This is a genomic window from Paraburkholderia sp. 40 (assembly GCF_050434105.1).
In the GTDB taxonomy this organism is placed as follows: Bacteria; Pseudomonadota; Gammaproteobacteria; order Burkholderiales; family Burkholderiaceae; genus Paraburkholderia; species Paraburkholderia tuberum.
In genome coordinates this window covers 1,610,562-1,667,675 of the sequence record NZ_JBNPVY010000002.1, presented here as the reverse complement: position 1 = coordinate 1,667,675, position 57,114 = coordinate 1,610,562, and the positions used below count along the sequence as shown (strand labels likewise).

The window sequence follows — 57,114 nt, the reverse complement described above, 5'->3', positions numbered from 1 at the left end:
GCGGTTTCAGCTCGTGCAGATATTCGGCGATCGCCAGCGTGTCCCAGACCTTGACGCCGTCGTGCACGAGGCATGGCACCAGAATCGACGGCGACAGCAGCAGTAGTTCTGCGCGCGTCGCGGGGTCGTCGATCGGCACCACGATTTCTTCGAACGGCAAGCCGCTGAACTTCGTCAGCAGCCAGCCGCGCAGCGACCACGACGAATAATTCCTGCTGCTTATCGTGAGCGTAGTATTTCCCATACGTGTGTCCTCCAGATCGGGCATCGCGCCGCGCGTGCCTGCACCCATGCACGCCGCGGTGCGCGCGCGCACCAAAGCGCGGCAAGGCCGGCCCATTTCGCCTATGCACGCAAGTGATATGCCGACCCACGCAGATATGACGCGACACAGGGGGCAACGCGCGCCAGCGCCTGGCGCATCACTTGCTTTTATTCGAGTTCCTGGCTTTCTGGCGCATTCGAGTGAAAGTATGAATCTGTTCGCCTATCCCGCCTATCAGGCCTGCGCCGACCTGCTGCTACCGCTGCGGCACGGCGCGGCGCTGGCGAACCGTTCGCTCGATGCGTGGTCCGCATTCGCGGCTACGCCGCACGGACGCTCGCTGCGCGCGACGTGCGAACTTCTCATGCTCGGCGGACTCACGCCGAAGCGGCCGCCGTTCGGCATCGGCAGCGTCGTCACCGAAGGCGAGCCGGTCGCGGTGGTCGAGGAAGTCGTCGCGCGCACGCCGTTCTGCTCGCTGCTGCATTTTCGCAAGGACGCCGTGCTTTCAACGCCGCAGCCGCGCGTGCTGATGATTGCGCCAATGTCGGGCCACTTCGCGACGCTGCTGCGCGCAACCGTGCGCACGATGCTGACCGAGCACGACGTCTATATCACCGACTGGCACAACCCGCGCGACGTGCCGCTCGGCGAAGGCCGCTTCGGCTTCGATGAATTCGTGCGCCACGTGATCGACTTCACCGCAACGATCGGGTCCGGCACGCATCTGCTCGCGGTCTGTCAACCGACCGTCGCAGCGCTCGCCGCCGTCGCGCTGATGGCGGCCGACGACCATCCCGCGCAGCCGGCCAGCATGACGCTGATGGCCGGCCCGATCGACACGCGCATCAATCCGACGCGCGTCAACGAACTGGCCAGGAGCCGGCCGATCGAGTGGTTCGAGCGCAACCTGATCAGCGCGGTGCCGTTCGGGTTTGCCGGCGCGCATCGTCGCGTGTATCCGGGTTTCGTGCAGCTGGCCGCGTTCATGGCGATGAATCCGGGCCGCCACGCCGACTCGTTCGAAACGATGTACTACGAGCGCGGCAAGGGCGATCCGCGGAAAGCCGACACGATTCGCACGTTCTACGAAGAGTACTTCGCGACGATGGATCTGACCGCCGACTTCTATCTGGAGACCGTCAACACCGTGTTCCAGCAGCATGCGCTGCCGTTACGCGCGCTCGAAGTCGAGGGGCGTCTGGTGGAGCCGTCGAAGATTCGCCGCACCGCATTGCTGACCGTGGAAGGTGAAAAGGACGATATCTGCGCGGTCGGTCAGACGCTCGCCGCGCAGGACATGTGCGATCGTCTGCGGCCGTATCTGAAGACGCATCACGTGCAAACGGGCGTCGGCCACTACGGCGTGTTCAGCGGACGTCGCTGGGAGCGGGACATTTATCCGCGCGTGCGGGCCGTGATTTACGACAATGAACCGCGCGCGGTGCTCGTCAGCTCGCGTGCGCGCCCGATCCAGCCGGTGCCCGCGGCGATTGCGGCGGAAGTCACGGCGGCCGCGCCGGTCGCGGCTGCGGTCGTCGAGGTTGAAGTGGATGCGCCCGTGGGCGGGAGCGGGAGCGGCAACAGTGACTCCGCGGCAAAACCGTCCGCGCAGTCCCCACGCAAGCCGCCGCCGGTGACACCCTGAGCGATCCGCTAATCAGCGGAAGCTGCTGAGGGCGAGTTCAGGCCGTTGGCCGGATCATCTGGAACATCTCGCCGATCTGCGCATAGTCGGCGCGATAACCCGCGCGCATGATCGGCTGCGCGGCGTGCGTGTCGAACAGGCCGTCCTTCAGATACGCGTCGTCGATATGCACGCCGACCACCTGGCCGAGCGACAGATAGTTGTCCATCGGCTTGCCGTCGACATCGTGCAGACGCACGATCTGCAGCAGCTTGCATTCGAGCGCCGCCGGCGATTCGGCCACGTGTGGCACCGCCACGTTGCGGCCCGGCGCCGCCGTGAGCCCGGCCAATGCGAACTCGTCGACGTGCGGCGCGACCGGCGCCGACGAGCGGTTCATCTGCTCCGCGAGCGGCCGGGTGGCGAGATTCCAAACGAATTCGCCGGTCGCCTCGATGTTGGCGAGGCTGTCCTTGCGGCCCTCGCTGCTAAAACCGATGATCGGCGGAAAGGTCGCGAACGCGCCGAAAAAGCTGTATGGCGCAAGATTGAGCGTGCCTTCGGCATCGCGCGACGAAATCCAGCCGATCAGCCGCGGCGCGACGATCGCCTTGAAAGGATCGTGCGGCAGGCCGTGACCGGCGGCGGGGTCGTAGAAGTAGTGAGACATGAAGTGGCTTGGGGTTGGCTTGGAGTTGATTTAGGTTCGCTTGCGACGCGTGTGTCAGTTAGCGCGAAAAGCGGCGGAGTACCAGGCACGGAACGGCTATTTATACCGCACTAGCCGCGCCCGATCACGCGCTTGCGCCCTTCCTTTACCCGCGCGATGCGCGCTTCATCCCAGTCATGAAACCCAGCGCCGCTGCGCACGCCGACACGCCCCGCGTCGACCTGCGCGCGCAGCAGATCGATCACGTCCTCGTCTTTCGCGAGTCGCGGCATCAAATGCGACGCGATGTCGACGAAGGTGTCGAGTCCGCCCATGTCCGCGCCCTCGAATGGTCCGACGATGCCCCAGCGGCGTCCCAGCGAAGCTTTCATCACGCGATCGACGACCTCGGGCGTCGCTGCCCCCGAACGCACGATGTGCAACGCCTCGCGCAGCACCGCGAACTGCAGCCGATTACCGACGAAGCCCGGAATCGCCTTCGCGAGCACGACCGGCTCCATGCCGATCGCGCTCATCAGTCCGGCGGTTTGCTGGACGACTTCGGGCGCGGTCTCGGTGCCCGGCACGACCTCGACGAGCGGAATCATGTGCGGCGGGTTCCAGAAATGCGCGATCACGAAGCGTTCTTTCGCGCGCAGCGGGGTGGCAAGCTGGTCGGGCGGGAAGCCGCTGGTGTTGCTCGCGAGGATCGCATCATCGGCGAGCAGGCTGGTCAGCGTCGCGTAGAGGCGGTGTTTGAGTTCGAGCACTTCGGGAATCGCCTCGATCACGAAGCGCGCTTGCCCGATCGCATCGAGTCGCGCATTGGTTTCGATGCGCGCGAGCGCCGCCTGTTTGGCAGCATCGTCGATACGGCCCGCGTCGATCAGTTCGTCGAGCACGGCTTGCGCTTTCGGCGCGACGCTCGCGAGTCGCGCCGGATCAACGTCGTGAACGATCGTCCGGTATCCATGCAACGCGGCCTGCGTCGCAATGCCGACGCCCATCAGTCCCGTGCCCACCACCCCTATCGCTACATCCTGTGTCGTCTTGTCCACACGCGCTCCCGCTGCCGTCGATGAAAGCCCCGAAGCATAGCGCAGCACGCTGCGATACCACGGTCGGAGTCGCACGCCCAAATGCGACGAAGCCGGCCTTCCCCTCGAGGGAAGACCGGCTTCGTGGACTCACGCCGCCTGTTGCGGCGCCATCAGGCGCGCTTTAGTAGCGCGGGGGCGGCGGGCGGTGATCGTCGCGATCGCCGCCGCGGTGGTGCGGATCGTAGTCGCGCGGATGATGGCGCATCCACTCGTCGTGCTCCCAGTAGCGGTGGCCGTCCCAGTAACGATCGCCATGCCAGCCCATGTTGATCGACACGCCCACCGGCATCATATGCGGTTGGCCGTACACGACTGGTGCCGGACCGTGTTCGACGATCACGCGGTCTTGCGCGAATGCGCTACCAGCCGCGACGAGTGCGCCGCCCGCGAGCAGCGTTGCGATCAGCGAGCGCGATGCCTTGCCAAAGTTTTTCATAATGACCTCCCGTCAAAGTTTTATTCCAGGCCAGCGTCCGTGTTTGCTCGGATCGTGCGATTCGCTTCGTTCGCTTCGCTTGTGAGCCGAACCAGACGCCGTACGCTTGAGACTCACTTTAGCGGCCCGGATCGCGTGAAGACGTTAGCACTTGTAAGCGAGCATTTCATAGATGGGGCCTGATGATGGAAGCGCGGTGTCGCTTTCGCGCTTCATTCAACAAAGGCTTAGGGGCGATGCTTTCATTCGACTCGCTGAATCAGCGCGAAAGCTGGTTACATTCATTTCGGCCCCGAAATATTTCGCAAGGAGCCGGACAGACATGGGGGCCTGGCGCTGATACGTCTGTCTCGTTGCGCAATGGTGCATCGCGATAAGAGAGCCCCAAAAAACAAAAAGCCACGATCCGCGTTTCGCGAATAGTGGCCCAATGAGAAGCGCACTCGAGGTGCGCGCCCGGCGCGTTGTCGCGCGCTCGGGAGGTGCGGGTGGTTTTAGTCCGTCAGCTTGATGCCGAACAGCGTGGCCTGCGCGCGGCGCAGACGCTGTGCTTCACGGGCACGCGCTGCGTACGAATAGTCCGAATCCAGCGGCAGATGGGGCGACGCAAAGAGGTCGCTGACCTTTTGGAACAGTGCAAAGATGTAGCTCATGGCGACTCCCGGTTAGTGACTGCATTGCCAGGGTTTTCCCTTAGTCGCGATTATAGGGGTTTTCCCTAGGGAAAAGCTAGTGCAATGCAGCAAATTTTCGCTGCGGCGGGTTGCCTCGATGTCATTGGGCCGGGACGTGTTGCATGACGACAACGTCCCCGATTTAGTGACTCGGCGGGCGCCCGTGCGAAGCGCGAGCGTGCCGCGCGCGCGTCGGCGTCGCGCTGGGCTGTAGGGGCGCGGCGGGGGGTGCTGCGGTGGGGGTCGTGGCCGCGGGCGCCGACGCGGCGTTCACTGTCGCCGCATGCACGTCGAGCAGGCTCACCATCGCCGCTTGCTGGTTCTGCATCATCTGTTCGATGCGGTGTTGCTGCGCCGTCGTCTCGCGCGTGAGGCGCATCAGCAGCAGCGTCTGCGCGATGCCGATAGCCACCGTCACCAGCAGCGCACCGACCACGATCGACAGCATCCATTTCACGCGCCGCGAATGATCGGTCGCGGCGCGGCGTTGATCGGCGATCACGCCATAGAGCGCATCGACCGTATCGGCGAACGCGGTGGCACGCGCGCGGTCGAGTTCCGGCTCCGAGCGTAGTGCGGCGGCGGCCGCGTCGGTGCGGCGCGCGTCGCGCGAGGAAGTGGCGAATCCGGCGTGGTTGTCTGCGGACGAGGACCGGGGTGTCGTCAACTGCGCGGTGGCGGAGAGCTTGTCGTCCCGTTTCGTGGTCACGGCCTCTGGCGAGGCGGATTGTGTACGCGTCGCGGGCTCGTCGGCGGACTGGCTCATGCTACTGCCGTCGGTCGCAGCGGACGTTGCAAGCGAAGCCGGGGCGGTAGCAGCTGCAGCATCGCGCGATGCCGTCGCGGCTTTCGCGAACGTCGCGACGAAACGCTGCTGTGGCTTGCCCGCGCCCGCCGTCGCAGCCGACTCCGCTTCGGCCGCCTGGCGCAACGCGGTCACGCTGCGCGCGACGGTCGCGGCGGCCATCGCCGAGCTGAGCGGCGCGGATGGCTCACGCGACACTGCCGCGGGCTTGTCGTCGGTGTTTGCTGCGGCGTTCGGCGCTGAGCTGTCGGGGGCGCCGTTCGCGGGCTCGTTCGCGGGCTTGTTTGCAGACGCATCCGCAACCGCCATCACCGGCTCGACGTCAAACCCGCTCAACTGCCCGTTCACCGGCATCGACGCATCCAGCTTCGCCGCACGCGGTGCGCGGCGCGCAGTTTTGTCGAGCGACCCGTGCTCATCGAATGCGCCGACCGCCTGCAGCACCACGTCCGGCAGTTCGAAGCCGTGCAGCGTGCCTTGGCGGACGTCGATGTTCATCGCCTCGAGCGTCGCGCGGATCGGATCGTCGGGGAACAGGTCGAGCGTGCTGTCGTCGCGCGCGACGCCGCTCAGTTGCGCGAGGCGTTGCGCCGAGCGCGCCGCGCGCGCCAGCTTGTTTTCGGTTTCGGTGGAGACGGCGCCCTGGCGCTGCTTCTTCGAAGCGACGCGCGGGGGCATGGACTGCGGGGATGCTGCGGAATCTGCCATAGAGGAAAAAGCGGTCGTCGCCAGGAACGGGGCGCCGGATGCCGCTTGTCATTGCCATTGGAATATTTAGAGCCAGCATTGTCGCATGGCGCTCCGCCCGTGCCGAAGCCATTCCCCGACGATTTGCGCCCTTTCGCGTCGTCGCCCTGGAATTCCCGCACGCCCTGCCATTGCCGAAGCCGAGCGCAGGTCGACTCGTATTCCGCATTCGACACGCGATGCAGCGTGATGATCACTTCGTCGCACTCGTTCACATCGTCGCTTTGCTGCATCACGAATTACGCGGACACGATCATGATGAGCGCCGAGCCCACGCAGACCAACATGTGCGTGCGCAAGCCCGCCGCCCACGACAACCGCTCCCGCTCGTAGCCGATCACGCTGCCGAGCATCGCGGCCAGCACGAGACGGGAAATGAGTTCGAGATTACCGGGCATTGTTGTTCCTCCTTATCCGAAATGAGCGGCGGCGGCAGCTCAGTGCGCCTCGCGTTGCGCATTCCATGCGGCTCGTGCATCTGTCGCGCCTGATGCGTCTGTCGCCCGGTGTCGGCGCCGAGCATTTCGGATGCTTGACCCAAGGTGTCAGCGCGAGGCGTTTGCTTTATGCTAGGCCGCACACCACAGCAGTCTCGGCGAGCGGGATCCTGAAACGCCGCCCTGAACGCTGCCCCGACACACTGCGCGCGTTGCGCGCCCGAACCAACCGACGATGCCAAGCACGCCCCCTCCCCCTGCTTCGACGACCACCGCCGTGACCGCGCTGCGCGAGCACTTCGCGAACGTGGTGCTGCCGATGTGGCGCGGGCCCGGCTTCAATCACGCGTTGCAGCTGCCCTACGAAGCGCTCGACGCCACCGGAGGCGAGCCGCTGCCCGCGCAACGCTATCGGGCGATGGCATGCGCGCGGCAGCTGTTCACATTTGCACAAGCGGGCGACATGGAACACGCGGGCGTGCTGTTCGATTCGCTGACCCGCACCTTTCGGGACGCCGATCACGGCGGATGGTTCTACAGCGTCGACGCGCTCGGCGTGCCGCTCGACACCACCAAGGACCTCTACACGCACGCGTTCGTCGTGTTCGCTTGCGCGGAATACGCGCGGCGCTCCGACAACCTCGATGCGCTCAAGCTCGTGCACAGCACGACCGCGCTGATCCAGTCGAACTTCGCCGCCGACGGCGATCTGTTCAACGCCGCGCTCAACCTCGACTTTTCGAAGGTCACCGGCACGCCGTTGCAGAATCCGCTGATGCACCTGACCGAAGCGTGGCTCGCCGCCTGCGAGGCGACGCGGGACAACGTCTTCGGCGCCGCGTTGCGCCGCCTCGCTGGCGCGGTCGCGCGACACTTCGTGCATGCGCCGAGCGGCTGTATCGCCGAATTGCCGATCGGCGCGAGCGGCAACCGTCTGGAGCCGGGACATCAGTTCGAGTGGTACTGGCTGGTCAGGCAGGCGGGCGCGCTGTTCGATGGCACCGGGCTAACCGACGCGCTGGCGCGCGCCTTCACCTTCGCGCAGCAGCATGGCGTGAACCCGGACAACGGCGGCGTGTGCGCATCGCTCGACGAGGCTGGCAAGGTCAGCGACGCGAGCCAGCGGATCTGGGCGCAGACGGAATATCTGCGCGCGCTCGCCAGTCACGACGATCCTGCCGTGCGCGCGGCGCTGCCGCAACAGATCGCACGTTTTCAGCGATGCTTTTTGCATGAACACGGCTGGTTCGAATGCAAGACGTCGAGCGGCGAAATTGCACGTACGGACATGCCGTCAACGACGCCTTATCATCTGGCCACCGCCTACGCGGCGCTGCCTGTGGACGCCGAATTTCGAGCGGGAACTTAGCCGAATTTGGCCAGTGATAGATGAAGTTCAACGCTTGATCGTCTCAATAAAGTGCGGCACGCACGGACGAATGTCCGCCGCCGGGTCGCGAGAGAAATTTAGTGTCGCTGGTAAACCCTGGCGCAAAAAAAGCTCTCGTCAGACGTTCTCAAAGCGCGAAAAAACATCAAAACCGGGGAATACCCGGATGCAGGTTGATTGGCGTCTGTCATAAAGACGTGATACAACTCTCCCCTCGCGCTCGCTCTCGCCTTCGAGCAATTGCGGTCGCGATGCAATACACAACATTTATTTGGATCAAAAATGGCAACAGGTACTGTTAAGTGGTTTAACGATGCAAAGGGCTTTGGCTTCATCACCCCGGACGACGGCGGCGAAGACCTGTTTGCACACTTCTCGGAAATCCAGTCTTCGGGCTTCAAGTCCCTGCAGGAAAACCAGAAAGTGTCGTTCGAAGTCAAGCAAGGCCCGAAGGGCAAGCAGGCTGCGAACATCCAGCCGGTCTAAGTACCTTTGGGTACTTTGAGACAGACTTGGACGTCACGATAGGTGCCTCTACAGGCGCTTGCGTTTAATGCAAAATGGCTCGCTTTACGCGAGCCATTTTCTATTTCTGCGTCGTTTTCATGCGTCGCCGCTTTAAAGGGCGTGCATCCCGGTCAATGCGAAATCAGCATTTGCGACGGACATTGCTCCGCGCTGTTGCGTACGCAACACACTTTCAGAAATTTCGAACACGGAAACGGCCTGCTTCAGTTGCTCGGTTTGCTGATGCAGCGAAGCAGCCGCCGCCGCGGACTGCTCGACGAGCGCCGCGTTCTGCTGCGTCATCTCGTCCATCTGCACGACCGCCTGATTCACCTGCTCGATGCCGGTGCTCTGCTCGAGCGACGACGCGCTGATTTCGGCCATCATCTGCGTGACGCGCGAGATCGACGCCGACACATGACCCATCGCTTCGCCGGCGCGCTCGACGAGCGTCGAGCCGCCCTGAATCTCCGCGACCGATTCGCTGATCAGCGTCTTGATTTCCTTCGCCGACTGCGCGCTGCGTTGCGCGAGGCCGCGCACTTCGCCGGCCACGACCGCGAAGCCGCGGCCCTGCTCGCCCGCGCGCGCCGCCTCGACGGCGGCATTCAGCGCGAGGATGTTGGTCTGGAACGCGATGCCGTCGATCACCGAGATGATCTCGGCGATCTTGTCCGAGCTCTGCGCGATGCCGCGCATCTTGTCGACCACCTGATTGACGACTTCACTGCCGCGCGACGTCGCGTCAAGCGCGGTCTCGGCGAGCGCATTGGCTTCGCGCGCATGATCGGCGTTCTGGCGCACGGTCGCTGTGAGTTCCTCCATGCTCGATGCCGTTTCCTCGAGCGATGCCGCCTGGTTTTCGGTGCGCGCCGACAGATCGGCGTTGCCGGTCGCGATCTCGTTGGCGCCAAGATGGATCGAGTCGGCCGATTCGCGCACGCTCTTGACGGTGCGTGCGACGCTTGCCTGCATCGTCGCGAGGCCCGAGAACAGACGGCCGATTTCGTTGCTGCCGCGTGCGGCGATCGGTTGATCGAGACGGCCTTGGGCGATGCGCTCGAAGTGGCGGCCCGCTTCCTCGAGCGGTGCCACGACGCCGCGGCGCAGCGCCGTATAGACGGCGAGCGTGCCGGCGACGAGCACGAGCAAAATCACCACGCTGACGATGCGAAACGCCGCCACGCGCGCATCGATCGAATCGAGCGACGCGCGGCTCGCGGCGTCGCCGAATTGCCCGAAGTTGTGCACTTCCGCCAGATAGGCGTCCTGAAACGACTGCGTCGGCTGATCGAGGAAGGCCTGGATGTTGTTCGAGTCGAGATACTGCGCGAGCTCCGCGAGCGCGCCATGCAGCGTCTTGTAGCGTTCGGCGAGCGCGGCGGCGCGCGCGCTGTTTTCGTCGCTGGTCTTCTGCGCGCTCATGAAGGCCGCGAAAGACTGATCGGCGGCGGCGAGCTGTTCGCGAGCGTGCTGCACGATGTCCGTGGGCTCGGTGCCCCCGCGCACCATGCGCGTGCCGGCACGCGACAGGTTGATGCGCGCGTCCATCAGGCGCTGCGTCGTCTGGTTGACCGCGTCGACCTGCTTCAACGCGATGTTCGACAGATCGCCGACGTCGTCGTGCGTGCGCGTCAGTGACCAGAAGCCCAACCCTACCGTGACGAGCTGGAAGACGCAGAACGCGGCCAGAACACATAGGAGGCCGGATGCGACCTTGATCTTGCTGAACATCGTGGACACCTGGGAACAAAGGATGACGGGGGTACACCAGGGTTAACGGCAGGCCGATTGGCGGCTTGAGGCCAATTCCCGCAAAAAGCGCTCTACATGCGGGTTTCATCGTCGATCGTCGCGATTGCGGTTGTTTTGCGCAACAATGCGTCGCTGGTCGCGCGGAATCACCTTGCGCAGCGCAGCGGCACTTCCTAGAGTGGGTAGGGACCGCGTGACGCACGCCGCGCGGATGTTTTGTTGCACCGATGTACTACCCAGACCCTGCACGAAGGAACCACGATGACCGACCTACTCGACCGGGCGCGCGGCGCACTGCACGCCCAGCCGTTCAGCATGCTGCTAGGCGCGGAGTTGATGCACGCCGGCAGCGACGAGCTCACCTTGTGCCTGCCGATTCGAGATGAACTGCGGCAGCAGCATGGCTTCGTGCATGGCGGCGTCATCAGCTATCTCGCCGACAATGCATTGACGTTCGCTGGCGCGCTGTCGCTGGGTCCGAGAGTCGTGACCGGTGAGTACAAGATCAATTATCTGCGCCCGGCAGTGAAGGGCACGCTGATCGCGCGCGCCAGTGTGGTCTATGCGGGCAGGCATCAGGCGACCTGCCAGTGCAGCGTGTTCGTGATGGAGGGGAATCGCGAGAAGCTGGTGGCGGTTGCGCAGGGGACTGTGAATCGGATTGGAGAGAACGGGGAGCAGGAGGCGGGGGCTTAAAGCCGGGACGCCATGAAAAAAGCCGCTCCTGCGCGAAACAGGAACGGCCTTTCATTTCAGAGCGATATGACGGAAAGAGAAAGCGCGTTACTCCGCCGCGTAAGTCTTCTGCGTCTGCTCGCCCAGCCCTCCGATACCCAGACGCACCGTCTGCCCCGGCTTCAGAAACACCGGGTTCGGCTTCACGCCCATGCCGACGCCCGGCGGCGTGCCGGTCGAGATAACGTCGCCCGGCTGCAGGCTCATGCACTGCGACACATACGACACCAGCTTCGCGACACTGAAGATCATCGTCTTCGTGCTGCCGTTCTGGTAGCGATGGCCGTCCACTTCGAGCCACAGGCTCAGGTTCTGGGGATCGGCGACTTCGTCGCGCGTGACGACCCACGGGCCGATCGGGCCGAACGTGTCGAAGCCCTTGCCCTTGTCCCACGTGCCGCCGCGCTCAATCTGCCATTCGCGCTCCGACACGTCGTTGATGACGCAGTAGCCGGCCACGTGCTCGAGCGCGTTTGCTTCGTCGACATACTTCGCCGCCTTGCCGATCACGACGCCGAGTTCCACTTCCCAGTCGGTCTTCTTCGAACCGCGCGGGATTTCGATGTCGTCGTTCGGGCCGCTGATCGCGCTCGTCCACTTGTTGAAGATGACCGGTTCGGCCGGTACCGGCAGATTCGATTCCGCCGCGTGATCCGCATAGTTCAGGCCGATGCAGATGAACTTGCCGATCTTGCCGACGCACGGTCCAACGCGCGGATTACCTTCGACGACCGGGAGCGTTGCCGGATCGAGCGCGCGCAGTTTCGCGAGACTTTCATCGCCGAGCACAGCGCCGTCGATATCGCCCACTACCTTCGACAAATCGCGAATCTTGTCTTGCGCGTCGAGCAGGCCCGGCTTTTCCTGGCCTTTCGGCCCATAACGAAGCAGTTTCATCGTTGCACTTCCCTTTACGTTCAGTAGTGTTCGGTTCGTCAGTCAATCAGAATCAGTTCGACCATCCGCCGTCGATTACATGGAGTTGGCCCGTCGTGAACGACGACTCGTCGGACGCGAGATACAGCGCGAGCGCGGCGATCTCCTCCGGCTTGCCGATGCGGCCCATCGGCTGACGCGCGACGAAGGCGGCCTGCACCGCATCGAGCGACGCGCCCTGCGCCTGAGCCTGCGCGGCGATTCGCTGTTCGAGAGACGGCGAGGACACCGTGCCCGGGCAAATCGCGTTACAGCGTACACCACGCGTGACGAAATCCGCAGCGACGGACTTCGTCAACCCGACCACCGCGGCCTTCGACGCGCCGTACGCGAAGCGATTCGGCACGCCCTTCACGCTCGACGCCGCCGACGACATGTTGATGATCGAGCCGCCGCCCTTCTCCAGCATGGCCGGCAAGAACGCGCGAATCATACGGTACATGGCCTTCGCGTTGAGGTCGAACGCGAAATCCCAGTCCTCCTCGCTGCATTCGAGGATATTGCCCGAGTGTACGAAGCCCGCGCAGTTGAACAGCACGTCGATCGTGACGACTTCCGCGGCGAGCGCCTTGATCGCCGCGCCATCCAGAACGTCGAGCATGCGCGCCTCGACCGGCTTGCCGGCGAGTCCGTCCATGCGGATATCGGTGGCGATCACGCGCGCGCCTTCGCGCGCGAACAGTTCGGCGGTGGCGAGACCGATACCTTGTCCCGCCGCGGTGATCAGGGCCGTTTTGCCGGCCAGTCTTTGTGTCATCTACGACTCCAGTTGAATGGGCTGCTAACGAAATCAAAGCCGATAAAACGCGGCGGCGTTCTCGCCGAACACGGCGTCGCGCTCGGCGTCGCTCAACGACGCGACGAGCGTGGTCGCCACCGAATGCCAGAGCAAATAGTCGCCGTTCAGTTCGAGCACCGGCCAGTCGCTGCCCCACATCAGCCGCGCGGGACCGAACGTGTTCAGCAGATGCTCGACGTAGGGCCGCAGCGTGTCCTCGGTCCAGCCGGGCGAGGCCTCGGTCGCGAGACCCGACAGCTTGCAGTGCACCTGCGGCAGCGCGGCCAGCCGCGTGATCGCGTCGCGCCATACCGGGTAGCCCGCCTGGCCGTAGCGGATCGGCGGCTTCGCGCCATGATCGACAACCATGCGCAGCGCCGGAAAACGCTGCGCGAAGATCTCGACGTATTGCACGTGACGCGCGTAGATCAGCGCATCGAACGCGAGGTCGTGCGCGATCAGCGCCTCGATCGCCGGCGCGAGATCGGGGTTCGCGATCCAGCCGTCGTCGGGCAGATCCTGAAGCATCGGCCGCACGCCCTTGAACTTCGGCTCGCGCGCGAGCACCTCGATCAGATCGGGCGCGTTCGGCAACAACAGCGGCACCCAGCCGACCACGCCCGCGATCGACGGCTCGTGCCGCGCGATGTCGAGCAGGTAGCGGGTTTCGTCGAGCGTCGGCGCGGCCTGCACGACCACGGTCCGCTCGATGCCGGCCTGTTCGCGCAACGGCTTCAGATCATCAGGCCCGAACGGCCGGTAGAGGATTTTCAGCTCCGGCGTCAGCCACTCGTAGTCACCCCGCGCGGGGTCCCAGTAGTGCTGGTGAGCGTCGATCGGCATGGTCGGATCAGTCCTCGGGCGCGGGCGCACGGGGGTCGAGCAGGCCCGCGTCGCGCAATGCGGACCACAAGGCCGCGGGGATCGGCAGCTCGAACGACGCGACGTTCTCGCGCAATTCGTCGGCGCTACGCGCGCCGGTCAGCACGGTGGCGACCGCCGGGTGCGCATACGGAAACTGCAACGCGGCGGCGGCGAGCGGCACGTCATGCGCGCGGCATACCGCCTCCAGACGCGCGACGCGCTCGATCACCTCGGGCGGCGCGGCGCCGTAATTGAACTTCAGATCGCCTTCGACGCCCCGCGCCAGAATGCCCGAATTGAACGCGCCGCCGAGCAGGATGCTGACACCGCGCGCCTCGCAGGCGGGCAGCAGGTCGTCGAGGGTGGTCTGCTCGAGCAGCGTATAACGGCCCGCGAGCAACGCGCAATCGATATCGCACTCGGCCATCGCGTCGAGGATCACCGCGCCCTCGTTGACGCCGAGGCCGAGCGCCTTGATTGCGCCCGTCGAGCGCAGGCGCTCGAGCGCACGGAAGCCGCCCCCTTCGGTCAGTTGCCGCCAGTAGTGCGGATGCTGGTCGCCGTGCGTGACGCGACCGATGTCATGCACAAGCAGGACGTCGATATCGATGATGCCGAGGCGCTGCTGGCTGTCCTCGAACGAACGCAGAATGCCGTCGTGCGTGTAGTCGTAGATCGCTTCGAACGGCAGCGGATTCTGCCAGCCTTCGCGGTCGTCGAATGGCGACGTGCGCGGCACGAAGCGGCGGCCGACCTTGGTCGACAGCACATACTCGCCGCGCGGATAGTGGCGCAGCGCGGCGCCGAGCCGATGCTCGGCCTTGGTGTTGCCGTAGTGCGGCGCGGTGTCGAAGTAGCGCACACCCGCGTCCCAGGCGGCGGCGATCGTCGCTTGGGCCTCCTCGTCGGACAGGTCGCGGTACAGGCCGCCGAGCGGCGCCGTGCCGAGCCCCAGTCCGCTCACCTGCAACGAGCCGCGGCCGATACGGCGCCGCTGCCCGATTTTCGATACGATCGATGCCGACATGAGCGTGTCTCCAGATTTGTGGTCTTTTTACCATGCGGCGGCGAGGGCGCGGCGGTCACACTCCGCGCACCGCTTGGGAAGTGCATTCATTCACCAATGAACGTATTATTCATATTCGAATTTTTCCAAGTCAAGAAAACTACGCGGCGCGGATGCCTGGGTTTTCCCTGGACATAGGCCACCCAGTTCGCGAAATGCTACGCACTCGCCCGCGCACACCAGATAATAAGAACTCCACACCGAATTCTCCGACCCTCACGATGGACGCCGAAGACAAGGACGACGACCGCTATCGCGCCCCCGCGCTGGATAAAGGCCTCGATATTCTCGAGCTACTGTCCGAGCAGAAGGAAGGACTCACGCGCGCCGAAATCACGCGGCAGTTGGGCCGCAACGCGAGCGAGATGTACCGGATGCTCGAACGCCTCGTCGCGCGCCAATACGTGGTGCGCTCGGCGGCTGGCGACCGCTACTCGCTGAGCCTGAAGCTGTTCGCGCTCGCGCACCGTCATCCGCCAATGAACCGGCTGATCGCAGAAGCGCTGCCGCTGATGCAGCGTTTCGCCGACGCGGCCGAGCAGTCTTGTCACCTCGTCGTCTACGACCGCGGCAACCTGCTGGTGATTGCGCAAGTCGACGGACCGGGCACATGGGGCATGTCAGTGCGGCTCGGTTCGCGGGTCGGCCTGATCGACACCGGTTCGGGGCGCGTGATGCTCGCGTTCCAGAGCGTCGAGCAGCGCCAGCAGATGCTGGCGGAGCACACGAAGGTGAAGGGCGAAGTGACGCTCGATCTCGACGCGCTGGAGGAGGCCTGCGAGCGCATCCGCGCGGCGGGCTTCTGGCAGAAGGACAGCCAGCAGACCTTCGGCGTCACCGACGTGACGTTCCCGATACTCGCGCCGTCGGGACAGGCGAGCGCGGTGCTGACCTGCCCGTATCTGCGGCGGATCGACGAATACGTTGCGCCGACGCTCGAAGCGGCCACCACGCTGCTGCGCGACACGGTGCAGGCGCTGTCGATGTTCCGCGAGCAGGCGGCGTAATCGGTAAGCTGCGGGTAAGGTGCGCGGCGGCGCGCACGCGCACATGGTTTAGAATGGCGGCCCTTCCAAAATAACGCCGCATGACGGGCTCATGCGTGCGCATCGATTGAGCAATGGCCAAACTTCTGACCGATTCCGAATTCCAGCGTTTTTCCGAACTCCAGCAGAAGCAGTCGAGCTTCACGATCACCGCCGAAGAAGCCGACGAACTGCGCGACATCGTCGCCCACGCGCAGAAGCGCCGCGACGACCGCGCCGCCGCGATGCAAAGCATCGAGACCTTCATCCAGCAGTTCCACATCACGCCCGACGAGCTGTTTTCGCCCGAGCAGATCGGCGAAGCGGCGCGCACCTATGGCCTGATTCCGGCCGCGCGCAAGGAGCGCGTGCTGCCGCCGTCGCTGATGTTCAACGGCAAGCCGTACCAATGGACCACCCGTGCGCTGCCCGACGAAATTCGCGTGCCGCTGTTCGACGCGTTCAAGGGCGGTGAGTCGGTGAAAGCGTTCATTTCGACGCTGAAGGACGCGAACCGCTGCGCCGCGACGATCGCGCGGCTTGAACACGAAACCGGCGCCGTGTATGCGCAGGCATGGCTCGACGAGCTGTCGGTCACGCGCGCGCAGGTCGATGAGGCGGCACAGAAGCTGGCGGCGTGAGGCGGTGAAGCCATGCGTTGAGCGGCTCGCGACGTCAGCCGCTCAACGCGCCGGCTGGTTCTGCGCGGCGGACTTCGGGTCCGCCCCCGCCGTTTCGTCGAGCGCCATCCGGAAGCCGACCACACCGGGGTCATCGGTCCGCGTGATCGTGAAGCCGCTGGCCTTCGCGAGCGCGATCATCGCGGTGTTCTCGCGCAACGCTTCACCGATCAGCCAGTGCGTGTCGCGCGCCCGCGCGTACGCGATGATCCGCTGCATCAGCAACTGGCCGAGGCGCCGCCCTTTCTGATCCGAGCGCACGGTCACCGCGAATTCGGCCGTCTCGTTGTCGGGATCGGCCACCGCACGCACCACGCCGAGCGTCTGCGCGACGCCGTCTTCGTTGTCGACCGTCGCGATCAGCGCCATTTCCCGGTCGTAGTCGATCTGCGTCATGCGCGCCAGTTGCGAGTGGTCGAACGCGCCGACTGAACCGAAAAAACGCAGCCGCAAATCTTCCGGCGTCATCGCCTGCACGAACTCGCGATGCGCGTTTTCGTCTTCGGGGCGAATCGGCCGCACCGTTACACGCATCCCCTGCCAGTCGATCGTTTCCTCGAAGCGGCGCGGATACGGCACGATCGCGAGACGGCTGCGCTGCGCGCCGAGCCGCAACACGGGATCGACCACCGTCACGCGGTCCCGGTAGACCCTGAGCTTCAACGACAGGCCGACGATCTCGCGCACGTCGCAAACCGCTTGCGACACCGCCGTCAACGCCGCGAGCGTAGGCTCCGGCGCGACCAGCCTCGCGTAGTGCGAACGCGTGACGATGTCGCGCGCGAGCATCGGATTGAGCGGCGGCAGGCCGTACACGTGCAACCCGCTGGAAACGCCGTCGATCGGCGGTGCGGCGAAGCGGAACACGGGGCCGAAGTTGTCGTCGTCGTGCAGTTCGACGGCGACGTCGACGATGGGTTTTGCGGCGCCGTCGGCATCGGCGCCCGACGCATCGGCGCCCGACGCGTGGGCGCCCCCTCCTTCCGCGCCCTCCACCCGCAACCCGAACCGCGATAGAAACCGCGCTGCCGCCGCCCCGGCAAGCTCGCTCGCGCCCGCCGCCAATGCTTCGCGAGCCTGCGCCTGGGCGGCGTCGATCGACTCGGGAATCTGCGCAGGCAGGCCTTCCGGCGTTTGCATCAGCAGTTCGCGGCCCAGCCGGTAATCGACCAGACGGGCGAAGGCGCGCGCGAGCCGCTGCGGCGTCGTGTGCACCGGGATGCCCTGCGCATGCAGCGCGTCGCGCCTCGTCGCATCGACACCGCCGAAAAAGCACGCGAGCAGCCCGCGATACGCAAAGCGCTGATGCTCGATCAGCGCCTGCGCGACGTCGTCGACGGGCGCGCCATGCGTCGATGCGTGCACCACGACGGCGGTGCCGGTCTCGCGATACTCGCCGAGCAGCTTTAGGGCGGTGCCGAAGTGCTCAGGACGCGCGCCGTCGCCGAGCAGCAGCGGATTGCCGCCGACCGCGAGCGGCAGCGCCTCGCGCAGCGCGTCCGACGCCGCGGCCGGCCACGGCGCGAGCAGGCCGCCAGCGGCGGTGAACGCGTCGCGCGCGAGCGTCGCGAGACCGCGGTCGCTAGTGATCAGCGTGGCGGTGGCGCCCGCCGCCACGCGGCCGACGCCGAGCGTTTCGATTTCGTCGAGCAGATCGTCGAGCGCGTCGACGCGCACGAGGCCCGCGCGCCGGAACGCGGCTGTGTAGAGACCGTCGGCGGGATCGTCGCGGCCGGAGCGCAGCGCGAGCACCGGCTTGTTGCGCGCCGCCGCGCGCGCGGCCGACATGAACTTGCGCGCCGCCCGCACGCTGTCGAGTTCGAGCAGGATCGCGCGGGTGCCGGGGTCGCTCGCGAGGTAATCGAGCACGTCGCCGGCATCGACGTCGGCCTCCGCTCCGAGCGCCACCGCGTGCGAAAAACCGAGCCCGCGCGCTCGTGCCCAGCCGAGCACTGCGTTGGTCAGCGCATTCGACTGCGACACCCACGCGACACCGCCCGCCTTGACCGTGCACGACGGCGCGCCCAGATGCGCGCCGAGCGCCGGCGACACCACGCCGAGACTGCCGGGTCCGACGATGCGCAACAGATGCGGCCGCGCCGCCGACAGCGCGTGCCGCAGCTCGAGCCGGTCTTCATCGCTGCGCACCTCGCCGACGATGATTACGGCGCGCGTGCCCATGCCACCGAGCTTATGGATCAGCGAGGGCCACGTCGCGGGCGGCGTGCAGATCACCGCGACGGTGGGCGCCTGCGGCAGATCGCCGACGTCGGGAATCACCGGGTGGACGCCGAGCGTCGCGTGCTTCGGATTGACCGGCCACAGCGGGCCGTCGAAGCCGCCTTCCAGCACACGCGCCCAGACCATCGCGCCGGTGCTGCCCGGCCGCTCGGACGCGCCGATCACGGCGACGGATTTCGGGCGAAACAAGGCGTCGAGGTTGCGAACGGTCACGGGCGCACCATGCGGTTGGACAGGAATTGGAGCCGGCTTCGCGGCGAGGCGGGTGGTTCCGTCAGCATAGGCGAAGTCGCGCGCTGGTGCGGGACGTTGTTGCGGCGGAAAAGTAAAAAGCCGCGTCGAACGACGCGGCTTTTTCGCTTCGAAACCAGCGGACTCGTGGTTTTACATCGCCTTTCTGAACGGCGCCCCCGAGTGCTCGCGCAACTCGTTGAACACGATCTTCGGCCACGCCTTCTGCGCGACTTCGATCTCCGATACGTGCGAGGCCAGATAGGTCGGCGCATCGGACGCATCGAGCGCGATTCGCGCCGAGTACGAGTCGGTGAAGCGGCGCAGTTCGGCCGCATCGTCGCAGGTAACCCAGCGCGACAGCCGGTAACGCGCCGGCGCCATGCGCACGGCGACCTTGTATTCCGTCGACAGACGGTGCGACACCACTTCGAACTGCAGTTGCCCGACCGCGCCGAGAATCATCAGGCCGCCGGCTTCGGGACGGAACACCTGGATCGCGCCTTCCTCGCCGAGCTGCTTCAGCGCTTCGCCGAGCTGCTTCGCGCGCATCGGATCGACCACTTCGACGGTCTGAAAAATTTCCGGCGCGAAGAACGGCAGGCCGACGAACTGCAGCTGCTCGCCTTCGGTCAGCGTATCGCCGAGACTCAGCGTGCCATGGTTCGGAATACCGATGATGTCGCCCGGATACGCCTCGCTCACCGTCTCGCGACGCTGCGACAGGAACGTGACCACGTTGTTTGCGCGGAACGTCTTGTTCGAGCGCGTGACCTTCACCGCCATGCCGCGCTCGAAACGCCCCGAGCACACGCGGATGAACGCGACGCGGTCGCGGTGCGCGAGGTCCATGTTCGCCTGCACCTTGAACACGACGCCGGTGAACTTCGACTCTTCCGGCTGCACCGGACGCTGCACGGTCATGCGCATCGACGGCGGCGGCGCGAGGTCGACCAGCGCGTCGAGAATCTCCTTCACGCCGAAGTTGTTGATCGCCGAACCGAACAGCACCGGCGACTGCTGGCCGGCGAGGAACTGCTCACGGTCGAACTCGGGCGTCGCGCCGCTGATCAGATCGATTTCTTCCTTCGCACGCACCCACGCGTGGCCGAAACGACGCTCGCCTTCCTCGTTGCTCAGCGCCTGCAGCGTTTCGACTGCGCCGCCGGCCGTGTCCTGACCGGCGCGGAACACGCGCACCTGATCGCGCTGGACGTCGTAGACGCCCTGGAAATCCTTGCCCATGCCGATCGGCCATGTGAAAGGGACCGCCGCCACGCCGAGGTGCTGCTCGATCTCGTCGAGCAGTTCGAGCGGCTCGCGCACTTCGCGGTCGAGCTTGTTGATGAACGTGACGATCGGCGTCTTGCGGCTGCGGCAGACTTCCAGCAGCTTCAGCGTCTGCGCTTCGACGCCGTTCGCGCCGTCGATCACCATCACGGCGGCATCGACCGCGGTCAGCACACGGTAGGTGTCCTCGGAGAAGTCTTCGTGGCCCGGCGTGTCGAGCAGGTTGATCACGCAATCGCCGTACTCGAACTGCATCACCGAGCTCGCGACCGAAATGCCGCGTTGCTTTTCGATTTCCATCCAGTCGGACGTCGCGTAGCGGTTGCTCTTGCGGCCCTTCACGGTACCGGCGATCTGGATCGCGCCCGAGAACAGGAGCAGTTTTTCGGTGAGCGTGGTTTTACCCGCGTCCGGGTGGGAAATGACCGCGAACGTGCGGCGGCGTTTGAGTTCGGAGACTGACATCGGGTCTGGCGGTCACGGAAAGGGGTTCAGGCGGTTCCCGGCGGCCGTGGGCGGCCGGTATGCCGCGCGTGGCGCGGCGGCGTCGAGCTGCGAGAATCGGGCGCGGGCCCGGATCGGCCGGCGCTCGCGCCGCGTCCGAAAACGGGTGGCGAACGGGTCACGACCCAGCGTTCGACAATGCGGAAATCGCTGGCGCAAAACGGCGCAAGGTGCGAATGATACACGTCTGGCGCGACGGCCGGGGGAAAGGGCTCCGGCACCGGACGGGGCGACCGCGCGAGCGTCGGCGCGCCGCGCATGCTTCTGGCAAAGGTGAGCGTTTTCGGGACTTACGGCGGCGAATATCGATTTGCGGTCAAAGGTGAGGATCGCGAAGCGCGTGCACGCACCTGCCAGGTCGCGGGCGCCACCAACGTGATGCGCAGGAAAACGGCGATAAAGCTTCGCACCGCTATGAACAGGTTCCGGCTCGACGCCTGGAAACGCCCGCCAGAAAAGGCTGTCGCGGGTTTACGGCGAGCGGCGCGGGGCGGTGCGGCACGATGGCGATTCGCACCCGCGGAGGTGCGTCGCGCGACAAAGCCTGGCTCACCGAAGCATCCCGCGAGGTTCGAATGCATCGGTAAATATCGCCGTGTACGTTCAGGCGTCACGCAAAGGTGAGCGTTTTCGGGACCTTTGCAACGGTGCGGAACGGATCAAACCACGCATCACTTCAGAGAACACGGACGCATCGGCGCCCACGACGAAGCTCAACCTTCGATCAGAAACCGCTCGCGGTTTTTGCCGACGAGCCAGGCCGGCGAGCGCCCACGGCCGCTCCAGGTTTCGCCGGTCTTCGGATTGCGGTACTTGGCGACGGACGTCGTCGTCGACGACTTGCGGCGCGGCTTCGGCGAGGCGCTCGTCAAGCCGAGTTCTTCGGCGGTCAGGTCGTATTCGGCAATCTTCTGCTTGATATCGGCGATAGCTTGCGAGACTTCTTTTTCGCGCGCGGCTGCGACTTCCTTGTGAAGTTTTTCGAGTTGCGCAGTCAGCTGTTTGTAAGAGGCCATGCCGGTGTTCCCCCCTCGGTTGGACGCACTGCGATGAATCGCGATGAATGGTTGGCGGACACTATCAGACGAATAAACCACAGGATAGTGAATCGCGCGGCCGAGCGCATGCGCGGCGGCCCCGCTCAATCGTCGATCGCATCGTAGACGCGGCGTTCGAAGTCGATGGCCATCGGGAAGGGGTCGATCGAGCGGCGCTGGATCAGCATCAGGCCGATCATGTTCTCGACCGGATCGGCGAACCAGCTCGTGCCGTACGCGCCGGGCCAACCGAACGAGCCGAGCGAGCGGTAGCCGAGCGGCAATTGCTGCGCCGGATCATCGACGATCGACAGGCCGAGGCCGAAGCCTTGCCCCGCCCAGATCACATGACCGAAGGCAGGCAGGCGGCGCTGGTCGCGGCTCAGGAAATTGCTGCGCATCAGGTCGACCGAGCGATGCGACAGCAGCCGTGTGTCGCCGACGCGGCCGCGCCCTAGCAGCAGTTGCGCGAATCGCAGATAATCCTCGGCGGTCGAGACCAACCCGCCGCCGCCGCTCTGAAAGCGTCGCGGATTGGCCCAGCGGCTCGCCGCCGCATGATCCTCGACCACACGGCGCCGCGTGCCGGGATCGATGTTGTACGCGGTGGCGAGGCGCGCAAGCTGTGCGTCGGGCACCCAGAACGCGGTGTCGCGCATGCCGAGAGGCGCGAAAATGCGCGTGCGGAAAAACTGCCCAAGAGTCATGCCGCTCACGCGTTCTATCAGCACGCCGAGCACGTCGGTCGCCACGCCGTAGTGCCAGCGCGAGCCGGGCTGGAACATCAGCGGCAACGCGGCGATACGCGCGAGCCACGCGCTGTTGTCGCCGCTCGCCTCGAAGCCGTTGAACGCGGCGGCGTAGGCTTCGCCAAGCGGCCCCGTCGCCGTGAAGTGATACGCGAAACCCGCGCGATGCGTGAGCAGGTCGAGCACCGTAATCGGCGCGCGTACCGGGTCGGTCTGGTCGAGCGGGCCGGTCGGGTCACGCAGCACGCGCGGCGCGGCAAGCTCGGGCAGCCACCGCGAGATGGGCGCATCGAGCGCGAGGCGGTCTTCCTCGATCAGCATCATGATCGCGGCGCTCGTCACCGGCTTCGTCATCGACGCGATGCGAAACAGCGTGTCGCGCTCCATCGGCAATTGCGCGGCTTCGTCGCGTAGGCCCGCCGGCTCGAAGTAGCCGATTTCGCCGCGCCGCCATACGAGCGACACCACCCCCGCCACTTCGCCCCGCTCCACGTAGCCCTGCATGGCGTTGGTCAGCGTCGCGAGCCGGGTCGCGGCAAGTCCTGCAATCTGCATGTTCATCCGGTGTCGGTAAAAGAAAACGTGCGCGCGCCCAGGTCGCTTTGGGCGATCAAACCGAAAGATAAAACCTGTCCGGCGAAAGCGCACACGACGGCTTTCCTAATTGCCGATCCCGATTGGCGGACACAATGATGACATTAGGCTTTCTGCCGTTTTTCCAACGCGCAAAGCGCGGCATCGAGGCGTTTGACGCGGGTTACCTGCGCCGGCACGAGAACCGCGCCGGAAACGTGCTGAAGGCGGTTACGCCAGTAAGACAAAGGAATACGGTCTTCTGCGGAAATATGGGAAATTATGTGCTCAAGATGCTCGATGTCTTTTTCGAGTTGCTGATGATTCATTGCTTTCCCCGGATTTTATTGAATTAGTGTTGAAGCAAAAAAATCGAAAGCATGAAGCCGCGTTGGCCCGCGCGGCCCGACGTAATGCCCGCCAGTAGCGAAAAACCTTCCTGAACTTCTTCTGTGTCGGAAAAAACCGGCAATTTCTGCTCGCCGGGGTTAAATCCCCCACGGTTTAAAAAAAGAATACTGCTGTCAAATTTCACGTTCCGTTGCCTGCCGCACCGACTTCGTTCGACGCCTCGAAGGTCAAGATAAATCGTGGTCCGGGCGCAAAGGATAATCGGTGCGCGGTGACTCAACGTTGTAAAAATGCCGCATGTGGCTTACTTACCCAGTTCGCATGTTAACCGCTTATCGGGCACACATTAGGCGCATGAATTTATGACGGCCATGTGGTAACCGGAATGACACGAGCGTGGTCAGCGAGCGCATCGGGAATCGGCAGGGAATAACTGGGAACAGGTGAAAAAAACCGAAGGCCGCCAACGGATCGGCCAGCCGCGCGCGCCGGCATTGCACCGGCACGGCATCAGGTGCTTACTTCGCGGTCGCGCGGCAGGCGTAGATCAGGCTCAACGTGCCGCCCTCGCTCGACTGGCGCACGACGTCGAATGCGCCATTGCAACTGGCGGCCGCCTGTTGCGAGCACGAGTCGGAACCGACCGGGCATTGCACGAGCGTGGTCGCACGGCCGTCCGGCAGGAACAGCGGCGCGCTGCTGCTGCAACCGCCAAGCGCGACGATCGCGCCGACGGCCAGTATGCCGCGTGAGCGGCGCGCGAAGAAGGAAAGGCATTTCATGGAGACCCCGGTCACGTCTTGTTTTTCGATCTCGCGATTGTGCCACGCTGTTCTCGTGCTGCGTCAGTTGGCGCGGCGCGGCTGGCCGGGCGCGGCGAGTCAAACGTCGATGCCGTGCGCGGCGATCTTCTTGTACAGCGTCGCGCGGCCCATGCCGATCTGTTTCGCAGTGTCAATGACGCGGCCGCCGTTCGCGCGCAACGCGTCGCAGAGAAAGCGCTTTTCGAACGCGGCCATCGCGTCGCTCCACGAGGTGGGTTCGGCGGTGGCGGCCACGTCCACGCTGGCGGCCGCGACAGACGGGGTCCGCGCCGGTGCCACCGCGCCGCCCTGCCCCGAGCCGATGAACGGCGCGAGCACACGCGCATCGATGCGCTCGCTGTCGGACAGCATCACGGCGCGCTCCAATGTGTTGCGCAGTTCGCGCACGTTGCCGGGCCAGTCGTACGCGCACAGCAGGCGCAACGCGTCGTCGTGCAATTCGAAGTGGCTGCCGCCGCCTGCCTGCGCGGCCAACTCCTCGAGCATCGCGTAGGCAAGCGCCTCGATGTCGGACGGACGCGCGCGCAGCGCCGGCGCATGGATCGTCAGCACGTTGAGCCGGTAGAACAGGTCCGCGCGAAAACGCCCGGCCGCGACGAGCGCCGGCAAATCGGCCGATGTCGCCGCGATGATCCGCACATCCGCGCGCACGATCCGATTCGAGCCGAGCGGCTCGAATTCCTTGTCCTGCAGCACGCGCAGCAGCTTGCCCTGCAACGGTAGCGGCATGTCGCCGATCTCGTCGAGAAACAGCGTGCCGCCGTTGGCGAGCTCGAACTTGCCGACCCGCCCCCTGCGATCCGCGCCGGTGTACGCGCCGGGTGCTGCGCCGAAGAACTCGACTTCGAGCAGCGTGTCGGGAATCGCCGCGACGTTGACGCTGACGAGCGGCTTGTGCGCGCGCGCCGAGCCGCCGTGAATCGCATGCGCGAGCAGCTCCTTGCCGGTGCCGGTTTCACCCAGCAGCAGCACCGGCGCTTCGAGTTGCGCCGCGCGCCGCGCCTGGCGCTTCACTTCGAGCGACGCCGCGCTCGTGCCGACGAAGCTGCCGAACGTATAGCGCGCACGGCGCGCCTGCGCAAGCGACTGACGCGTCGCGATCAGTTCCTGCTGCAACCGCGAGTACTGCGAAAAGAGGGGCGACAGCGCTTTCAGCTCGTCGAACAGCGCGAAGCCGACCGCGCCGATCGTCACGCCGGCATCGTCCTTGAGCGGCAGGCGCGTGACGACGAGCGGCTCGCGATCGGTCTCCATGATGTCGAGCAGGATCGGCTTGCCGGTGTTGACGACCTCGCGCATCAGACTGTTTGGAATCACCGCTTCGCAATCCCGGCCGATCGCCTGCTGCGGGTCAGCAAAGCCGAAGCGCGCCGCATACCGCTTGTTGATCCAGACGACGCGCGCCTGCCCATCGACGATGAAGGTGCCTTCGCTGAAGTTTTCGAACGTCCGAAACAGCGAATCCATCGCCCGACGAAGCACGTCGTCATAGGTGGCGGGCAGGCCCGTCCAGTCGGTCAACATGCTGTCGCTGTCTCCGCTTATCGTTTTGATTGCATCAATCTCAATCGGTGGACGAATTTATCTCCAAATTGAGACACACGATAGGCCTTATGCATCATGACTTACCCTGGTTTCAGGTGTTCTTCACCGGATGAAAGTCCCGTTTCGGAGACGCTTGGGTACAATCCGCCAACGATGCCTCGGCCCGCCGCTGCGCGGCCGCGCCATGCGCCACGGCGGGCCAGCAGCAAAACGTCAGGCATGGCATGGAACCTGCGTTCCGACCGCGCCGCGCCGTCGCTCGATAGGGACGGCAAACATGTAGAACAACCAGGCTATGGAGACTCAATGACCTTTCTCATCGTTATCGCCGCGCTGGCGTTTCTGATGTTCGCTGCGTATCGCGGCTACAGCGTGATCCTGTTCGCGCCGATCGCGGCGCTCGCCGCCGTCCTGCTAACCGAACCCGCCGCCGTCGCGCCGGTCTTCACGAGCATCTTCATGGACAAGATGGTCGGCTTCGTGAAGCTGTACTTCCCGGTGTTTCTGCTCGGCGCCGTATTCGGCAAGGTGATCGAGCTGTCGGGCTTCTCGGAGTCCATCGTCGCGGCCGCGATCCGCTATATCGGCCGCTCGCGCGCTAACGCGGTGATCGTCGCGGTGTGCGCGCTGCTCACCTACGGCGGCGTGTCGCTGTTCGTCGTCGTGTTCGCGGTCTATCCGTTCGCGGCCGAGCTGTATCGCCAGAGCAACATTCCGAAGCGGCTGATGCCCGGCGCGATCGCGCTCGGCGCGTTCTCGTTCACGATGGACTCGCTGCCCGGCACGCCGCAGATCCAGAACATCATCCCGACGACGTTCTTCAAGACCACCTCGTGGGCCGCGCCGACGCTCGGCGTGCTCGGCTCGCTGTTCATCATCGTGGTCGGTCTGTCGTATCTGGAATGGCGCCGCCGCGCCGCGATGGCGACCGGCGAGGGTTACGGCACCGACCTCGTCAACGAGCCGGAGCGCGTCGAGTCGAAGCAGCTGCCGCATCCGCTGCTGGCGGTCGCGCCGCTCGTCATGGTCGGCGTCGCGAACTTCCTGCTGACGCGCTGGATTCCGACCTGGTACGGCCCGTCCTTCACGGTCACCCCGGACATCCTGCCGGGGCTGCATGCACCGGTCGAAACGAGCGTCAAGGCTCTCGTGGGGATTTGGGCCGTGCTGGGCGCGCTGCTGCTCGGCATCGTGATGGTCGTCGTGACGGCGTTCAGTCGCGTCAGCCAGCGCTTCGCGGTGGGCACCAAGGCGGCAGTGGCGGGCGCGCTGCTGGCCTCGCTCAACACCGCGTCGGAATATGGCTTCGGCGGTGTGATCGCGGCGCTGCCGGGCTTTCTCGTCGTCAGCAACGCGCTGAAAAGCATTCCGAATCCGCTCGTCAACGCCGCAGTGTCGGTCAGCACGCTGGCGGGCATCACGGGTTCGGCATCGGGGGGTATGAGCATTGCGCTCGCCGCGATGTCGGATACGTTCATCAAGGGTGCGGAAGCCGCGCATATTCCGCTCGAAGTACTGCATCGCGTGGTCGCGATGGCGAGCGGCGGTATGGATACGCTACCGCACAACGGCGCGGTGATTACGCTGCTCGCCGTGACGGGTCTCACGCACCGGCAGTCGTATCGCGACATTTTCGCGGTCACCGTGATCAAGACGCTCGCGGTGTTCTTCGTGATCGCGGTGTATTACGCGACCGGCCTCGTGTGAACGTCGAACCGGAAAACAGTACTTTGATCTGATAGATCCGCATTACTCCCACCTCGACAGCCCGCCAACGAAGCACGAGGATGGAGTCGTCAGCGCCCAATGTTGCAAGGGCAGGCTGACCCGAGTAACAACGGCGTTTAACGGCCCGTCCCTGTCCGGACGGGCTATTTTTTTGCGCGCGCCCAACGCTTCCTAGCCCGCCCCCGCGTCACCCGCATGACAAAACCCGAACGCACGTCGCCCCACCGCGGGGCATGAAAAATGCGTCCGTCGCGACGAGGAGTCGCGTTAAACTGGTTGCTCGCTCCGCAACCGCGAATCCGCTAGCGGCAGCGTCACACTCGACTAAAACCCCGGCGAGACAGAGACAGAGGCAGACGCAACACGGCACGACGACGCGGCAGACGGCACGCCGTCCGCCCCGTACAATGGTTCCATCACCAACGCAACAAGGACAACTTCGATGCGCATCACCGGGTCCTCCGGGTCAATGGCCCTGCTCACCGAATACGACGACGCAACGGCGCGCGAACTTCGCTCGCTGCGCCTCGAATCGACCGAAGACGGCAAGGGCATCCTGCTGATCGAGGTCGATGAGCGCAAGCCGGGCATACATCGCGAAGTGCGCTACGAAATCACGCCCGCGGAGCTGATCGCCGCGATCCGCGCGCATGGCGCCGAGTTGCCGGGCGAGCAGCACAATCATCGTCAATGAAGCAGGCGCGCGGCGGGTGTGACCGTCGCGTGACTCGGCAGCCTCTCGCGCCGGTTGCGTCGCGCTTCGACGCGTCAGCGCGGGATTGTTCGCATTAGGCGCGCCTGCGCGCGTCGCCGTGCTTCCGTTTGTTCCGCTCACGCCGCCAATCCCCGCTTTCCCTACGGGTTTTTGCAAGCGCCTTCGCGCGTCTCGTCGAGCGCGCTTACCCGGCCTTCAGCAACTTGTCACAAGCGGTTGCCACGCTTGTGTATCGAGGCATGCGGCCACATAGGGCGACCTGATCGCAGCCAGAAGACGGGCCGATTTCCGGGCCGGTTGCACGTCTCGAAAATACGTCCATAATCCTTGCATTCCCCTTTGCATTCCTTACCGCGCTGCGCCCGCAAGGGCCGCGGATGTTAAACCGATGCTACATGACCTCGTCGCGCAATATGGACCGGCGCTCGTCTTCCTCAATGTGCTGGCCGCCGCGCTCGGGCTGCCGGTGCCGGCCATGCCGTCGCTCGTGCTGTTCGGCGCGATGGCCGCCATGCACCCCGGCTCGGTCGGCACGCAACTGCTGCCGGTCCTCGTGCTGTCGATCTTCGCGACGCTGATCGGCGACAGCGCGTGGTACGTCGCGGGCCGCATCTACGGCGGCAATACGCTGAAGACGATCTGCCGGCTGTCGCTGTCGCGTGACACCTGCGTGAAAAAGACCGAGCGCTTCTTCGGCCGCTGGGGCGTGCGCGTGCTGGCGATCGCGAAGTTCGTGCCGGGACTGTCGATCGTGTCGATCCCGATGGCCGGCGCGATGGGCACGCGCTACCGCATCTTCCTCACCTATGACGGCGTCGGCGCCGCGCTGTGGTCCGGCACCGGGCTGATCATCGGCGCGCTGTTCGCGCGGCAGATCGACATGCTGTTCGCGATTGCCGGGCGGCTCGGGCGTACGGCGGCGCTCGTCGTCGTCGCGTTGCTGGTGCTGTACGCGGTGTACCGGTGGATCCGGCGCCGTCAGTTGATCGCGAAGCTCGCGTCCGCGCGCATCGAGGTCGACGAACTCGCGAAGCTGTTCGCGGCTGACCGGGCGCCGGTCGTGTTCGACATCCGTTCGGAGGAGAAGCGCAAGCTCGATCCGTTCGTGATCCCCGGCGCGCAATTCGCCGATGAACGGCAACTCGGCGACATCGTCGCCACCTACGCGCACGATCAGAAGCTCGTGATCTACTGCTCCTGCCCGAACGAGATTTCCGCGGCATGGATGGCCAAGCAGCTCAACGAAGCCGGCTTCTCCGACGTGCTGCCGCTGCGCGGCGGCATGGAAGCCTGGCGCGATTCGGGCAAGCCGGTCGACTCGCTGCCCGCGATGCCGCCGCCGGAAGTCGCGGTCGACGACATCGCGCCCAAAGCCGTTTAGCCGTAATCAGCGACGGCATCGTCCGCCTGACGCGCGCGGCACGGCTCGTCCCGGCGTGCGAGCGCGCATCGCGTTGCCTCGCGTTCAATCGTGCAATGAATATCGAAGGAGCGGTTCAATGCTTTCGACTCAGGACGTTTCGACTCAAGAAGTGGAAGGACAGCAGGGGGTCGTCGCCGACGCGCCGTTTTCGTCGCTATCGACGCGCATGCACCAGATGTTTCCGCAGCTCAGTTGCGCCGAGATCGACCGGCTGCGCCGCTTCGGCGAGATCGGTCACTGGAAGTCCGGCGAACTGCTGTTCGAGACCGGGCACACCGGGCCCGGCATGTTCGTGCTGCTCGAAGGACGCGTGAAGGTCTATCAGCGTGACGGCATCGGCCGAGAAGTCTTGATCGGCGAGCACGGCGCCGGGCATTTTCTGGCCGAGGTCGGGCAGCTGTCGGGCAAGCCCGCGCTCGTGAACGGCCTCGCGATCAGCGCCGTCGAAGCGCTGCTGATTCCGCCCGAGCGCCTGCGCGCGCTGATCGTCGCCGAAGCGGAACTCGGGGAGCGCATCATGCGCGCGCTGATTCTGCGGCGCGTGTCGCTGATCGAAAAGGGCGCGGGCGGGCCAATCCTGATCGGCAATAGCAGCGACGCACGGCTCGTGACGCTGCAAGGCTTCCTGTCGCGCAACGGCCATCCGCATTCCGTGATCGACGAACGCGACGAAGACGCGCTGCGTCTGATCGAGCAGTTCGCCGCGCAGCGCGAGGACCTGCCGCTCGTGATCTGCCCGGACGGCTCGGTGCTGCGTCATCCGAGCATGCCGGAGCTTGCCACTCGCTTAGGTATGCTGCCCGATCTCGACGACACGTACGTGTACGACGTCGCGATCGTCGGCGCGGGGCCGGCGGGACTTGCCGCCGCGGTGTACGCGGCCTCCGAAGGACTTTCGGTGATCGTGCTCGACAGCCGCGGGCCGGGCGGCCAGGCGGGCGCGAGCTCGCGCATCGAAAACTACCTCGGCTTTCCGACCGGCATCTCGGGCCAGGCGCTCGCCGGCCGCGCGTTCGTGCAGGCGCAGAAGTTCGGCGCGCACGTTGCGATCCCAGTCAACGTGAAAGCGCTGCATTGCGGGCAGTCGCCGTATCGGCTCGAGCTGAAATGCGGCGGCCACATCAGCGCGCAGGCGATCGTGATCGCGAGCGGCGCCGTGTACCGGCGCCCGGCGCTCGACGGGCTCGAGCGCTTCGACGGACGCGGCGTCTACTACTGGGCGTCGCCGGTCGAGGCGAAGCTGTGCAAGCGCCAGGAGGTCGTGCTGGTTGGCGGCGGCAATTCGGCCGGCCAGGCGATCGTCTATCTGGCGACGCACGCGGCCAAGGTTCACGTACTGATCCGCCGCAGCGGTTTCGAGGCGACGATGTCGCGCTATCTGATCGACCGCATCCGCTCGCTGCCGAACGTGTTCGTGCATCCGAATTCCGAAGTCGGCCGGCTCGAAGGCGATGAGGACGGGCTCGTGTCGGTCGCGCTGAAGCGGCCGCTGCCCGACGGCGTCGATCACTTCGACACCCGGCATCTGTTTCTGTTCACCGGCGCGGACCCGAACACTGAATGGCTGCGTACCTGCGGCGTGCAGCTCGACGCGAAAGGCTTCGTGCTGACCGGCATCAGCGCGCATGGCTCGGCCACCGCGTGCGATCTCGGGACCACGGTCGAAGGAGTCTATGCGATCGGCGATGCGCGTGCCGGTTCGACGAAACGCGTGGCCGCGGCGGTCGGCGAAGGCGCGGCCGTGGTCGCGCAGATTCACCAGTTGCTGGCGCAGACGAGCGGTGCAGAGGTGGCGCTCGGGGCGTGAGCCTCAGAGAGCATGAAAAAAAAGCACACGGTGAGTTACACAGTGCGCTTTTGTATAACAGACGGCACGATGGCTTGCGCCGGAGCGGACCCGCGTGTTCAGCAGTCCACTCAGCGGTCCAACTTCGCGCGCAACTCGCGCGCGGCCTCCAGCAATCCTTCGTAACCCGAACGCGCGTGCTCCGGCAGATCGGGATCGCCGACCAGCGCACCAAGCGTTTCGATCAGACTGTACACAATGCCTTTCGCGGCGCCCGACGCAATGCCGCCTGACGACACCTGCTGATCGACGTGACTGAGCGCCGCGTCGAGCTGCTCGATCTCGGGACGATCGTCGGAGGGCGGCTTGGGAGAAACGTCTTGCGTCATGATCGAACATCGCTCCATTGAGTGCATCGGTAAAGTTGTTATATACCGATCGTGCGCCGCCGTCTATTCGTGTTCGGCGCGACAGCGATCCACGTCAAGGCGTCCAGCGATACATCAGCAGCTTCGCGCGCGCGTCGTCTTCGACCAGCACCACGTACTCGCCGTTATCGCGCTGCACCGCGCTGATGCCGAGATACACGTCGACCCAGCCGCTCGTGCCGCCGACGCTCGCGCCCGGCGTCATGTAACCGACCGCAGTGCCGTTGCGCGCGTCGTAGACGTCGATGCGATCGGTGTACAGCTCGGCAACGAAGATATAGTTGCCCGCCACCGCGACGCCGACCGTGGTGGTCTGCGGATCGCTTTGCGTGTTCCACGGCAGCGAGACCGTGTATGTCAGCGTCGGGTTGCCGCTGCTCCAGTTGTCGTAGCGGGCCAGCACCGGACCCGCTTCCTTCCAGTGCGTCGGGTCCCACGGAATCGCACTCGTGAAACCGGACAGATACATCGTGTCGGTCGCTGCGACGTAGACGAGCCGCGCGAGCCGCGTGAATGGCGCGGGCATCGCGAACATCTTCGCACTCGCGTACGTGTAGATCGGATTGCCGGCGGAGTCGAGACCTTGCAGCGGCATCTCGCGCACGCCGCTCAATGGCGTGACAAGCCACACGTTGCCGGGTTCGTCGACCCACCAGAAGCCGTCGCCGACCGTGCTGCCGGTCGACGGATTGCCGCTGATCTCGCTCGCGTCGACGGCGCCATTGCCATTGCTGTCGCGCCACAGCCATTCGCCGTACGTCGGTTGCGCGGCGGGCCATGCGCCGGGCAGCGGATTCTGCGCGAGCATCCCCGACGGTATCGCGATCTCGCCATGCGCGGCGTCGAAGCGATAGATGTTCAGATAGTGCGCGCCCGGATCGAGCGTATAGAGAAAGCGCTGGCCATCGAATCTGCGCACCATCGGTTCGCCACGCACGCCGCGCGGCTCGTGAAACGCGGGATCGTCGGGGTAGTCGAAGCGATCGAGCGTGAACGCCGCATACGACCATTCGTGGCCGACCGGCTGCTTGTAATCGAGCGTGAAGCGCTTCGAACCCGTGTAGATGGAAGCGGGCGTGGCCGGGTCGAACGCGCCGCTATCGACGAAGCTCAGACCGTAGAGCCGCCAGTTGAGCACGCGCCTGCCGTACACGTAGCTCTCCAGCACTGCGCCCTGCCCTACGGATGCCGAGCCCAGCGCGCGCGGTCCCTCGCCGTTTTGCGCGACGTACAGATTGCCGGCCGCGTCGACGCCGATGCCGGTGATGCCGTTGAAACGCATATCGCCGGGCACGCCGCGCACCGGGTGGAAAATGCCGTTGCGCGTGCCGATCGACGTGCCCGCCTGCATCTGGCCGCCAGCGCCCTTGTTGAACATGAGGATCTGCTGCGAAACGCCGTTGTCGGCGACCAGCAGTTGGCCGGATGGCGTCACTGTGAGGTCGCTCGGCACGGTGCCGGCGGGCAGTGTCAATGGACCGGCGAGCGCGGTGCCGTCGGCGCGGTAGTGCAGGATGCTCAGATTGCCCGTGCCGAAGCCGCTGATGATCCACAGCGTCGAGTCGGTGTCGATCGCGATGCGGGCCGGCGACACGACGCTCCACGAACGCAGCGGCTGCATGGACTGCGCGTCGTACACGGCGATCCGGTTACCGTACGTGTCGGCCACGTAGAGCTCGCTGTCGGTTGCGGCGAGGCCGCGAATGCTCGCGTCGGTGCCAGTCTTCACCGTATCGACCGCGACGAAACTGTTCTTCGTCGCGTTCGCGCTATTGCCGATGCCGCCGGAAAACGGCGCGCCGGTCGCGAGATTCGCAAGCGTGCGTCGCGTGATGCCGTACCAGGTCTGATTGGCCGGCGGATAGTCGGCGCCGACCAGCGCATTGTTCTCGTTGCCGATCGACATCGCCGCGTACAGGTACGTGTGGTTCACCGTCACCGCGTCGCCGCCGGCCGCGCCCCAGCCATGCGTCGAACCGGCGACCGCGAGCTTGTCGCCCCCCTGATAGGCGGCGATTTCACTGCCGCTTTCGTCCCACGGCGCATTCGTATAAACGGTGCCATTGGCGCCGACGCTAATGGCCTGAATATCCTGCTGCATCCATTTGCCGTCGCCAAATCCGAAACTATTACCGATCCATGAGGTCGTGTAATTCAATTGGGATTGCGCGGAAACATTCGGCGAGATCAGGCTGTGGATTAACACCACGGCCAAGCCAAGGCGGGAGAAAGGCTTCACGGCAGTCGGTCCTTGCGAGGCGCGAGACGCGCGCATCAGATTTGGCGTTTTATCCTCTCATATAAAAATAGTAAATTTATTGATGAAAAAATGATAATTGAATGCCGATTCATCCAATTCATTCCATTTGCATCGAATCATGTTTCCGACACAATCTTTCCTTCGCGAAACCGGTAAAAACCGGTTCCCGTAAAGACTCACCGATCAGAGATTCAGTCGCTTTTTCTGCTCCTGTAAATCCTCACCTCGAGCGAGACGCTCATCATGTCCGCGCCGCCCGGAGACGCTCGAAAATCCGCCGCGTCAGATCGAACGCCACCAGATTGCCGGCCACCACGAGCATTAGACCGACCACCGCGAGCGCTGACCACCGATATCCCTCGAACAGCGTCGATGCCGCGAGCGCGACGATCGGAAACAGCACCGTGCAATAGGCGGCCCGCTCCGGGCCCATACGGCCGACGAGCATCAAGTACGCCGTAAAGCCGATCACCGAGCCGAACACCGCGAGATACGCGAGCGCACCGAGATAGCGCGCTGACGGTTCCACCGCGAATGAATAGCCGGCGAACAGACTTCCGAGCGTCAGGACCGCCGCACCGATCAGCATCGCCCAGCTGTTGGTCGCGAACGGATGCAGGCCCATCGACTGCATGCGGCTCGACAGCAGGTTGCCGGCCGAGAAGCACAGCGTGCCGAGAAACGCGACGCCGAGCCCGAGCCATGCGGTGTGATCGCCGAGATGCCCGGCCATCTGCTGCACGAACAGACAGACAATGCCGACGAGCCCGAGCAACGCACCCGCAATCGCGCTCGGCTGCAGAGGCCGGCCCATGAACAGCCGCCCGTTGATCGAGTTCAGCAGCGGCGCGGTCGAGAACACCACCGCGACGAGCCCGCTCGGCACGAGCTGTTCGGCGTAGTAGAAGCACAGGAAATTCAGGCAGAACAGCGCGAGACCCTGCGCGGCGAGGTAGCGCCAGGCGTCGCGCGGCGGCCAGATCGGGCGGCGCATGATGCGCGCCAGTGCGAACATCAGCAGCGCGGCGATCCAGAAACGCCACGCAATCGATACCGGTGGCGGCACCGCGCCGAGTTGCCATTTGATTGCGATCCACGTGGTGCCCCAGATCAGCACGGTGATGGCATAAAGGAGGAGATTCATGGTCGGGCCTCAGACTGCAATGACGGACTGCGATGACGCGCAGAAAGCCCGACTATGGAACCGCGCCGCCGCCCGCAATTGTCCAAAATTGCGCACTTTTTCGCGCCGATGCGCAGGCTGACGGGACGCGCCGTATACTTGCCGCTCAACCAGCACCCTACACCGGAAAACCTCCGCGCGCAGCCGTGAACCCCACCCCGTCCGTCCCCGTGATATCCACCGCCGGCATGCCTTTTGGCCTGCAGTCGGTCTGTCACACGCTCGCCAGTGCGAACGCGCATCTGGACCGCTTCGCGTGGCTCGGCGACGGACTCGCGATCGCGCTATGGACTCGCGACACGAAGGAGGACGAGACCGTCTACGACCGGCCAGGCCATCACACGCTGTCGTGCTATCTGGACGGCGGCTATCGCACCGAGCGCCAGAAAATGCCGGGCCACTACGGCGCACCGTCGCGGCTGTGCGCACTGCCCGGCGATCACGAATCGCGCTGGTGGGTGCGCGGCCACATGCACTTCATGCATCTGTACTTCCTGCCCGAGCATTTCACGCGACGCGCGGTGCAGGAGCTCGACCGCGAACCGCGCGAACTGACGCTCGCCGATCGCACCTATTTCGAGGACCCGCGCATTGCGAGTCTGTGTCAGTCGCTCGTCAACGAGGAGTGGGAAAGTCCCGACGGTCTGCTGCGCACCAACGAGACCGCGCACGAAGTGCTGAGCCTGCTATTGCGCGGCCAAGGCGTACGGCGCGCGAACGTGGCGCTGAAAGGCGGGCTGTCGGCCGCGACGCGGCGCCGCCTGCGCGACTATATCGACATTCATCTTGCGCAGCCGTTGACGCTCGGGGAGTTGTCGGGTGTCGCGGCGCTGTCGGAGTTTCATCTTGCGCGGATGTTTCGCGAGTCGTTCGGGTTGCCGCCCGCCGCCTGGATCGCGCGGCAGCGGCTCGATCGCGCGCGCACGCTGCTGCGCACGACGACGTTGCCGCTCGCGCAGATCGCCGGGCAGTGTGGCTATGCAAATGCGAGTCACTTTAGTCACCGGTTTCGCGAGGCTGTCGGGGTAACGCCGAGTGGGTTCCGGCAGGCTATCGGTGTTTGAGATTCGCGTTTGAGATTCGCGTTTGAGTTTCGCTTTGCGGTTAGCTCCGTGTCATCGCAGCGCCATCGCCAGCACGCGCGCGACGTGGATCGCGTCGACGCCCGCGCCGTCGTGAATCTGATGCCGGCAGCTAGTCCCGTCGGCGACCATCACCGTGGCCGCGTCCAGCTTGCGCACCGCGGGTAGCAGCGACAGCTCGGCCATCGCCTGCGAGCTCGCGTAGTGCTCCGCTTCATAGCCGAAGCTGCCGGCCATGCCGCAGCACGACGATTCAACCGTCGATACCTTCAATTCGGGAATCCACTTCAGCACGGTCTGCACCGGCGTGAATGCGTCGAACGCCTTCTGATGGCAGTGGCCGTGCACGAGTGCCTGCTGCATCGGCAGCGGCTTCAATTCGAGCTGCAATCGTCCGGCCTTTTTTTCGCGCACGAGGAATTCCTCGAATAGAAACGCGTGCTGCGCGAGGCGCTGCGCCTCTTCGCCGAAACCGTACTGCAGGAATTCATCGCGCAACGACAGCAGACACGATGGCTCCAACCCCACCACCGGCACGCCACGTTCGACGAACGGCCTGAACAGCTCGAGCATGCGCCGCGCTTCCTCTTTCGCTTCGTCGACGAGACCCGCCGCGAGAAACGTGCGGCCGCAACACACGGGACGCTCTCCCGGGCGTGCATTGAAGTGGACCGTGTAGCCCGCCGCTTCGAGCACCTGTTGCGCGGCGCGCGCGTTGTCGGGCTCGAGGTGGTTGTTGAAGGTATCGACGAACAGCAGGACTTCTTTCAGCGCGGACGCCTGCGCAGCGTTGCGTGCAGGCTTCGCGGACACCGCATCGGCCAGAAACGCCTTCTTGAACCGCGGCAAACTCCGCTCGGTCGCGAATCCGACCGAGCGCTTGATCCACGCCGACAGCACCGGCACGTTGTCCGCGAGCGCCAGCAGCCCCGGCATGCGGCTCGCCGCGCCCGCATAGCGCGGCATGAACGCGACGAGCCTGTCGCGCAGCCGCACCCCATGCGTCTTGACACGCGCCGCGCGCGCCTCGATCTTGAACTTCGCCATATCGACGCCGGTCGGGCAATCGCGCTTGCAGCCCTTGCACGATACGCACAGGTCGAGCGTTTCCTTCACGTCATCGCTCGCGAGCCCGCTTTCGCCGAGCTGCCCCGAAATCGCGAGCCGCAACGTGTTGGCCCGCCCGCGCGTCAAATGTTGCTCGTCCTTCGTCACGCGATAGCTCGGGCACATCGTGCCCGCGTCGAACTTGCGACAGTGGCCGTTGTTGTTGCACATCTCGACCGCTTTCGCGAGGCCGCCGCTCAGATCGTCGCCGCTGCCGGGCGCGCTTTCTGCGCCCGTCAGCGGATCGCGCTTCACGTTCCACGTCGACCAGTCGAGCGCCGTTTCGATGCGCCATTCGCGATAGCCCGGCGCAAAGCGGAAATTGCGCGCGTCGTCCATCTTCGGCGGACGCACGATCTTATCGGGATTGAAGCGGTTGTCCGGATCGAACAACGCCTTGATCTCGCTGAACGCCTGGTTGAGCCGCGGCCCGTATTGCCATGCGACCCATTCGCCACGGCATAGCCCATCGCCATGCTCGCCGGAATACGCGCCCTTGTACTCACGCACGAGCGCGGCCGCTTCCTCGGCGATCGCGCGCATTTTCGTCGCGCCGTCGCGGCGCATGTCGAGAATCGGCCGCACGTGCAGCGTGCCGACGCTCGCATGCGCGTACCACGTGCCTTCGGTGCCGTGGCGATGAAACACGTCGGTCAGCCGGCTCGTGTAGTCGGCCAGATGTTCGAGCGGCACCGCGCAATCTTCGATGAAGGACACGGGCTTGCCGTCGCCCTTCATGCTCATCATGATGTTGAGACCAGCCTTGCGCACTTCCCACAGCGCTTTTTGCGCATTTGCGTCCGGCATCTCGACGACCGCATCGGGCAGGCCCAACTCGCCCATCAACTCCGTGAGCTGCTTCAGCGACGCGAGCTGCGCGTCGCGATCCTCGCCCGCGAATTCGACGAGCAGAATCGCCTGCGGCTCGCCGACCAGCGCCTTCTCGACCACCGGACGAAACGCGGGATTGCTCAACGCGAGATCGATCATCGTGCGATCGACGAGTTCGACAGCGACCGGCTTCAGCTTGACGATGTGCTGCGTGAGCGCCATCGACTGCCGGAAGGTCGGAAAGTTGACCACGCCAAGCGCCTTGTGCGCGGGCAGCGGCGCGAGCTTCAAGGTGATCTGCCGGCTGAATGCGAGCGTGCCTTCCGAGCCGACCAGCAGATGCGCGAGGTTCGCGCTGCCGTCATCGGTATAGGCGCGCGGATTCTGGCAATCGAACAGATCGATGTTGTAGCCCGCGACGCGGCGCAGCACCTTCGGCACGCGCGCGATGATTTCGTCACGCTCGCGCTGTGCGATCCGCGTGACGCCCGCGACGATCTGCTGCAAGCGCTCGCCTTGCGGCGGCTCGCGCAGCGACGCGAAGCGCGCTTCGCTGCCGTCGGCGAGAATCGCGTCGATCGCGTCGACGTTGTGCACCATGTTGCCGTACTCGATCGAGCGCGAGCCGCACGAGTTGTTGCCGGCCATGCCGCCGATCGTGCACTGGGCAGCCGTCGATACATCGACCGGGAACCACAGTCCATGCGGCTTCAGCCACGCGTTCAGATGATCGAGCACGACGCCGGGCTCGACCGTCACGGTGCGCGCGTCGGCATCGAACGCGACGATGTTGTTGAGCCACTTGCTCGTATCGACCACCAGCGCTTCGCCGACCGTCTGCCCACACTGGCTCGTGCCCGCGCCGCGCGCGAGCAGCGGTACTTGCTCGCTGCGCGCGATATCGAGCGCGATGCGCAGGTCGTCCTGATCGCGCGGCACCACGACGCCGACCGGCGTGATCTGATAGATCGACGCATCGGTCGCGTAGCGGCCGCGGCTGGCGAGATCGAACAGCACGTCGCCGCGCAGCGCTTTGCGCAGATGCTGCGCGAGCGGACTCGTTGCGCGCGCGGCGGAGGGGACCAGATGGATCGGCTTGACGAGCAAGCCCGCAGTGGGATTCGTCATTTCGTCGGCCTGTGAGGAGCGCGCCTGAACCGCGCAGCTCGAATTACCTAGTACAGCGTCAGATGCACCGGCGCGAGTCCTTCGATATGCCCGCTCACGTCGCCCGCCTCGCGCGGAAAGAACATGCCGCTGTACGAACCGGCGGTGATCACCGTCTCCGGCGTCACCGCAATGCCGCGCGAACTCGCGTGATTGACGAGCCACGTCAACAGCCGCCGCGGATCGCCGGCCGGATTCGCGGGCGTCGTTTCGACGACATCGCCTCCGTTGAACGCGAAGCGCAGCGACGGCGCGACGAACGGAAAATCCTCGCGATACCGTGTGAATTCACCGACGATCAGCGCGCCGTGATTTTGCAGGTCCGCAAGCTGCGCGAGTTTGTCGATGGCGGGCCACGCGGCATAGCGGCTCGCGACGATCTCGATGGTCGCGCCGATCGAGCCGATGCTCCCGAGCACTTCGTCCTCGCGGTACGGTTTCGTGGACGGCTCGAAACGCCGGCCGAAACGGAACGCGACTTCGAGTTCGAGACCGAGCGGCGCGAAGCCTTCGCGCGACAGACGCGCGCCGTCGGCGTGCAGATCGGTGTCGGGCAATGGCGCGCCTTGAATCGGTCCGCTCGCCGATTTCGCGCCGATCTTCCAGCCGCCGATTCGCGCGCCGCACGCGCTCAAGATTTCGTGCTGGATTGCGTAGGCCGCGTCGGCATCGGAAGGAAGCAGCTCCGGCGGCAACGTATCGAGCACCGTGCGATTGCGACGCGCATCGGCAAGCAGCTGGCTCAATGATGAAGTCATGTTTTACACGCCCATTCGGGTGGAAACGTGCGCCTTCTCCGACGCGCCAACTTCGAAGCGGCTCTCCGGCTGCATGCGGAACGCGAGCACGACGCCGATGCCCATCAGCAACATGCTGCCGACGAACGGCAGATCCCAGTTGCCAAAGTGGTCAATCAGAAAGCCGCCCATCACCGGCGAGATGATCGCGGCGAGTGCCGAACCCGTGTTCATCATGCCGCTCGCGGTGCCGGAGAATTCCGGCGCGATATCCATCGGGATCGCCCACATCGGGCCAATCGTCATCTCGGCGAAGAAGAAGCCCGACGCGAGACAGGCAATCGACAGCGTCAGGTCATGCGTGAACATCAGAGGAATCAGCGACAGCAGGCAGAACAGCATGCACACCGACACCATCCAGCTGCGCGCGCGTTTGAGGCTGCCGGTGCGCTTGAAGATCGCATCGGTGACGATGCCGCCGAGCGTGTCGCCGATCACGCCGGCGAAGAATACGACCGACGCGAAGATCGCCGACTTCTGCAATTGCAGATGGTGGTTGTGCAGGAAGTACAGCGGAATCCAGCTCAGGAACAGCCAGAGTGTCCAGCCGTAGCAGAAGTAGACGATCGTGACCGGCGTCATGCGGCGAAACAGCTTGCCCCACGGCAGCCCGGAGACCTTCGGCTTCGGCGTGGGCAGCACCGCGAGTTCCTCGGCCGTGATGCGCGGATGATCTTTCGGATGCTCGGTGAACGTGACCGCCCACATGACCACCCACACCAGACTCAGCGCGCCGCAGATAAAGAACGATTCGCGCCAGCCCCAGTTGGTCATCACGATCACGATGAGCGCCGGCGCGACCGCGTTGCCGACTCGCGACGCCGCGTGCGTGATGCCCTGCGCGAAGCCGCGCTTTTCCTTCGCGACCCAGCGCGACATCGCCGACGTTGCAGCCGGGAACGTCGCGCCTTCACCGAAACCGAGCACGAGCCGCGCGGCGAGCAACGAAGCGAGCCCGCCCGCAAAGCCCGTGAACACCGTCGCGAGACCCCAGATGGCGCCACAGAACAGCAGCGTGCGTCGCGCGCCGAAGCGATCGCTGACCCAGCCGCCGATCACCTGAAACACCAGATACGGATACGCGAAGGCCGAGAACACGAGCCCGACCTGCGTATGCGTGAGATTGAATTCCTTGCCGAAACCCGCCGCCGCGGTGCTGACGTTCACGCGATCGAGGTACGTGATGAAGTACATGATGCAGAGCATCACTAGAACGATACTTGTCGCACTGGTCAAACGAAACCGCTTCATCGTCTCTCTCCATGGCATCTGTCGACGGCGCGCCTGAAGTGGCGCGCTGCGTCGTCGCCCGTCGGCCGCGAGGCCGCTATGGACGCATTGCATGTTGTTCTGGCCGCGTTCTGCGCGCGGCTCGATGAGGGAAGCGCTCCCTGCGCCCGACAATCAAGCCGCGGCCTTCAACCCCGGCGTCTTCGGTGCCTGGCTCAGCCACTCCATCGCAGCCGGCATGCCGCTTTCCTTGAGCGGCACGCCAGCAAGCCGCAGACCCATTTCGCAGCCAGCCAATGTCGCGAGCAGCATCAGATCGTTGCAATCGCCAAGATGGCCGATGCGGAACATGCGGCCTTTCATCTTGCCGAGGCCCGTGCCGAGCGACATGTCGAAGCGTTCGTAGATCAGCTTGCGCACCTCATCGGCATCGACACCGTCGGGCGTCATCACGCCCGTCAGCACCGGGCTATAGACGGCGGGATCGGCGCACTGGATTTCGAGTCCCCACGCGCGCACCGCGCGGCGCGTCGCTTCGGCAAGCCGCTCGTGACGCGCGAACACGTTGTCGAGCCCTTCGCCGAGAATCATTTCGATCGCTTCATGCAGCCCGTACAGCAGATTCGTGTTCGGCGTGTACGGCCAGTAGCCGGATTTGTTCATGTCGACGATTTCCGTCCAGTCCCAGAAGCTGCGCGGCAGCTTCGCGTGCTGGTTGGCGGCCATCGCCTTCGGCGAGATCGCGTTGAAGCTGATGCCCGGCGGCAGCATCAAGCCCTTTTGCGAGCCCGACACGGTCACGTCGACTCCCCATTCGTCATGACGGTAATCAGCGCACGCGAGACCGGAGATCGTGTCGACGATCAGCAGCGCCGGATGGCCCGCGGCGTCGATCGCGCGACGCACGGCGGCGATGTCGGACGTGACGCCGGTCGAGGTTTCGTTGTGCACGACGCAGACCGCCTTGATCGCATGCTGCGTGTCGGCGCGCAGACGCTCTTCGATCATCTGCGGCTGCACGCCGCGACGCCAGCCTTCGATGCCTGGCAGCCCCAGGAATTCGGGCTTCAGGCCGAGCTTCTCGGCCATTTTTTTCCACAACGTCGCGAAGTGGCCGGTCTCGAACATCAGCACGTGATCGCCGTGGCTCAGCGTATTCGACAATGCGGCTTCCCATGCGCCCGTGCCGGACGCCGGATAGATGACGACCGGCTGCTGTGTCTTGAAGATCTTCTTGATGCCGTCGAGCACCTTGAGACCCAGCTCGCCGAATTCGGGTCCGCGATGGTCGATGGTCGGATAACTCATCGCGCGGAGGATGCGATCGGGCACCGGACTCGGCCCCGGAATCTGCAGGAAATGACGGCCAGCGGGATGAAAATCTAGCTTCAGCATCGAACTCCTCCAATTGAATTTTGCATGCAAAAAACTATATCAGACGAACCGCGATGCTCCCAAGACGAAAATTGGCCTCTAGGGGCCCGTGTTTACCCGCGTGTGCGCATGGATTAACTAATCGATATGGTTCCGATAAAATCCAATTCATGTGAAGCTGAGGATTTTTGTATGCAAAATTCGGATCTCGACGCGGGTCTGACCGCTGCCCCGCTGATGCCGAAGGTCGAGCGTCAGCGCCTGCACGACACGGTGGTGGAGCACATTCGCCGCTTTATCGTCGAGGGAGCGCTGGAGCCCGGCAAGAAACTGAACGAGCGGGAGTTGTGCGAAACGCTCGGCATTTCGCGCACGCCGCTGCGCGAGGCGCTGAAGGTGCTGGCTGCCGAAGGTCTGATCGAGATTTCGCCGAACCGGGGCGCGTCGGTATCGAAGATGTCGGAAGCGGAGGTGCGTGAGACCTTCGAGCTAATGAGCGGCCTCGAAGCGTTTTCGGGCGAACTCGCGGCCGAGCGCATCACCGCGGCCGAACTCGCAGAGATCAAGGCGCTGCATTACGCGATGCTTGCGTGCCGTGCGCAGAACGATCTGCCGGGCTACTACAGTCGCAACCAGGCGATCCACGACAAGATCAACGAAGCCGCGAGAAATTCGGCGCTGCGGCAGACGTATGTGTCGGTCAACCGGCGGCTGCAGGCGCTGCGCTTTCGCTCGAACTATCAGACGCCGAAGTGGGACCGCGCGATTCACGATCACGATGAAATGTTGAAGGCGCTCGAGGCTCGCGACGGCAAGAAGCTCAGCGCGATTTTGCGACAGCATCTGCTCGATAAGCGGGATGCGGTTTTGCAGGTACAGGTGCAGGAGGAGGTGGTCGCTTCGGCCTCCGGGTTGAAGGCGTGATGCGCACAACTGATGCCGAATCCCGCTCCTCGCCACTCCGTCGGCAACAAAACTTGTCCACCTAAATTGTTGGCAAGCCTGTGGACAACCTTCGCACAGCGAGCTTAAGTGCTTGAAGCATGAGAACTATCTGCGCGCGGTGCACACGTAGGCAGTGAGCGTCGCTACGGAGTCCGTGATACTGGCGAGTGGGCTTCGCAAGGATGCCGTTTCACTCGCGCCGACCTCGAAGTCCAGTTGTCCACATAATTTGGGAACAAGCTTGTGGACAACCTGCGCACAGGCCTGCCAAGTGTTTGATACGGCAGGCCTATCGTGCGCGGATGCGGGAGCGGGCAGCGGCGCGGCACCTCACGCGATGCAAGCCAACGGCCGCGCCCTCCACCCTCGATCTCACTGCGTCGTTTCACGACTGCGCAACGACTCCGGCAACCCATACAGCACGATCAGCGCGCACACCACGCTCATCGCGCCGATCACATACAGCGCCGGCGTCGTGCTGTCGGTCAGATCCTTCACACGTCCGACCATCACCGGGCTCACGATCCCGCCGAGTTGCCCGAGCGTGTTGATCAACGCGATACCGCCCGCGGCGCCCGCGCCCGTCAGCAGCTTTGGCGGCAGCGCCCAGAATGCCGGGATCGACGCGACCACGCCCGCGCCCATCACGGCAAGCGCGACCACCAGCAAGGTGGTCTGCTTGTCGAAGAATCCCGCGGCGAAGAAGCCGAGCGCCGACATCAACAGCAGCCCGAACACGAACTTGCGCCGCTCGCCGCTGGCGTCCGACAGGCGCCCGACCACCACCATGCAGATCGCGCCGCACACATAAGGCACCGCCGTCAGCAGCCCGACCACGGTGGGATTCTTCGTTCCCGCCACGTGAATCAGATGCGGTGCCCAGAAATTCAGGCCGTACGACGCGACCTGAATCAGGAAGTACACGAGCCCAAGCGTCAGGAAGCCCGGCGTTTTCAGCGCGCCCAGCAGCGAATGGCCGGTCTCTGCCGGGCGGCTTTGCTGCGCGATCTGCCCAGCGAGCAGGCTCTTTTCCGCCGACGACAGCCAGCCCGCGTCGTCGATGCGATCCTTCAGCAGCTTCAGCACCAGCAGACCGAGCACGACGCACGGCAAGCCGCCGAGCAGGAACAGCCAGTGCCAACCGGGCATGCCGAGCACGCCGTCCATATGGCCGATCACAAGCCCCGCGAGCGGTGCGCCGACCAGCCCCGACAACGCCGACGCGAGAAACAGCATCGACGTGATGCGGCCGCGGTATTCGGTCGGAAACCACAGCGTCAGGTAGTACAGCACGCCGGGCGCGAAGCCCGCTTCCATCGCACCGATCACGAAGCGCAGCCCGTAGAACTGCCATTCGTTGTTGACGAACACCATTGCCGCGGTCGCGAGTCCCCACGAAATCATGATCCGCGCGATCCAGCGTCGCGCGCCGACCTTATACAGGAACAGATTGCTTGGGACCTCGAACAGGACGTAGCCGATCACGAACAGACTCGCGCCGAGACCGTACGCGGTGTCGGACAAGCCCAGATCGCTTTGCAGCTGGACCTTCGCGAAGCTGATATTGATGCGGTCGAAGAACGCGAACAGATAACAGATCATGATGAGCGGCATCAGCCGCCACGCGACTTTGCGGACGATGGCCGCGAGATCATCCGCGCCATGTTCGCGGGTACTGCCCGCCACTACGCCAAGGTCACTCATGCTTGTCTCCAATGCCGGATTCGGCGGTGCCGTCCGGTCGTTTGATCGGTTGAGGGTTGGTTTGTCGGGTTGCGGTTCAGATCTGCTGAATGCAGTCGGGCACCGGATGCAGGTCGCAATTGCGACCCGCTTTGGCGACTTGCCCCGGCATGTCGTGGCCGAGCAATGCAGGCAGACCGCGCGACAGCGCGAGCAGCTTCGGCAGGTCGATCCCGCTCGGGATGCCCATTTCGTCGCACAGATTCACGAGGTCTTCGGTGCAGATGTTGCCCGAGGCGCCCGGCGCGAACGGGCAGCCGCCGAGCCCGCCGAGCGCCGCGTCGAAACGGCGCGCGCCGGTTTCATACGCGGCGAGCACGTTGGCGAGACCGAGGCCGCGCGTGTTATGAAAGTGCAGCGTGAGCGCGGCGGCCGGCAGCCGCTCGAGCGTGCGCTTGACGAGCCGCGCCACCTGGCGCGGATTCGCCATACCGGTGGTATCGGCGAGCGTGATGCCCTCGATGCCCATCTCGCGATACGCGTCGACGATGCCGATCACGCGGTCTTCGTCGATGCGCCCTTCGAACGGACAGCCGAACGCGGTCGCCACCGTCGCGTTGAGCCGCACGCCCGCGGCCATCGCGCGACGCACGATGTCGTCGAACGCCGCGAGCGACGACTCGCAGCTCATGCGCATGTTCGCGCGGTTATGCGTCTGGCTCGCGGACATCACGAGGTTCAGTTCGTCGGCGCGCGCGGACAATGCGCGCTCGGCGCCCTTCAGATTCGGCACGAGTGCGACGTAGATCACGCCGGGTTGCCGCTCGATCTGCTGAAACACGGCTTCGCCATCGCGCAACGCGGGAATCGCTTTCGGCGACACGAACGAGCCCGCTTCGATGCGCGTGAATCCGCATTTGGATAGCCCGTTGATCAGCGCGATCTTGTCAGCGGTTTCGACCCACGTGGGCTCGATCTGCAGGCCATCGCGCGGAGCGACTTCCTGCACGATCAGCTGGTCGAACGATTCGGCCTCGAGCATCGAAAAGATCGCGGTATTCATTGCACTGCTCCCTCGCGACGTAGCCGCTCGATGTCTTCGTTGGCCAATCCAAGCTCGCTGAGCACGCTGCAGGTGTGCTCGCCGAGTGCCGGTCCTTGCCAGCGCACTTCGCCCGGCGTGTCCGACAGCTTTGGCACGATGCCCGGCATCTTGACCGACCTGCCGCCAGGCAATTGCGCCTGCAGCACCATGTCGCGCGCCTGGTAATGCGGATCGGCGACGATGTCGGCCACCGAATAGATGCGCCCCGCCGGCACTTCGGCGCGTTCGAGCGCGGCGAGCACGTCTTCGGTCGCGTGGTGCGATGTCCATGCGGTGATCGCCTGGTCGAGCATCGCAACCTGCTTCACGCGGCCGTCGTTGTGCGCGAGCGCGGGATCATCGGCGAGATCGGGGCGGCCGATCAGGTGCATCAGGCGTTTGAAGATCGGATCGCTGTTGCCCGCGATCACGACATAGCCGTCGTTCTCGGTGCGATAGGTGTTCGACGGCGCGATGCCCGGCAGCGCGCCGCCGCTGCGCTCACGCACATGGCCGAGCAGGTCGTATTCGGGTACGAGGCTTTCCATCAGATTGAACACGCTCTCGACGAGCGACACATCGACCACCTGGCCTTCGCCCTGCCCTGTCTTCACGCGCAGCAGCGACATCAGCGCGCCGATCACGCCGTGCAGCGACGCGAGCGAATCGCCGAGACTCACGCCGACGCGCGCCGGTGCGCCGTCCACTTCGCCGGTCGTGTAGCGGATGCCGCCCATCGCCTCGCCGATCGCGCCGAAGCCTGGCCGGTCGCGATATGGGCCGGACTGACCGTAGCCGGAAATGCGCACCATCGTCAGTTTCGGATTCAGTGCGTGCAGCACGTCCCAGCCGAGGCCGAGCTTTTCGAGCGCGCCGGGGCGCAGATTCTCGATCACGACGTCGGCATCGGCGGCGAGGCGCTTGACGACCTCGACGCCATCGGCCGATTTCAGATTCACGCAGACGGACTTCTTGTTGCGCGATTGCAGATACCACCACAGCGACGTGCCTTCGTGCAGCTTGCGCCATTTGCGAAGGGGGTCGCCGGTTTCGGGCGCTTCGATCTTGATCACGTCGGCGCCGAACTCGGCCATCAGGCGCGCGGCGAACGGCGCGGCGATGAGGGTGCCGATCTCGACGACGCGAATACCCTGCAGTGGTCCGCCCATGTTGCTGTCTCCGAACTCGTTTCGTGTTGGGAGACAGCTTAGGAGCGGCGTGGTGGCGGCGTCCAACCGCAATTCGCCAACGACCGTTCGCGAACGGCGAACGTTCAGCGGCGGCTGCGGGCCCGGCGCGGAGACTGGGTGGTGGTGGAAGCGGGTTAGGTTTGAGCGTCTGCTGCCGCTTCCCGCGCCTCGACCGTGCGCAGATGATCGAACAGCAGCCGACTCACCGGCGATAACGCATCGACGTCGCGCACGACGAGCACGAGGCTGCGCTCGGCCCAATCGTCGTCGAGCGGCATGCCGACGAGGCCGAGCGGGCGGCCCATCAGTTGATGCACCTTTTGCGGCAGGACGCCGACGCCCATGCCAGCCTGCACCATCCGGCACACCGCATCGAAGCCCGGCACGTGGATGCGCAGGCGCAGCGGCTTGCCGGCCTGGCGCGCCGCGAGGTGGGTGCGCGCGTTGATCGAGCTCGCCGAATGCAGGCCGACGTGATCGCCATCGAGCGTTTCGGCGAACGCGATGCTCGTGCGTGCCGCGAGCGGATGATCGTCGCGCATCACGATCACGAGCGAATCGCGTCGGTAGTGCTCGACGTGCAGCTCGCGCGTATCGGCGTCGCCGGAACAGATGCCGAGATCGGCGAGGCTTTCGTCGATGGCTTTGACGACGCCGCCGCTCGGCCGCTCCTCGAGATCGACTTTCACGCGCTCGTGCAACGACTGGAACGCGCGCAGATCTTCAGGCAGAAATTCGACGATCGCCGACAGGTTCGCCATCATCCGCACATAGCCGAGCACGCCGGTAGCATGGCCGGCCAGTTCGATGCCGATGCTCTCGATGTCGCGCAGCACCCGGCGCGCGTGATGCAACAGCGTTTCGCCGGCCGGCGTCAGCGTCATGCCGCGCGCGTTGCGCTGGAATAGCGACGCGCCGACCGCCTGTTCGAGTTCGACCAGTCGCTTGCTGGCGGCGGACACGGCGATCGCCTCGCGCTCGGCGGCACGCGTGAGCGTGCCCTCTTCGAAGACGGCGAGAAAGAGCTGCAACGTGGTGAGGTCGAGCTTGCGGAGAAGGTTTTTGATGACCATGGCGCGGCGACGAAAGTTCGGTCAGTGATAATCATCCTCTAGCTGATGGCGCACCGCCAGTACGGTCACGGTTTGGTTGTCGTCGATCTTGAACAGCGCGACGTAGCCCGCGCGACCGAATGCGATCAGCAGCTCGCGCAAAAACGGCGTATCGCGCTGAACCTCTCGGGAAGTGAACGGCGATGTGCGCGGCGTGGCGATACCATCGCGGATGGCTTGCAACGCGCGTTCCGCGAGCGGGAAATCCCTGTCGTCCTGCCGCAAACAGCCCTTCACGACTTCCACGCCGAACCCAGAATCATCGTGCAGAAATTCTCGCGATGATAATGCGGGTCTTTCAGCGCGAGCACGTCGGCCTTCACGTTGCCGAACGTCGTGTGCGGCTTGTGGATCGTGCCGTGCGCGAACGCATCGATGATACCTTCCTTGAAGTGTGCGCCGCGCGGATGCGCATGCGTGACTTCCTCGCGCTGCTGTTCGCTGAATTCGTCGTAGGCGAGGCCGAGCACGTCCATTTCGACGCCCGCCGTGACGAGCGCGACCACCGGCTTCATATGCTGCGGAATGCCTGGTGTCGTGTGCAGCGCGATCGCGGTCCACACCTGCTCGATCTCGTCCTCGCCGATTCGATGCCGCCGCAGAAATTCACGCGCGGCATTCGCGCCGTCGACTTCGAAGCGCTCCTGCTCGCTGCTGTATGGCGCGACGAGGCCCATGTCGTGAAACATCGCGCCGATGTACAGCAGTTCGGGGGCGAACTTCAGCTGCTTGCGTTGCCCGGCCAGCGCGCCGAACAGAAACACGCGCCGCGAATGGTGATACAGCAACTCCGTTTCGGTGTCGCGCACGAGTTCGGTGGCTTCACGCGCCATCATGCTGTCGGGAATCTGGATACCTGCGATCGTCGTAGTCATGCCGCGTACTCCTTCGTATGCGAACGTGAATGTGAAAGTAATCAACGGGACGCGCGCTGCGGCTTCAGAGCGCGTTTTGGTATGCTGGTCCGCGCCGTGATGTCGATGCCTGTCGCCTGCCTGTGAGACCGCGCGTCCGACCGATCCAGTATTGGCCAGCGCGGCGCCGCGAACAATTGCGGCGAGCCGTTGAACACTGCCAAACGCACAGCGTTGACTGCCGCGGCGTGCCCTTCACGTTCCCCGTCAAAGGAAGTCATCCGATGCCCACCGTCGCGATCGCGATCTTCCCAGGAGTGCAGGCACTCGACGTCGCCGGTCCCGTCGACGTGTTCTCCGAAGCGAACCGCTTCGTCGCGCCCACGCGGCACTACGAGGCCAAGCTGCTGGCCGCGGACCCGGCGCCGCTGCGCGCGTCGAACGGGATGACGCTGGTGGCGGACGCGACCTTCGAGCAGTCGCGCGAACCGTTCGATCTCGCGCTCGTCGCCGGCGGCCCCGCGCTACCGCACAACGAAGTGCCGGACGCGCGCCTGGTCTATTGGCTCGCCAACGTCGCGACACGTTGCGCCCGCTACGGCTCGATCTGCACCGGCGCTTTCGCGCTCGGTCACGCGGGCCTGCTCGATGGGCGCCATGTGACGACGCACTGGCAGCACGCCGCGCAACTCGCCGCGCAGTTTCCGCGCGCGCGGGTCGACTTCGATCGCATCTATCTGCGCGACGGGCCGCTGGTCACCTCTGCGGGCGTGACGGCCGGCATCGATCTGTCGCTCGCGCTGGTGGCCGAGGATCACGGTCCGCATACCGCGCTCGCGGTCGCCAAGCGGCTCGTCGTGTTCGCGCAGCGGCAAGGCGGTCAGTCGCAATTCAGCCCCTATCTGACCGCGCCCGCCGACGACACCTCGCCCGCCGCGAAAGTGCAGGCGCACGTAATGGCGCGTATCCATGACAGCTTCACCGTCAAGCAGCTCGCCGACGTCGCGGGCATGAGCGCGCGTAACTTCGCGCGCGTGTTCGTGCAGGAAACCGGCGTGACGCCGCATGAATTCGTCGAACGCGCGCGCGTGGATGCCGCACGCAAGCTGCTCGAAAGCAGCGCCGCGGCGCTGAAGACGATCGCCTACGATTGCGGCTTCGGCACCGCCGACCGCATGCGCATCGTGTTTACGAAGCGGCTTGGCGTGACGCCGGTGCAGTATCGCGGGCGCTTTCGCCCGGTGTGAATACGGCGTGAGAAAATCGTCGACTCTGCACGTCAACGATCACCAGGAACGACATGACCTCCTCTTCTCCGATTCGCGCGATCGTCACCGGCCATACGCGCGGCCTGGGCGCGGCGCTCGCCGAAGAACTGCTCGCGCGCAACGTCATGGTGCTGGGTCTGTCGCGCTCGCGGCATGCCGCGCTGAAGGCGCGCTTTGCCGCGCGGCTCGAAGAGATCGAGCTGCCGCTGGCCGAGCCCGCACGCGTCGCGCAATGGATCGCCACCGACGCACTGAGCAACTTCGTGCGCGGCGCGCAGACGGTGCTGCTGATCAACAACGCGGGCATGATGCAGCCGATCGGGCCCATCGAAGGACAGGACGCCGCGAGCGTCGCGGACGCGGTGAGCCTCAACGTCGCGACGCCGCTGATGCTCGCGAGCGCGCTCGCCGCCGCGGCCGTCGACGCAACCGACCACCGCATCGTGCACATATCGAGCGGCGCGGCGCGCAACGCGTATCCAGGCTGGAGCATCTACTGCGCGACCAAGGCCGCGCTCGATCATCACGCGCGCGCCGTCGCGCTCGACGCGGATCGCGCGCTGCGCATCTGCAGCCTCGCGCCGGGTGTGATCGATACGGACATGCAGGCGCAAATTCGCGGTAGCGGCGAAGAGCAGTTCCCGATGCGCCAGCGCTTCGACGAGCTGAAGCGCAACGGCCAACTGTCGACGCCCGAGCAATGCGCGGCGCAGCTGATCGACTATGCGCTCAGCGATGCGTTCGGGGAGACGCCGGTCGCGGACATTCGCGAGATCGCGAAATCGGCCTGAACGGGCTATTGCTGCCGGGTATTTGCGCTCCCGAAAAGCCTCACCTCAAGCACGGAGCAGTGGCGGATCGGCGTCAGCTACCGTCGCCATTGCCCCCGAAAAGCCTCACCTTTGAGGTGAAAAGAGGACTCGAGGAGGCATTTCAGCGAGTGCATTGCGGCGCTCACACACCGCTCCCGAAAACCCTCACCTTTGATCGAACGCAGCCGGATCGCTTCGCCGATGCCGGCCGCGTATGCGGCAGATCGCCTGGACATTCAACGACTTACGTTACACAGCTGGCGCACGGTCACCGCGACGGATGCCATGATTGGCGACTGCATGAAGCGCGTTTTGCACGTCAGCACGACGGGCCGTCGCCCGATACAGCATCGACGGCTCCCGAATATCCTCACCTATGGCTGACCGGCACAAATGCGCGCATTCCCGCGAGCCTCTTGCCGCGCGGTTTGTGCCGTTCCTGGCCCGGCCGGTTAGTTGCAAAAGAACCGCCCGCGCGCGACTCCCGAAAGTCCTCACCTTTGACGCGATGCACGCGCCACGTTCATTCGATCGGCACGTTCTTCAGCCCGCGCACCGCGACGACGTTCTTCATCGCGTCGACGATTGCCGTTCTAAGCTGCGCGGGCAGATGGCCGCAAAATTCGTCGTTATTCTGATCGTCCAATTGCGCGAGTTCGGGGACGAGCGCCTGTGCGGCATCGCTTAACGCGATCAGATGATGCGACGGTCTTCGTCGACCGTCTCGCGTTCGAGCAGCGCCTTTGTCTCTTGTGCGCGCCGCCTTCGCCGGCCTCCGGCGAGACGGTCGGACCGCATGACGCCTCTGACGGAAACGTTGCATCGACGTGGGCGAACCTGACGAAAAGGAAGCAAGGTTGGGAATGCGATATTAGTTTCTCAGGAAACCATTCGCAATTTGTAGCACCGCCCAGGCGACTCCCGAATTCCCTCACCTTCAACTTTGAAGTGCGCGTACAGGTGCGCATATTCTCACCTCGGCGGCTCCCGAATCTTCTCACCTATCGCTATCGGCGCGTGCGCCGCAGAATATAATCGGAGCCGACGGTCGATTACTCGTCGCGAGGCGGTAGTGCGTTGCGCCGCCTCTTCTCCGCTGGCAGCACGCGGCTCGAACGGAAGTTCCTGACAAACCGGCAAAGGAGGAAGAATGAAAACAAACGGCGCGAGCAGAATCCTCGGTGCAATGTTCGCGGTGGCCATCGCGACTTGCGCGACCTATGCACACGCACAGACGCGCGAGATGCCGAACGATGCGTCGATGCAAAGCCAGTCGGTCCCAGCGGCTTCGAACCGGAACAACAACCGGTCCGACAGCGCAATCGTACGCGACGTCCGCCGCGCTTTCACGCGCACCACGAACCTCAATTCGGCGAACATCCGCGTCGAAGCGCGTCACGGCATCGTTACGCTGACCGGCACGGTGCCGCGGCAATCGCAAATCGCACGAGCCGGCAACGCCGCGCGATCGGTTCGCGGCGTCAGAAGCGTGCATAACCGGCTGACCGAGCGACGGCGCGCCAATCAGTGAGCACGGCGTGGTGGCATCGGCCGGACGGATCGGTGCCGCCTGTTCGACCTCCCCCCTATATCGGCCTCGACCCGCATGTCATTCAAAGTGCCCACCGTCGCGCGCCGCACATTTTTTCTGCTCTGCTTAAGAAACAGGTTGACCTCGGCGGAAGGCGAACCCTAGAATTGAAAAATCATCACCAATGGGGCTCATGCCTTGGACACCTGCAGTAGCCGACTTTCGAACAGATTCGCTGCCTGACCGGCAGGACGTCCGCGCTCTCTTCATCAGCCGCCGTCTTGCCAGTTGGCAGACGGTGCGCGCCGCAGTTTCTTCCCGTGCACCTAAAGTAACGTCGTATCCGCATGACGAACGCCGCGTTCACGCGCGTTCCCGCGCCGATACGGCGTCGCATCGCGAGCCTTGCGCTTGCGGTCGCGTTTGCGCGCGCGTTGTCAGTCAACGCAAACAGTTCAACGCAGTGCGCGCGAACGCGTGGATAAACACGTGTGTAGCGAACGTGCGTAGCGAACGTGCGTAGCGAACGCTTCAGACGCTCGAACGCAGTCCCCGCTACACACCGACAAGGAGCCGCCATGCCCGACAGTGACAGTTATCCCTTATGCCGCTTCCCCGTTCTATCAACTGAGGAAAGCGAGTAGACCTCCACCGCCGCGCCCGAACATACGCGGCCTCCGTGTCTGCTGGCTTTCCACCAGCGCGTCGAAACCGGCGCACGGAGATCCCTCATGCAATTCGGCCTCCTTCTTTCGCAGTTCCCGCGTGTGCAGGAATCGCGTGCCCATTACGACGGCATGCTCGTGCTACACGCACCGCATCCGTTCATCGCCTTCTGCCGTCGCGTGATGTCGCGCGTGGCATAGCGTTTCGCGATCCAACCTTCGACAAATACAACCAGGAGAGAACGAGATGTCTACTCCGACGAACATTTCCTCCGCGCGCAGCGCCGTGCTCGATTCGGCACACGTCGGCGATATCAAGGGCGCGCTCGGCACGATCGCTCACCATGACATCGCGCCACGCACGAGCTGGTGGGCGCGCCTGCGCACGCTGCTCGCGATCCTCGGCCCCGGTCTGATCGTGATGGTCGGCGACAACGACGCGGGCGCATTCGGCATCTACACGCAGGCCGGCCAGAACTACGGCACCACGTTGCTGTGGACCATGCTGTTGCTGGTGCCGGTGCTGTTCGTCAATCAGGAGATGGTGTTGCGGCTCGGTGCGGTCACGGGCGTGGGCCACGCGCGGCTTATTTTCGAGCGCTTCGGCAAGTTCTGGGGCGCGTTCAGCGTCATCGATCTGTTCCTGCTGAACGCGCTAACCATCGTGACGGAATTCATCGGCATCACGTTCGTGCTCGACTTCTTCGGCGTCTCGAAGATCGCGGGCGTGTGTATCGCCGCGGCGCTGACGATGGCCGCCGTCAGCACCGGCGACTTCCGCCGCTTCGAGCGTTTCGCGGTCGCGCTGTGCGTGTTGAGCCTGCTGCTCGTGCCGGTGCTCGTGTCGATTCACCCGCCGGTCGGCCAGATCGCGCGCGACTTCTTCATTCCGAACTGGCCCGCGCACTCGAAGCTGTCCGACGTGATGCTGCTCGTAATCGGCATCGTCGGCACGACGGTTGCTCCGTGGCAGCTGTTCTTCCAGCAGAGCTATGTGGTCGACAAGCGCATCACGCCGCGCTTCATGAACTACGAAAAAGCCGACCTGTGGATCGGCATCGTGTTCGTGCTGATCGGCGCGGTCGCGATGATCTCGTTCAGCGCGGCGCTGTTCGACGGACGGCCCGGGTTCGGCAACTTCACGGACGCGGGCGGTGTGATCGCTGGTCTCGAGAGATACGCGGGACGTACCTCGGCCGTGCTGTTCGCGATCGCACTGTTCGACGCGTGCGTGATCGGCGCGGCGGCTGTGTCGCTATCGACCGCCTATGCGATCGGCGACGTGTTCAAGATCCGCCATTCGCTGCACCGTAGCGTGTCGGATGCGAAGGGCTTCTACGTCGTGTACTTCGCGATCGTCGCGGCCGCCGCGGCATTGGTGCTGATTCCAGGCAGCCCGCTCGGTCTGTTGACCGAAGCGGTGCAGACGCTCGCCGGCGTACTGCTGCCGAGCGCGACCGTGTTCCTGCTGCTGCTGTGCAACGATCGCGCGGTGCTCGGTCCGTGGGCCAATTCGAAGAAGCTCAATCTGTTTACCGGCGCGGTGATCTGGGTGCTCGTGATGCTGTCGATCATCCTGACCGCGTCGGTGATCTATCCGGACATCGCGGCGGAAACGATCATCGAAGTACTGACGGGCGGCACGTTGCTCGCGGTCGTCGGGTATGTGGCGAGCTTCGGGATGCGCAAGCTGCGCGGCGAGTCCGCGGCCGAGCCGGCTCCGTTCTATGCGAAGGACGCCCGCAACACGTGGCGCATGCCGCCGCTCGACGAACTGCCGCCGCCGCGTCTGACGCTCGCCAAACGCGTCTGGATGAGCGTGCTGCGCGGCTATCTGCTGCTCGCGATCGCGCTCGTGATCGTCAAGGTCGTGCAGATGGCGTTGCTGAAGTAGTGCGAATGGTGAGGAGTTCCAGGAGGTCGGGGCAATGGTGAGGTTTTACGGGAGCCATGTCCGGAGCGACAACGTAAGCGCTGCCGGAGCCCGAGATGGCCGGCAGCGCTTCAAATGACTCATTGCCCCTTCCACGCGCACGGCACCCGGTGAAAATTCCGGTCGAAGTAAATCAGGCTGTCACCGTCGGCGCGCACGCGAATCTGCGTGGTCTCCACGAACATGACCGAGTGCGAACCGACTTCCTTCGCTTCCACGATCTTCCCCTGCAAGCTCGCGAGCGCGCCGCGCAGCACCGGCACGTCGTTCTCTCCCTGATCCCAGACAGGCAGCTTGAAGCGATCCTCCATCGAAAGACTGGTCATGCCCGCAAAGTGCCGCGCAATACTTTCGAGGCTCGCGGGCAGCACGTTGATACACACATCACGGTTTCCGACGAACACCGCGTGCATCGCGCTCGACTGGTTCAGGCAGATCAGCAGCGGCGGCGGCGTGTCGGTGACCGAGCACACCGCGCTCGCCGTGATGCCGCAGCAGCCGTGCGGGCCCGCCGTGGTGATCACGTTGACCGCCGCGCCGAGGTGCGCCATCGCCTGTCTGAACTGCTGGCGGTTTTCATCGATCCCGGCATCAGCTCGTACTGGTTGGCTCGACATATTGAAGTCTCCTGTGTTCGGTTGCCAGTCATCGCAAGATGAACCGGTAGTGTTAGCGAGGCTTTGCGGCCGCTTTTCGGCCGGCTATCATGAAAGCCCTCTGACGATCATTCCCGCGTGCCTTTTCCATGCACGCGTCTGCCCATTCCAATGCCGCGAAGCGACCGCCCCCCGTCACCGATGCCGCCCCCATCGTCTATATCGTCGACGGCGACAACGGCATGCGCACGTCGCTCGCGTGGCTGCTCGAATCGGTCGGCATCCAGTCGCAGGGCTTCGTCAGCGCCGCGGATTTCCTGCGCGCCTTCGACATCAACGTGCCCGGCTGTCTCGTGCCGGACGTCCGCATGCCGGTGGTGAGCGGCTTCGACGTGCAGGAAGAACTGAACCGTCGCGGCTCAACCTTGCCGATCATTTTCGTCAGCTGCCACGGCGATATCCCGATGTCGGTGCGCGCTCTGCAGCACGGCGCGATCGACTTCGTCGAG

Annotated in this window: 52 protein-coding genes and 1 pseudogene (2 of these 53 running past the window's edge); 18 read left to right on the top strand and 35 right to left on the bottom strand. The window is 64.8% G+C overall.

The features are described from left to right. A protein-coding gene (locus OKW28_RS09030; protein WP_429444885.1) for a glutathione S-transferase family protein crosses the window boundary here: on the bottom strand, positions 1–244 show its 5' end (the start). It extends 410 nt beyond the left edge of the window; 244 of the gene's 654 nt are visible here — the first part of the coding sequence; the start codon lies at positions 242–244; its stop codon lies beyond the left edge, outside the window. Positions 245–473: 229 nt separating this feature from the next. Here OKW28_RS09030 and OKW28_RS09025 point away from each other — a divergent pair, with 229 nt between their 5' ends. Beyond that, on the top strand, positions 474–1,913 hold the full coding sequence (locus OKW28_RS09025; RefSeq protein WP_429444883.1) for a polyhydroxyalkanoate depolymerase: 1,440 nt from the start codon (positions 474–476) through the stop codon (positions 1,911–1,913). A 37-nt stretch (positions 1,914–1,950) separates the two neighbouring features. On the opposite strand, the gene OKW28_RS09020 is transcribed toward OKW28_RS09025, so the two are convergent. The 6 genes and pseudogenes from OKW28_RS09020 to OKW28_RS08995 all read right to left on the bottom strand — a co-directional run. After that, a complete protein-coding gene (locus OKW28_RS09020; RefSeq protein WP_429444881.1) occupies positions 1,951–2,562 on the bottom strand; it encodes a flavin reductase family protein in 612 nt (203 codons plus the stop codon). Positions 2,563–2,672: 110 nt separating this feature from the next. Further along, complete coding sequence (locus OKW28_RS09015; protein ID WP_429446902.1) at positions 2,673–3,548, bottom strand: 3-hydroxyacyl-CoA dehydrogenase family protein; 876 nt, start codon at positions 3,546–3,548, stop codon at positions 2,673–2,675. Between the two features lie 214 nt (positions 3,549–3,762). Then, positions 3,763–4,077, bottom strand: a complete 315-nt coding sequence (locus tag OKW28_RS09010; protein WP_429444879.1) for a hypothetical protein — start codon at positions 4,075–4,077, stop codon at positions 3,763–3,765. Positions 4,078–4,571: 494 nt separating this feature from the next. Next, complete coding sequence (locus OKW28_RS09005; RefSeq protein ID WP_429444878.1) at positions 4,572–4,730, bottom strand: hypothetical protein; 159 nt, start codon at positions 4,728–4,730, stop codon at positions 4,572–4,574. 163 nt (positions 4,731–4,893) lie between these two features. Continuing rightward, positions 4,894–6,264 carry a hypothetical protein gene (locus OKW28_RS09000; protein ID WP_429444876.1) on the bottom strand — a complete coding sequence of 457 codons (1,371 nt, stop codon included), beginning with the start codon at positions 6,262–6,264 and terminating at the stop codon, positions 4,894–4,896. Between the two features lie 281 nt (positions 6,265–6,545). Next, positions 6,546–6,701 (bottom strand): annotated as a pseudogene (locus OKW28_RS08995) (MgtC/SapB family protein); the annotation flags it as partial. 274 nt (positions 6,702–6,975) lie between these two features. Between OKW28_RS08995 and OKW28_RS08990 the strand changes: the two are divergent. Both OKW28_RS08990 and OKW28_RS08985 read left to right on the top strand, forming a co-directional pair. After that, positions 6,976–8,109 (top strand): AGE family epimerase/isomerase, encoded by a 1,134-nt coding sequence (locus OKW28_RS08990; protein WP_429444874.1) that lies wholly within the window; start codon positions 6,976–6,978, stop codon positions 8,107–8,109. A gap of 303 nt (positions 8,110–8,412) precedes the next feature. Then, the gene (locus tag OKW28_RS08985) at positions 8,413–8,616 is read left to right on the top strand and encodes a cold-shock protein (protein ID WP_018424088.1); all 204 of its coding nucleotides are present in this window, start codon (positions 8,413–8,415) and stop codon (positions 8,614–8,616) included. 132 nt (positions 8,617–8,748) lie between these two features. Here OKW28_RS08985 and OKW28_RS08980 read toward each other — a convergent pair whose 3' ends face one another. Beyond that, entirely contained in the window at positions 8,749–10,371 is a 1,623-nt protein-coding gene (locus OKW28_RS08980) for a methyl-accepting chemotaxis protein (RefSeq protein ID WP_429444872.1), read from the bottom strand. A gap of 282 nt (positions 10,372–10,653) precedes the next feature. On the opposite strand from OKW28_RS08980, the gene OKW28_RS08975 reads away from it, so the two are divergent. Further along, positions 10,654–11,088: a PaaI family thioesterase gene (locus tag OKW28_RS08975; protein WP_429333103.1), complete on the top strand. Its 435-nt coding sequence runs from the start codon at positions 10,654–10,656 to the stop codon at positions 11,086–11,088. An 87-nt stretch (positions 11,089–11,175) separates the two neighbouring features. Here the strand turns inward: OKW28_RS08975 and OKW28_RS08970 are convergent, their stop codons facing one another. The 4 genes from OKW28_RS08970 to OKW28_RS08955 are packed head-to-tail and all read right to left on the bottom strand — an operon-like array spanning position 11,176 to position 14,732. Then, positions 11,176–12,024 (bottom strand): ureidoglycolate lyase, encoded by an 849-nt coding sequence (locus OKW28_RS08970; protein WP_429444871.1) that lies wholly within the window; start codon positions 12,022–12,024, stop codon positions 11,176–11,178. A 52-nt stretch (positions 12,025–12,076) separates the two neighbouring features. Further along, positions 12,077–12,820 carry an SDR family oxidoreductase gene (locus OKW28_RS08965; RefSeq protein WP_429444869.1) on the bottom strand — a complete coding sequence of 248 codons (744 nt, stop codon included), beginning with the start codon at positions 12,818–12,820 and terminating at the stop codon, positions 12,077–12,079. 33 nt (positions 12,821–12,853) lie between these two features. After that, positions 12,854–13,684, bottom strand: coding sequence for an amidohydrolase family protein (locus OKW28_RS08960; RefSeq protein WP_184073095.1), 831 nt, complete (start codon positions 13,682–13,684; stop codon positions 12,854–12,856). A 7-nt stretch (positions 13,685–13,691) separates the two neighbouring features. Further along, positions 13,692–14,732: an aldo/keto reductase gene (locus OKW28_RS08955; RefSeq protein WP_429333105.1), complete on the bottom strand. Its 1,041-nt coding sequence runs from the start codon at positions 14,730–14,732 to the stop codon at positions 13,692–13,694. 260 nt (positions 14,733–14,992) lie between these two features. Between OKW28_RS08955 and OKW28_RS08950 the strand changes: the two genes are divergently transcribed. Together OKW28_RS08950 and OKW28_RS08945 are read left to right on the top strand one after the other, a co-directional pair. Beyond that, positions 14,993–15,778 (top strand): IclR family transcriptional regulator, encoded by a 786-nt coding sequence (locus OKW28_RS08950; RefSeq protein WP_090808230.1) that lies wholly within the window; start codon positions 14,993–14,995, stop codon positions 15,776–15,778. Positions 15,779–15,891: 113 nt separating this feature from the next. Continuing rightward, a complete protein-coding gene (locus OKW28_RS08945) occupies positions 15,892–16,437 on the top strand; it encodes a hypothetical protein (RefSeq protein ID WP_429444867.1) in 546 nt (181 codons plus the stop codon). A 42-nt stretch (positions 16,438–16,479) separates the two neighbouring features. Here OKW28_RS08945 and OKW28_RS08940 read toward each other — a convergent pair whose 3' ends face one another. The 8 genes from OKW28_RS08940 to OKW28_RS08905 all read right to left on the bottom strand — a co-directional run bounded on the left by OKW28_RS08940 (position 16,480) and on the right by OKW28_RS08905 (position 25,800). Beyond that, the gene (locus tag OKW28_RS08940; protein ID WP_429444866.1) at positions 16,480–18,930 is read right to left on the bottom strand and encodes a GNAT family N-acetyltransferase; all 2,451 of its coding nucleotides are present in this window, start codon (positions 18,928–18,930) and stop codon (positions 16,480–16,482) included. 171 nt (positions 18,931–19,101) lie between these two features. After that, positions 19,102–20,703 (bottom strand): peptide chain release factor 3, encoded by a 1,602-nt coding sequence (locus OKW28_RS08935; protein ID WP_429444864.1) that lies wholly within the window; start codon positions 20,701–20,703, stop codon positions 19,102–19,104. A gap of 752 nt (positions 20,704–21,455) precedes the next feature. After that, complete coding sequence (locus tag OKW28_RS08930; RefSeq protein WP_184057608.1) at positions 21,456–21,758, bottom strand: H-NS family nucleoid-associated regulatory protein; 303 nt, start codon at positions 21,756–21,758, stop codon at positions 21,456–21,458. Positions 21,759–21,883: 125 nt separating this feature from the next. Then, on the bottom strand, positions 21,884–23,083 hold the full coding sequence (locus OKW28_RS08925; protein WP_429446900.1) for a serine hydrolase domain-containing protein: 1,200 nt from the start codon (positions 23,081–23,083) through the stop codon (positions 21,884–21,886). 143 nt (positions 23,084–23,226) lie between these two features. Then, on the bottom strand, positions 23,227–23,430 hold the full coding sequence (locus tag OKW28_RS08920; RefSeq protein WP_429444862.1) for a hypothetical protein: 204 nt from the start codon (positions 23,428–23,430) through the stop codon (positions 23,227–23,229). A gap of 23 nt (positions 23,431–23,453) precedes the next feature. Continuing rightward, the gene (locus tag OKW28_RS08915) at positions 23,454–23,636 is read right to left on the bottom strand and encodes a hypothetical protein (RefSeq protein ID WP_429444860.1); all 183 of its coding nucleotides are present in this window, start codon (positions 23,634–23,636) and stop codon (positions 23,454–23,456) included. A gap of 334 nt (positions 23,637–23,970) precedes the next feature. Beyond that, the gene (locus OKW28_RS08910; protein WP_429444858.1) at positions 23,971–24,234 is read right to left on the bottom strand and encodes a hypothetical protein; all 264 of its coding nucleotides are present in this window, start codon (positions 24,232–24,234) and stop codon (positions 23,971–23,973) included. Between the two features lie 99 nt (positions 24,235–24,333). Further along, a complete protein-coding gene (locus OKW28_RS08905; protein WP_429444856.1) occupies positions 24,334–25,800 on the bottom strand; it encodes a sigma-54 interaction domain-containing protein in 1,467 nt (488 codons plus the stop codon). A gap of 327 nt (positions 25,801–26,127) precedes the next feature. Here OKW28_RS08905 and OKW28_RS08900 point away from each other — a divergent pair, with 327 nt between their 5' ends. The 4 genes from OKW28_RS08900 to OKW28_RS08885 all read left to right on the top strand — a co-directional run bounded on the left by OKW28_RS08900 (position 26,128) and on the right by OKW28_RS08885 (position 31,494). Continuing rightward, complete coding sequence (locus tag OKW28_RS08900) at positions 26,128–27,528, top strand: GntP family permease (RefSeq protein WP_018424071.1); 1,401 nt, start codon at positions 26,128–26,130, stop codon at positions 27,526–27,528. Positions 27,529–27,991: 463 nt separating this feature from the next. Beyond that, positions 27,992–28,243 (top strand): hypothetical protein, encoded by a 252-nt coding sequence (locus tag OKW28_RS08895; protein WP_008921056.1) that lies wholly within the window; start codon positions 27,992–27,994, stop codon positions 28,241–28,243. Between the two features lie 409 nt (positions 28,244–28,652). Next, a complete protein-coding gene (locus tag OKW28_RS08890) occupies positions 28,653–29,645 on the top strand; it encodes a DedA family protein/thiosulfate sulfurtransferase GlpE (RefSeq protein WP_429444854.1) in 993 nt (330 codons plus the stop codon). Between the two features lie 118 nt (positions 29,646–29,763). Further along, on the top strand, positions 29,764–31,494 hold the full coding sequence (locus OKW28_RS08885; protein ID WP_429444852.1) for an FAD-dependent oxidoreductase: 1,731 nt from the start codon (positions 29,764–29,766) through the stop codon (positions 31,492–31,494). Positions 31,495–31,604: 110 nt separating this feature from the next. Here OKW28_RS08885 and OKW28_RS08880 read toward each other — a convergent pair whose 3' ends face one another. From OKW28_RS08880 to OKW28_RS08870, 3 genes are all read right to left on the bottom strand, one after another. Continuing rightward, positions 31,605–31,862, bottom strand: a complete 258-nt coding sequence (locus tag OKW28_RS08880; protein WP_018424067.1) for a hypothetical protein — start codon at positions 31,860–31,862, stop codon at positions 31,605–31,607. Between the two features lie 94 nt (positions 31,863–31,956). Beyond that, on the bottom strand, positions 31,957–34,140 hold the full coding sequence (locus OKW28_RS08875; RefSeq protein ID WP_429444851.1) for a hypothetical protein: 2,184 nt from the start codon (positions 34,138–34,140) through the stop codon (positions 31,957–31,959). A gap of 262 nt (positions 34,141–34,402) precedes the next feature. After that, positions 34,403–35,305, bottom strand: coding sequence for a DMT family transporter (locus tag OKW28_RS08870; protein ID WP_429444850.1), 903 nt, complete (start codon positions 35,303–35,305; stop codon positions 34,403–34,405). Positions 35,306–35,532: 227 nt separating this feature from the next. Between OKW28_RS08870 and OKW28_RS08865 the strand changes: the two genes are divergently transcribed. Further along, a complete protein-coding gene (locus tag OKW28_RS08865; RefSeq protein ID WP_429444848.1) occupies positions 35,533–36,408 on the top strand; it encodes a helix-turn-helix domain-containing protein in 876 nt (291 codons plus the stop codon). 51 nt (positions 36,409–36,459) lie between these two features. Here OKW28_RS08865 and OKW28_RS08860 read toward each other — a convergent pair whose 3' ends face one another. The 4 genes from OKW28_RS08860 to OKW28_RS08845 all read right to left on the bottom strand — a co-directional run bounded on the left by OKW28_RS08860 (position 36,460) and on the right by OKW28_RS08845 (position 42,953). Continuing rightward, complete coding sequence (locus tag OKW28_RS08860) at positions 36,460–39,492, bottom strand: FAD-binding and (Fe-S)-binding domain-containing protein (protein WP_429444846.1); 3,033 nt, start codon at positions 39,490–39,492, stop codon at positions 36,460–36,462. 47 nt (positions 39,493–39,539) lie between these two features. After that, positions 39,540–40,289 (bottom strand): 2-keto-4-pentenoate hydratase, encoded by a 750-nt coding sequence (locus tag OKW28_RS08855; RefSeq protein ID WP_429444844.1) that lies wholly within the window; start codon positions 40,287–40,289, stop codon positions 39,540–39,542. Between the two features lie 3 nt (positions 40,290–40,292). After that, positions 40,293–41,579, bottom strand: a complete 1,287-nt coding sequence (locus OKW28_RS08850; protein WP_429444842.1) for an MFS transporter — start codon at positions 41,577–41,579, stop codon at positions 40,293–40,295. 153 nt (positions 41,580–41,732) lie between these two features. Beyond that, complete coding sequence (locus OKW28_RS08845; protein WP_429444840.1) at positions 41,733–42,953, bottom strand: pyridoxal-phosphate-dependent aminotransferase family protein; 1,221 nt, start codon at positions 42,951–42,953, stop codon at positions 41,733–41,735. Positions 42,954–43,124: 171 nt separating this feature from the next. On the opposite strand from OKW28_RS08845, the gene OKW28_RS08840 reads away from it, so the two are divergent. Then, on the top strand, positions 43,125–43,856 hold the full coding sequence (locus tag OKW28_RS08840) for a GntR family transcriptional regulator (RefSeq protein WP_184037898.1): 732 nt from the start codon (positions 43,125–43,127) through the stop codon (positions 43,854–43,856). 393 nt (positions 43,857–44,249) lie between these two features. Here the strand turns inward: OKW28_RS08840 and OKW28_RS08835 are convergent, their stop codons facing one another. The 6 genes from OKW28_RS08835 to OKW28_RS08810 all read right to left on the bottom strand — a co-directional run bounded on the left by OKW28_RS08835 (position 44,250) and on the right by OKW28_RS08810 (position 49,821). Then, entirely contained in the window at positions 44,250–45,581 is a 1,332-nt protein-coding gene (locus tag OKW28_RS08835; protein WP_429444838.1) for an MFS transporter, read from the bottom strand. Between the two features lie 76 nt (positions 45,582–45,657). Continuing rightward, positions 45,658–46,623, bottom strand: a complete 966-nt coding sequence (locus OKW28_RS08830; protein WP_429444836.1) for a hydroxymethylglutaryl-CoA lyase — start codon at positions 46,621–46,623, stop codon at positions 45,658–45,660. Then, complete coding sequence (locus OKW28_RS08825; RefSeq protein ID WP_429444835.1) at positions 46,620–47,813, bottom strand: CaiB/BaiF CoA transferase family protein; 1,194 nt, start codon at positions 47,811–47,813, stop codon at positions 46,620–46,622. Before OKW28_RS08825 ends, OKW28_RS08830 begins: the two co-directional genes overlap by 4 nt. A gap of 155 nt (positions 47,814–47,968) precedes the next feature. Next, positions 47,969–48,907 carry a LysR family transcriptional regulator gene (locus tag OKW28_RS08820; protein WP_429444833.1) on the bottom strand — a complete coding sequence of 313 codons (939 nt, stop codon included), beginning with the start codon at positions 48,905–48,907 and terminating at the stop codon, positions 47,969–47,971. A gap of 21 nt (positions 48,908–48,928) precedes the next feature. Continuing rightward, entirely contained in the window at positions 48,929–49,171 is a 243-nt protein-coding gene (locus tag OKW28_RS08815) for a type II toxin-antitoxin system RelE/ParE family toxin (protein WP_429444831.1), read from the bottom strand. 8 nt (positions 49,172–49,179) lie between these two features. After that, complete coding sequence (locus OKW28_RS08810; RefSeq protein WP_429444829.1) at positions 49,180–49,821, bottom strand: HD domain-containing protein; 642 nt, start codon at positions 49,819–49,821, stop codon at positions 49,180–49,182. Between the two features lie 263 nt (positions 49,822–50,084). Between OKW28_RS08810 and OKW28_RS08805 the strand changes: the two genes are divergently transcribed. Next, a complete protein-coding gene (locus OKW28_RS08805) occupies positions 50,085–51,047 on the top strand; it encodes a GlxA family transcriptional regulator (protein WP_429444827.1) in 963 nt (320 codons plus the stop codon). Between the two features lie 53 nt (positions 51,048–51,100). Next, entirely contained in the window at positions 51,101–51,859 is a 759-nt protein-coding gene (locus tag OKW28_RS08800) for an SDR family oxidoreductase (protein WP_429444825.1), read from the top strand. A 544-nt stretch (positions 51,860–52,403) separates the two neighbouring features. Here OKW28_RS08800 and OKW28_RS08795 read toward each other — a convergent pair. After that, positions 52,404–52,526, bottom strand: a complete 123-nt coding sequence (locus tag OKW28_RS08795; protein ID WP_429444823.1) for a hypothetical protein — start codon at positions 52,524–52,526, stop codon at positions 52,404–52,406. Positions 52,527–53,030: 504 nt separating this feature from the next. On the opposite strand from OKW28_RS08795, the gene OKW28_RS08790 reads away from it, so the two are divergent. The 3 genes from OKW28_RS08790 to OKW28_RS08780 all read left to right on the top strand — a co-directional run bounded on the left by OKW28_RS08790 (position 53,031) and on the right by OKW28_RS08780 (position 55,970). Then, positions 53,031–53,411 (top strand): BON domain-containing protein, encoded by a 381-nt coding sequence (locus tag OKW28_RS08790; RefSeq protein ID WP_429444821.1) that lies wholly within the window; start codon positions 53,031–53,033, stop codon positions 53,409–53,411. A gap of 731 nt (positions 53,412–54,142) precedes the next feature. Next, the gene (locus OKW28_RS08785) at positions 54,143–54,277 is read left to right on the top strand and encodes a hypothetical protein (protein WP_018424053.1); all 135 of its coding nucleotides are present in this window, start codon (positions 54,143–54,145) and stop codon (positions 54,275–54,277) included. Positions 54,278–54,323: 46 nt separating this feature from the next. Then, positions 54,324–55,970 carry an NRAMP family divalent metal transporter gene (locus OKW28_RS08780; protein ID WP_429444818.1) on the top strand — a complete coding sequence of 549 codons (1,647 nt, stop codon included), beginning with the start codon at positions 54,324–54,326 and terminating at the stop codon, positions 55,968–55,970. 119 nt (positions 55,971–56,089) lie between these two features. Here OKW28_RS08780 and hpaC read toward each other — a convergent pair whose 3' ends face one another. Next, the gene (hpaC, locus tag OKW28_RS08775; protein ID WP_429444816.1) at positions 56,090–56,626 is read right to left on the bottom strand and encodes a 4-hydroxyphenylacetate 3-monooxygenase, reductase component; all 537 of its coding nucleotides are present in this window, start codon (positions 56,624–56,626) and stop codon (positions 56,090–56,092) included. A gap of 128 nt (positions 56,627–56,754) precedes the next feature. Here hpaC and OKW28_RS08770 point away from each other — a divergent pair, with 128 nt between their 5' ends. Continuing rightward, on the top strand, positions 56,755–57,114 hold the 5' portion of the coding sequence (locus tag OKW28_RS08770; RefSeq protein ID WP_429444814.1) for a response regulator transcription factor. It continues 318 nt past the right edge of the window; the window shows 360 of its 678 coding nt (coding positions 1–360); its start codon is at positions 56,755–56,757; the stop codon falls past the right edge of the window.

Bases quoted from the DNA above. Each gene is read 5' to 3' on its own strand.
- OKW28_RS09025 (WP_429444883.1), top strand. From the start codon at position 474: ATGAATCTGTTCGCCTATCCCGCCTATCAGGCCTGCGCCGACCTGCTG.
- OKW28_RS09020 (WP_429444881.1), bottom strand. From the start codon at position 2,562: ATGTCTCACTACTTCTACGACCCCGCCGCCGGTCACGGCCTGCCGCAC.
- OKW28_RS09015 (WP_429446902.1), bottom strand. From the start codon at position 3,548: ATGGGCGTCGGCATTGCGACGCAGGCCGCGTTGCATGGATACCGGACG.
- OKW28_RS09010 (WP_429444879.1), bottom strand. From the start codon at position 4,077: ATGAAAAACTTTGGCAAGGCATCGCGCTCGCTGATCGCAACGCTGCTC.
- OKW28_RS09005 (WP_429444878.1), bottom strand. From the start codon at position 4,730: ATGAGCTACATCTTTGCACTGTTCCAAAAGGTCAGCGACCTCTTTGCG.
- OKW28_RS09000 (WP_429444876.1), bottom strand. From the start codon at position 6,264: ATGGCAGATTCCGCAGCATCCCCGCAGTCCATGCCCCCGCGCGTCGCT.
- OKW28_RS08990 (WP_429444874.1), top strand. From the start codon at position 6,976: ATGCCAAGCACGCCCCCTCCCCCTGCTTCGACGACCACCGCCGTGACC.
- OKW28_RS08985 (WP_018424088.1), top strand. From the start codon at position 8,413: ATGGCAACAGGTACTGTTAAGTGGTTTAACGATGCAAAGGGCTTTGGC.
- OKW28_RS08980 (WP_429444872.1), bottom strand. From the start codon at position 10,371: ATGTTCAGCAAGATCAAGGTCGCATCCGGCCTCCTATGTGTTCTGGCC.
- OKW28_RS08975 (WP_429333103.1), top strand. From the start codon at position 10,654: ATGACCGACCTACTCGACCGGGCGCGCGGCGCACTGCACGCCCAGCCG.
- OKW28_RS08970 (WP_429444871.1), bottom strand. From the start codon at position 12,024: ATGAAACTGCTTCGTTATGGGCCGAAAGGCCAGGAAAAGCCGGGCCTG.
- OKW28_RS08965 (WP_429444869.1), bottom strand. From the start codon at position 12,820: ATGACACAAAGACTGGCCGGCAAAACGGCCCTGATCACCGCGGCGGGA.
- OKW28_RS08960 (WP_184073095.1), bottom strand. From the start codon at position 13,684: ATGCCGATCGACGCTCACCAGCACTACTGGGACCCCGCGCGGGGTGAC.
- OKW28_RS08955 (WP_429333105.1), bottom strand. From the start codon at position 14,732: ATGTCGGCATCGATCGTATCGAAAATCGGGCAGCGGCGCCGTATCGGC.
- OKW28_RS08950 (WP_090808230.1), top strand. From the start codon at position 14,993: ATGGACGCCGAAGACAAGGACGACGACCGCTATCGCGCCCCCGCGCTG.
- OKW28_RS08945 (WP_429444867.1), top strand. From the start codon at position 15,892: ATGGCCAAACTTCTGACCGATTCCGAATTCCAGCGTTTTTCCGAACTC.
- OKW28_RS08935 (WP_429444864.1), bottom strand. From the start codon at position 20,703: ATGTCAGTCTCCGAACTCAAACGCCGCCGCACGTTCGCGGTCATTTCC.
- OKW28_RS08930 (WP_184057608.1), bottom strand. From the start codon at position 21,758: ATGGCCTCTTACAAACAGCTGACTGCGCAACTCGAAAAACTTCACAAG.
- OKW28_RS08925 (WP_429446900.1), bottom strand. From the start codon at position 23,083: ATGCAGATTGCAGGACTTGCCGCGACCCGGCTCGCGACGCTGACCAAC.
- OKW28_RS08920 (WP_429444862.1), bottom strand. From the start codon at position 23,430: ATGAATCATCAGCAACTCGAAAAAGACATCGAGCATCTTGAGCACATA.
- OKW28_RS08910 (WP_429444858.1), bottom strand. From the start codon at position 24,234: ATGAAATGCCTTTCCTTCTTCGCGCGCCGCTCACGCGGCATACTGGCC.
- OKW28_RS08905 (WP_429444856.1), bottom strand. From the start codon at position 25,800: ATGTTGACCGACTGGACGGGCCTGCCCGCCACCTATGACGACGTGCTT.
- OKW28_RS08900 (WP_018424071.1), top strand. From the start codon at position 26,128: ATGACCTTTCTCATCGTTATCGCCGCGCTGGCGTTTCTGATGTTCGCT.
- OKW28_RS08895 (WP_008921056.1), top strand. From the start codon at position 27,992: ATGCGCATCACCGGGTCCTCCGGGTCAATGGCCCTGCTCACCGAATAC.
- OKW28_RS08890 (WP_429444854.1), top strand. From the start codon at position 28,653: ATGCTACATGACCTCGTCGCGCAATATGGACCGGCGCTCGTCTTCCTC.
- OKW28_RS08885 (WP_429444852.1), top strand. From the start codon at position 29,764: ATGCTTTCGACTCAGGACGTTTCGACTCAAGAAGTGGAAGGACAGCAG.
- OKW28_RS08880 (WP_018424067.1), bottom strand. From the start codon at position 31,862: ATGACGCAAGACGTTTCTCCCAAGCCGCCCTCCGACGATCGTCCCGAG.
- OKW28_RS08870 (WP_429444850.1), bottom strand. From the start codon at position 35,305: ATGAATCTCCTCCTTTATGCCATCACCGTGCTGATCTGGGGCACCACG.
- OKW28_RS08865 (WP_429444848.1), top strand. From the start codon at position 35,533: ATGCCTTTTGGCCTGCAGTCGGTCTGTCACACGCTCGCCAGTGCGAAC.
- OKW28_RS08860 (WP_429444846.1), bottom strand. From the start codon at position 39,492: ATGACGAATCCCACTGCGGGCTTGCTCGTCAAGCCGATCCATCTGGTC.
- OKW28_RS08855 (WP_429444844.1), bottom strand. From the start codon at position 40,289: ATGACTTCATCATTGAGCCAGCTGCTTGCCGATGCGCGTCGCAATCGC.
- OKW28_RS08850 (WP_429444842.1), bottom strand. From the start codon at position 41,579: ATGAAGCGGTTTCGTTTGACCAGTGCGACAAGTATCGTTCTAGTGATG.
- OKW28_RS08845 (WP_429444840.1), bottom strand. From the start codon at position 42,953: ATGCTGAAGCTAGATTTTCATCCCGCTGGCCGTCATTTCCTGCAGATT.
- OKW28_RS08840 (WP_184037898.1), top strand. From the start codon at position 43,125: ATGCAAAATTCGGATCTCGACGCGGGTCTGACCGCTGCCCCGCTGATG.
- OKW28_RS08835 (WP_429444838.1), bottom strand. From the start codon at position 45,581: ATGAGTGACCTTGGCGTAGTGGCGGGCAGTACCCGCGAACATGGCGCG.
- OKW28_RS08830 (WP_429444836.1), bottom strand. From the start codon at position 46,623: ATGAATACCGCGATCTTTTCGATGCTCGAGGCCGAATCGTTCGACCAG.
- OKW28_RS08825 (WP_429444835.1), bottom strand. From the start codon at position 47,813: ATGGGCGGACCACTGCAGGGTATTCGCGTCGTCGAGATCGGCACCCTC.
- OKW28_RS08820 (WP_429444833.1), bottom strand. From the start codon at position 48,907: ATGGTCATCAAAAACCTTCTCCGCAAGCTCGACCTCACCACGTTGCAG.
- OKW28_RS08810 (WP_429444829.1), bottom strand. From the start codon at position 49,821: ATGACTACGACGATCGCAGGTATCCAGATTCCCGACAGCATGATGGCG.
- OKW28_RS08805 (WP_429444827.1), top strand. From the start codon at position 50,085: ATGCCCACCGTCGCGATCGCGATCTTCCCAGGAGTGCAGGCACTCGAC.
- OKW28_RS08800 (WP_429444825.1), top strand. From the start codon at position 51,101: ATGACCTCCTCTTCTCCGATTCGCGCGATCGTCACCGGCCATACGCGC.
- OKW28_RS08790 (WP_429444821.1), top strand. From the start codon at position 53,031: ATGAAAACAAACGGCGCGAGCAGAATCCTCGGTGCAATGTTCGCGGTG.
- OKW28_RS08785 (WP_018424053.1), top strand. From the start codon at position 54,143: ATGCAATTCGGCCTCCTTCTTTCGCAGTTCCCGCGTGTGCAGGAATCG.
- OKW28_RS08780 (WP_429444818.1), top strand. From the start codon at position 54,324: ATGTCTACTCCGACGAACATTTCCTCCGCGCGCAGCGCCGTGCTCGAT.
- hpaC (WP_429444816.1), bottom strand. From the start codon at position 56,626: ATGTCGAGCCAACCAGTACGAGCTGATGCCGGGATCGATGAAAACCGC.